The organism is Paraburkholderia translucens, from assembly GCF_020881035.1.
Taxonomy (GTDB): domain Bacteria; phylum Pseudomonadota; class Gammaproteobacteria; order Burkholderiales; family Burkholderiaceae; genus Paraburkholderia; species Paraburkholderia translucens.
This window is the reverse complement of the sequence record NZ_JAJITC010000012.1, coordinates 1-55,974: the sequence shown is the minus strand read 5'-3', so window position 1 is coordinate 55,974 and position 55,974 is coordinate 1. Positions and strand designations below refer to the sequence as shown.

Sequence of the window (55,974 nt, the reverse complement as noted above, 5' to 3'; positions counted from 1 at the left end):
GCGCCCCGGCGAAGCCGCAGGACGAGCCGGGCGACAAACGGGCACCCGCGCGGCTTCTCCTGCAGCGAATGCCCACTCTTCAGACGAATGGCCGGTCTTCTTCCGTCAGAAGGTTTACCCGGCAGTTTACCCATCAGCTAACACTTAATCCATATAGGCGAAGGCCTTGCCGCGAACCATACTGCATTCACATTTCGGCGCGGCATTTCAGGCAGCCTTTCCCCCGCTTCGCGGCTCACGCGCCGCGGCCCGCCGCGCCACACGCCAACCGTGACGGAGGTTTCCATGGGCGCAGTCCCGAGCTACGAGTTCGCCCGCCAACTCGACGACGCGGTCCTGCCTGATTTGTGGCGCAGGCGCACCCGGCTGTCCGCGGACGAAATGGTCTCGATGGTCGAACTGGTCAAGCGCGCGTTGCGGACCTATCACCCGCTCGAATTGCAGGCGCTCGGCGAAGACAAGGAAGAACTGGTCGCGCAGTTCATCTACGCGAAGGTGCTGCGCCTCGCGCCCGGTCATACCGAAACGAACGCCTGCGCCGACAGCGCGCCGTCCAACAGTTACGCAGTGTGCGCGTATTTCCGCCGTTATCTGATCGACTGCCTGCGCAGCGCGTGCCATCAGCGCAACGTATCGATGGAAACCGAGGGCGTCGCGCAGGAGATCGATCTGCACGCGCACGCGCTCGAAGACCCGGTGCAAAGCGTGCTGCTGCAATACGGCCTCGACGAAGAGCGCGTGCGGTGTGCGGCGCGCGAGTTCATCGAAGGGCTCGACGAACCCGAGCGAATCGTGCTGGCCGGCAGCCTCGGCTGGTGCTCGGAAGGCAAAGGCGGGCTCTCGGCGGTCGCGGCTCAGCATCGCGTGCCCTCCTATCACTATCGCGCCGTCAAACTCGGCGTCACGATGAAAAAGACGGCCGGCGCAGAGGAATTTTCCAACACGAAGATCGGCCGCTGGCTCAGCGACGTGCTCGGCATCGCGATCGACCTCGACAATCGCGCGGCGATTCTGGTGGCGCTGAATCTGCTCGCGGCGGAATCGAGCGACAGTGAATTCAATGAAGTGGCCGCGTAATAGTTCGGACAACCAACCGGCCAGCTACGCCTAAGAGGCGCGCCATCCACGGCGCGCTTGTTTGCGCCCGCTTTGCTTGCACCGATATTGCGCCTACGATAAAAAATCCGCCGCTGCATGCCGTCTTTGTTCCGAAGTCGAGCCTCTACTCCCCGCATCCGATTCCAGACGAGGTGGTCCTGATGAACCGCTTATCGAGCGCGCCGACGGCGCTGCAAAGGCACTACGAGGTGGTGGTGATAGGGTCCGGCTACGGCGGCGCAATCGCCGCGAGCCGCATGGCGCGCGCGGGCCGTCGCGTGTGCGTGCTCGAGCGTGGGCGCGAATTCATGGCCGGCGAGTTTCCGCGCACGCCCGTGCAGGGCGCTGAGCAGATTCAGTACAACACGGCCGAGGCGCAAATCGGTTCGCCGCTCGCGCTGCTCGAAGTCCACGTCAACCAGGACGTCAACGCGGTGGTGGGCTGCGGGCTCGGCGGCACCTCGCTGATCAACGCAAACGTCGCGCTCGAGGCCGATCCACGCCTATGGGACGACCCGCGCTGGCCAGCCGCGCTGCGTGCCGACAAGGCCGGACGCGACGACGGCTACGCGCTTGCGTGGAAAATGCTGTCACCGGCGCCCGTGCCCGACGATTTCCCGCCGCTGCCGAAGCTGCAGGCGCTCGAAAAATCGGCGCGGGCGCTCGGCATGGCGGAGCGCTTCAGCCGTCCGCCGATCACCGTCACATTCAAGGACGGCCCGAACGCGGCGGGCGTCGAGCAGCAGCGCTGTGTCGGTTGCGGCGACTGCAACTCCGGTTGCAACTACGACGCGAAGAACTCGACGCACATGAACTATTTGCCCGACGCGGTCGCGCACGGCGCGCAGATTTTCACCGGCACGGCCGTGCATTCGGTGCTGCGCGACGCCGACACACAGCAATGGAAGGTCAACTTCCAACTCGTGAAACTCGGCCGCGAAAGCTACGACGCGCCTGATCTGTTCGTGCTGGCCGACATCGTCATCGTCGCGGCCGGCACGATCGGTTCGAGCGCGCTGCTGCTGCGCTCGCGCGACGCGGGCTTGAGCACGTCGGAGATGCTCGGCCGGCATTTCACCGGCAACGGCGACGTGCTCGCGTTCGCGTACAACACGAAGGACACGATCAACGGCGTCGGCTGGGGCGCGCACAAGAAAGGGCAGATTCCGCCGGTCGGTCCCACCATCACCGGGCTGATCGACAATCGCGCCGACGAGAAAAGCGTCGGGAATGGCTATGTGATCGAGGAAGGTTCGCTGGCCGGGCCGGTCGGCGAGGCGCTCGTCGGCATGCTCGGCGCGGTCGCGCCGCTCGAAGGCGTGGATGCGGCCGGGCCGCCGTCGCTGCTCGACAGGATGGCCTACGAGGGCCGCGCAATCGAAAGCCTGATTCGCGGCCCCTATCACGGCGCGCTCAATCACACGCAAAGCTACCTCGTGATGGCGCACGACGACGAAGACGGCCGCATCACGGTCGGTGACAAAGGCCGCGCACGCATCGAATGGAAGAACGCGGGACGTCAGCCGATCTTCCAGACCATCGAGGACGTGCTCATCAAGGCGACCAAGCCGCTCGGCGGCAAATATCTGCGCAATCCGATTTCGACGAAAATCGCCGGCCGGCGCACCGTGACCGTGCATCCGCTCGGTGGCTGCGGGATGGGCGAGGACGCCGAGCGCGGCGTGGTGGATCATCAGGGCCGCGTGTTCAGCGGCAAGGCCGGCGCCGCGGTGCACGACGGCCTCTATGTGATGGACGGCGCGGTGATGCCGATGTCGCTCGGCGTGAACCCGCTGCTGACCATCTCGGCGCTCGCCGAACGCAGTTGCGCGTTGCTCGCCAAAGCGCACGGCTGGACGATCGATTACACATCGCGGGGCACTGCCGCCGCGCCGCCCGCGCAGAAGATCGGCCTGCGCTTCACGGAGACGATGGTCGGCACCTACACGCCCAACGGGGCGGGCGAAGCGGCGAAGAGCCCGATCGAATTCACGCTGACGGTCGAGTCCGACGATCTCGCCGATATGCTCGGCAACCCGAATCATCTCGCGCGAACCGCCGGCACGCTGACCTGCCCCGCCCTCTCCGCGCAGCCGCTGACGATCAGCGACGGCACGTTCAACCTGTTTGTCGTCAACGAGTCCGACGTCGACGAGCGCAACATGAACTACCGCATGACGCTCGATGCGGTCGAAGGCAAAACCTGGTACCTGACCGGCAAGAAGATCATTACGCGGACCTCGCCGATCAACCTGTGGGAGCAGACCAATACGCTGTACACGGAGATTCGCGCGTCGGCGCAGGACGATGCGCCGGTCGCCGGCACGGCAACACTGATCGTCACGCCGGAAAACTTCCTGAAGGAGCAGCGCACGCTCGAAGTCACGAATGCACCCGATCTGAAGACGCGCCTCGAATGGACGCTGAAGTTCGGCAAGTTCTTCGCGGGCGTGCTGTACGCCGAATACGGCGGCGTGGCCGCGCCGCTGCAGTTTTACGATCCGCACACGCCGCCGCGAGCGAAACGCATGTTGCGCGCGCCGGCGCCGCAAGTCACGTACTTCGACACGCCCGACCGCACGCGGCTCAAGCTCACGCGCTACTTCGATCCGGGCGCCGGCAAAGCCTCGAAGCCGATTCTGCTGATCCACGGATCGGGCGTATCGAGCCGCATCTTCTCGACCGATCTGACGCCGACCAACCTCGTCGAATATCTTTACGCCTGCGGCTACGACGTGTGGCTCGTCGATTTGCGCGTGAGCATAGAACTGCCTACCGTGCTGGTGCCGACCAACGTCGACAAGGTCGCGCGCGAGGACATTCCCGCCGCGGTCGCGAAGATTCGCGAGCTGACCGGTGTGCCGCAGATCCAGGTGCTCGGCCACTGCCTGGGCGGCCTCGCGCTCACCATGTCGCTGCTGCATGGACTCGACGGCGTGCGCTCGGCGGTGATTTCACAGGTGTCCGCGCATCCGGTACCGGGCACGTTGCAACGCATCAAGGCCGGCTTGCATATTCCCGACCTGATGCAGCATCTGCGCGTGCGCGACCTCACAGCCTATACGCAGGAAGACTCGTGGCCCGCCAACCTGCTCGACGAGGCGCTGCGCCTCTATCCGCTCGATCACGCGGAAGGCTGCGGCAATCCGATCTGTGATCGCGCGACGTTCCTCTATGGCCTGCTCTACGAGCACGACAAGCTGAACCAGACGTTGCATTCGAACCTGCAGGAACTGTTCGGCATTCACGACATGTCTGTCTTCCAGCACCTTGCGACGATGGTGCGCGCGGGCAAGGTCGTCGATGCGCGCGGTGATGACGTGTATCTGACTGGCGCGAACGGCACGAAAGGACTCGAGGGCATGCGTCTGCCGATCGGATTCATTCACGGCGAAAAGAACGAAACCTATCTGCCGGTCAGCACTGCGCTCACTTACGCCTTGCTGCGTGAGCACTTCCCCGAGCAGCCGTACGAGCGGCATCTGATCCCCGGCTATGGGCATATCGACTGCATCTTCGGCAAGAACGCGGCGCTCGATGTCTATCCGCTGATCGTCGACTATCTGAACGCGCATTGACGGCGGGGCGTTGCCGACGCTTCACGCGTTATCCGCGCGTGACGGGTTCTCGTCGCGCCGTCATTCGGGTATGGTTGCGGTGGCGCACTCACCCCTTACCACTCCGGCACCCATACCGATGAAAAGATTCTTTCTGGCCTTGCTCACCGCCGGGCTGCTCGCCAACGGCGTCGCCGCCACGCAGGTAGAGGCAGCCGAACTTCGCGTGATGACTTCGGGAGGCTTCACCGCCGCGTATAAACAGCTTGGGCCGCAGTTCGCTGCCTCGACCGGCAACACGCTCGACACGATCCTCGGGCCGTCGATGGGTCGATCGCCGGAAGCGATTCCGAACCGGCTTGCGCGCGGCGAATCCGCGGACGTCGTGATCATGGTCGGCTATGCGCTCGACGATCTCATCAAGCAGGGCAAGGTCATGCCCGGTTCGCGCGTGGAGCTCGCCGATTCGCGCATCGGCATGGTGGTGCGCGAGGGCGCGCCTAAGCCCGACATCAGCACCGTCGAGGGCCTGAAGGACGTGCTGTTGCATGCGAAGTCGATTGCTTACTCGGACAGCGCGAGCGGCGTCTATATTCAGCGCGAGTTGTTCAAGCGGCTCGGCATCGAAGATCAGGCCGGCCCGAAAGCGAAGATGGTGCCGAAGATTCCGGTCGCCTCGGTCGTGGCGAGCGGCGAGTATGAGATCGGCTTCCAGCAGGTCAGCGAGTTGCTGCCGGTGAAGGGGGTGACGTTCGTCGGCAGGATTCCGGAGTCGGTGCAATCGGTCACGCGCTTCGCCGCAGGGATTCCGGTCAACGCGCCGCATCCGCGGGAAGCAAAGGCGCTGCTCGAATATCTGGTGTCACCGGGCGCGCAGGAGGTGGTTCGGGCGACTGGGCTCGATTCCGTGTCGGCACAATGAAGCAGCTCGTTTCTGTTACGGCCGCTGTCGTTCGCGTTGACCAGTTGCGCGCGCTGCCGGAGCTCTTGTGTCCGGAAGGAGCTGCGGAGCAGTTTTCCGAGTTTTCGACCGTTGCCCGTTTCCATTCTTTGTCTGTTCGAGGATGCGCTCGCTTGCGCCGGGCGGCACAAAGCCGCCCCAGGCCCCATTACTCGCTTAGAAGGCGCTTTAGCTCGTCAAGGAATGATTGAGCCGTATAGTCACGCGATGTAATGGAAAGCTCACGCTCGAAGTTCGATTCAAATGCGCTCGCCAGATCCAGCCGGTGCTGAGCCTGAAATCTCTCTATTTCCGCGATTGCTTCGAGCCGCATACCTTCGTCTATTTCGGAACGGTAAGCACGCACGACATCGGCATATGTCTCACCATGCAGATCGTAGTCCTGGTTCAAATACCCATCGAAAAGCAATCGCAAATTGGGATATTCGATTTCTCCCATCATTATGGCTCCAGATAGGCGGTCAAGATGAAATACGGCATGCCATTATAGGGCTTGTGTTTAAGGGTAACTCGCACCCGGTTCATGGGAACCAGCTTGCCGGTCGCACGAATAACGCCGTATCCCACGTTTCGGCCAACATGGCCATTGAGAACGAGCGGGTAGTTCGGCAATGATTGAGACCATGTTCTGATTTGTATGGCGTTAGCCTGCATGAGGTCGGAAATAGCCCATTCGGCAGATCGCAGATCAGAGAATGATGAGATTACTTTCCTGTCGGTCTCGCTGGCCAATCGCTCCCGCAATTGTGCTTCAGTCCGTCCGACGTGTTTCTCTATTGTATGCCCACCAATCCGGCTTCCGGCCTTCGCTTCGTGATCTATCAGGTTGATCCGGCCCATGGTGATACCGGCCACGCGTGCAGCCTTGATCGAGCCGGCGAAACCGAACGGCACGACCATATCGAGCGACAGGCCGATCTTGTCGGCCATATCGGAGCTGACATTGATCGCCTCGGCCAGCTTCGTCGTACCCTGCTGGGTGAGGGTGGCCGTATCGCGCCCTGTCCAGACCTGACGCAGACCCGCCGCTGCCGAGTCAGAACCATGTGCGCCGAACACAATACACCCGGCCTTGCTCGCCATCGTTGGTTCCGGCATCACACACAGCGCCCCGGCTCCGACCATTTCCAGCAGGCCGCCGACGAGTCGCAACCCGCCCCATAGCCGGTTCGAAAGCATTTCCGTCTGGCTGATCGACTCACGGGTGAGCACCGCGGCGAGCTGCGGCGCACTGAGCACAACGCGCACGCCGTCCAAATCCTGTTGATACGACATTCCGTATTCCTCTGTAGCTGTTGGGGGATAGCCAACCTAGCAGGCGACTATAGGGACAGGGAATGGGCGATGGATGATTCTGCAGTCCCAATGTCAACGAACGCCAATATTGGTTCACGTAGGAATTGCACAACGTGGTATGGATGGACAGACTGGATAACGCCGGTTTCGACCAGCAGATCAATGCTTTGGTGCAGTCAGAACAATGTGCAGATAGCTAGTGTTCCGAGAGATGTGCAGAAAGTCTGAAGGCATGAAGAGTGCTCAAGGATAGGGTGGCCGTGGTGTAAGTTGATGAATGTCCAGTTCGTCAACCTGCCCTCGGGAGGGCTTACGCCATGGCCACGACCAAGCGTAGTACGAACCGGCCGCCAGCGGGAGCGCTGGTTGCCGGCGACCGGGACCTGATGAAGGCGCTCATGAAGGATGCGCTGCAGGAAGTGCTCGAAGCGGAGATGACCGAGCTATTGGGTGCGTCGCCCAACGAGCGGACCGAGACCCGCAGCGGCTATTGGGCGGGCTACTACGGCCGGGGGCTTGTGACGCGCATCGGAGCGTCCGCCCCTGCACGGATACGGCTTCCCGCCGACGATGGCCTTGCGATATGGTTTGCCAAACCCGGCGACGTACTGCCCGATGGCACTATCGCGACGCCTGTTGCCACACCCCTCGCCGATGCGCAGCCCTTCGAGTACACGCCGGACACCCTCGGGGGCGATACAGTGGACATCGCCGCTCGTGGGGTTCGCATGACAGGCAACGATCCGGGCGGATACCGCATCAACCCGAATGGCCTTGACGTAGATTACTTCGATTCGAACGGCGACCTTTGCGCCCAACACCACGAGAGTCACGGGGAAGCACATGGCCATAATTTTGACGCCGGAATGAGGGATGACGCTCATCTTCCAATGTCATCGATCAACTGCAGATAGAACGTATTGCGAGGGGGCACACAATGAGCACCGAAAACAAAACGTGGGGCTGGGAACTGGCGAGAAACAGTGACCTGCTCGTTAAGATTTTTGGAGGTTACCCATCCTTTCACGACTCGGCTGTGACGACCTTCTCTCTGCAGAGAAAACGCCGTTCATTCGAAGGCGTGGACTCGAAACCGCTACCGGCTGGCCGCGTGCGCTACTTACTTGATCTCCAGCTCGAGGTGCTGCACAACCGCTACGCGGCTCCCCGCGCTGATGGAGGTCCGGATTATCTGGTCGTGTTAGATCTCCTGGATATTCGAGTTTCGGAAATCGACGTAAATGCCATGCTCGAGGAGGCCTCGGTTATGGAGATTTCTTTATCCGACTTGCCCGATGATTTGATCCGATTCGACCTTGAACCCGATATCGGACTCGATATCCGCTTAACTTGTAAGGAGATCGTTGTTAGTGCAGTTCGCCCCTACATCCGAAGCGATTTTTAAGCCCCACGACCGTATTGCTCGCATCAAGGAACGAGGGGCACCCGCCGGCGAAGAAGGCGACGGTTTGACACTGCCGGGAGACGCGCAGCCGTTCGAGCGGGGCGACGATGCAGGATCACGCGCGACGATGGCCGCTCCTGCCTCCAGACCAGCAAAGGAGCCTACGACCTGGATGCCCCCAACCTCCCGCCGATTAATGTCCCGTCCGGCCTATACGAAACGCCGACCGTTGCGAGTCGGCTTCTTGTCGGCGCCATTTGCACTTATATTTTTGGCGGGTCATTTGATGGGTAGCTCCGCCAACCGCCCTGAAAATCATTGTCAAATCTGGATGATTGGCGGGCGCCGCCTCAGCCAGAGTCAGAACAGCTTCCCCGGATTCAAAATACCGTGCGGATCGAGCGCACGCTTGATCGCGATCATCGCAGCAAGCTCGGCCGGCGAGCGCGAAATCGGCAGAAACTCGCGCTTGAGCGAACCGATGCCATGCTCCGCCGACACCGACCCGCGCAACGGCCTCAGCATCTCGTAGACGAACGCATAGACCGCATGATGATCGACACCCGGAACCGAACGGCCATCAACGGTCAAATGCAGATTCGAATCGCCGATATGCCCGAAGAAATACGCTTCGTTGCCGGGCCAGCGCTGATCGAGTGCCGCGCGGCAACGATCGACGAATGCGCCGATCTCGCCGATCGGCAGACTCACGTCGAAGTTGATCGGATCGAGCTTGAGCGGAAACTCCGCTGTGCACTCGCGAATCGCCCACAGTGCGCGCGCATCGCCGACCGACTGCGCGATCACCGCGTCGCGCAGCGCGCCCGCTTCGAGCGCATCGGTCAACACTCGCGCGAAGCGTTCTCCAGCGTCATCCGCATCGAAGCCCGCGTGCTCGATCAACGCATAGAGCGGATGAGCGGCCTCGAATGGCGAGCGCGTGCCCGTCAGCTTCACGCCGAAGTCGTAGAAGTCCGGCCACATGATCTCGAACGCACCGATGTCGTTGCCGAAACGCGTCGCGAGGCGGCGTAGCAGGCTCACCGCGGCATCGTAATGGTCGAGCGCAACGAGCGCCGTGTGGCGCGTCGCACGTCGCGGATGCAGCCGCAACACCGCACGCGTGATCACGCCGAGCGTGCCTTCCGAACCGATGAACCAGTGCTTCAGGTCATAGCCGGTATTGTTCTTGACCATCTTGCCGAGCGAACTGAGCACATCGCCATTGGCAAGCACCACTTCGAGCCCAAGCACCTGATCGCGCGCGGTGCCGGACTGAATCACGCGATTACCGCCCGCGTTGGTGGCGAGATTGCCGCCGATCTGACACGAGCCGCGCGCGCCGAGATCGAGCGCAAGTTCGAAGCCCGCAGCTTCGGCGGCTTCCTGTGCGGTCTGCAAGGTGGTGCCGGCGCGCACGGTCAGCGTGGCCGACGCGGCGTCGAGTTCTTCGACGCCGGCCAGTCGTTCAAGCGACAACGCGATATCGGTGGCACGCGCGATCGCGCCGCCCGCGAGTCCGGTCATGCCGCCTTGCGGCACCACCGGCTGACGCGCGGCGTGGCAGATCGCGAGCGCGCGCGATACTTCCCCGGTCGTGCACGGCAACAGCAGCGCCGCCGGACGCGTCGGCTCGTGACGCGTCCAGTCGGTCATCGCGTGTTCGCTGATCTGTTCACCGACGCGCACCGCGTCGGCGCCGAGCGCGGCGCGCAAGGCGTCGAGGGTCGTCGCGAGCGGCGCGGTCGTTGTCGTTCCAGATTCGGTGATGCCGTGCTCTGTCATGCGGGGGTTCCTGACGGTGCCGTAGCGGCGAGTTTCTTGCGATAGCCCATCGAATCGTTGATGCGGCCGAGAATATAATCGCCCGCGGCGACCGGCCGATATTTGCTGTGCGCATCGCTCGCGCCAAGCTCGCGCGGATCGACGAGCGCGCCATAGGTTGGATCGTAGAACGTCGCGATCGAATAGCGCTCGCGCCCCGACGCATTGATCACACGATGCAGCGTCGAGCGGAAGCGGTCATTGGTCCAGCGCGCGAGCAGATCGCCCACATTGACGACGAAGCTCCCTTCGACAGGCGGCGCATCGATCCACGTATCGTTGGCGATCTCGCGCACCTGCAGGCCGCCGACCTGATCCTGCCACAGCAGCGTGATGCAGCCGTAGTCGGTATGCGGCGCGACGCCGAACTGATCTTCATCCGATTGCGGCGGCTGCGGCGGGTAATAGACCATCTGCGTGCGTTGCATGCGCTTGGTATAGCGCGACGCGAAGAAATCCGCGTCGATGCCGAGGCTCACGGCGACAGCGCGCAGCAGATCGGCACCGCACGCCCCGACCGCCTCGTAATAGTCATACAGCACCGGCCTAAGCTCGGGCATGAAGTCCGGCCAGTTGTTCGGCCCGCGCAGTGCTTGCCCGGCCAGCACGTCGGGATCGTCTTCCGGCAGTTCGAGGCCGATGCTGAAGAATTCCTTGTAATCGGGGCGCTTCGCCTGGTACATCGTCGCGTCGCCGAGCGCATTGAAGCCGCGATGCCGATGATTGACCGCCGCGCGTCGCTTGGTCTCGGCCGGAAACGCGAAGAACGTGCGCGCGGCCTGCGCGGCGGCATCGATCGTCGCTTGCGCTACGCCGTGATTGACGATGTAAAAAAAGCCGCTCGTCGTACACGCTTCATGAATCTCCCTCGCGACGCGTCGCAGGGCGTGGGGGTCGCCCGCGCGTACGCCGGAGAAATCGATGATCGGAATGCGGGTCACGGGCATCGCGCTGCTCCTTCAAGCATCGGCATTGCAGTTGTATATACCGCCAAAAGCATCGCCGCAAGTTGCTTTGCACACCTTGAATTCAGGGCTTTTTTCTCCCCGCGCGAGCATTTATTTTCCGCCGGAAGCGCGGTATATACTGCCCTGCACGGACCGCGACGCGCAGCCGGCACGGCGGGTTCCGCACAGAGACTTCAACACCCGGCAACCAATCCACATTCGCCCCGGAGAACCCCATGCGTATCCTTGCAGGCTGGAAGTGCCGTCTGGTCATGCTGGCGCTGTGCGCGGCAAGCGTTGCCGCCCAGGCTGAAGACCAGCTCGCCAAAGTGAAGAAAGCCGGCGAACTGGTGGTCGGCACCGAAATGCAGTTCGCGCCGTTCGATTTCCTCGAGAACGGTCAGCAGGCCGGCTTCAACAAGGACCTGTTCGCGGAGGTCGGCAAGGAAATCGGCGTCAAGGTGCGCTTCATCGATCTGCCGTGGCCAAGCGTGCTGCCCGGTCTCGAAGCGGGCAAGTTCGACATGGTGGGCGGCCCGCTGACGGTCACGAAGGCGCGCATGGAGCGATACACGTACACGCTGCCCATCGCCGATGCGACCGACGCGCTGCTCAAGCGCGCGAACGATGCGTCGATCAAACAATCGGCGGATATCGCGGGCAAAGCGGTCGGCGCGGGCAAGGGCAGCGCGCAGCTCGATCAGTTGAAGAGCTACGCGGCCACGCTGCCGAAGCAGCCTGAAATCCGCGAGTACGTCGACAACAATCAGGCTTACGCGGACCTCGCTGCGGGCCGCATCACCGCGGTCGCGAACTCGATGACCAACATCGCGTATGTCGCGAAGCAACGCCCCGAGATGTTCGCGGTCGTGCAGCCGCCGTTCGGGGCGAAGGTGTACTTCGCGTATGCATTGCGTAAGGACGCCGACAGCAAGCCGCTCGCCGATGCGTTCGATGCCGCGCTCGTGAAGATGCAGAAGGACGGCCGCCTCGCCACGTTGCAGAAGAAGTGGTTCGGCGTCGCGATGGAGATGCCGGCCACGCAGCCTACGCCGAACTACTGAGCGTCCTTGATGCAGGCGTCACACGCTGCGCGTTAGTTTCGCCATCGCGCAGCGCGCGTCGCCCTCCCCGCTCCAGGGGCCACGATCCATGTTCAACACGACCGTCTTCGTTCAGGGCCTGCCGCTGTTGCTGCATGCGGCGCTCGCCACCGTCGGCATTTCGCTGACGGGGCTCGTGATCGGCTTTTTCGTCGGCATCGGCGTATGCACCGCGCGGCTGTCGCGGCATCGCGCCGCGCGTCTCGCAGGCGGCGCCTACGTGTTTTTCTTTCGCGGCGTGCCGATGCTCGTGCAGTTGCTGCTCGTGTACTACCTGCTGCCGTTCGCGGGCATCAACGTGTCGCCGATCGTCGCCGCGATCAGCACGGTGTCGTTGTGCTCGGCCGCGTATATCGCCGAGATTCTGCGCGGCGGTTTTCTCAGCATTCCGCCCGGACATCTCGAAGCCGCGCGCATGCTCGGTCTATCGTCGTTCGATACGCTGCGGCGCATTCTGGTGCCGCAGGCTTTCCGTTTGACGCTGCCGTCGCTCGTCAATGAAATGGTGCTGCTGATCAAGGCTTCCTCGCTGATCTCGGTGGTCGGCGTCGCCGAGCTGACGCGCACCGCGCAGAACATCGCCGCGAGCACTTACCGGCCGCTCGAAGCGTATGTCGCGGCCGGGCTCATCTACTTCGCGATCTGCGGTTCGCTCGCGCTCCTCGCGCATGCGGCCGAGCACCGTTTGCAGCACGCCTGACCGATCTCCAGCACACGCCCACTCCGCCATGCAAAGGTTCGACCCGACCGTCATCACGCACAACCTGCAGCCGATCGCCGCCGGTCTCGCGACGACGCTCGGCACGTGGGCCGGGGGCGTCGCGATCGGTCTCGTGATCGGCTTCCTGATCGCGGTGCTGCAACTGTTCTGCGGACGCTGGCTGCGCGCCGTGCTGCGCGTCTATATCGAACTGCTGCGCGGCACGCCGTTTCTCGTGCAACTGTTTCTGCTGTACTACGGCGGCCCGTCGATCGGCCTGACGCTCGAACCGCTAACAGCGGGCATCGTCGGCCTCGGCCTTTATGGCAGCGCGTATTTCGCCGAAGCGTTCCGCTCCGGCTTCCAGTCGGTGCCGAAAGGCCATCTCGAAGCGGCGTCGTGTCTCGGACTCACGCGCTGGCAGGCGATTTTGCGCATCCAGGCGCCGCAAATGCTGGTACTGATCGTGCCCGCGCTGACCAATCTGATCATCGTGCTGAGCAAGGAAACGGCCGTACTGTCGATCGTCACCGTGCCCGAGCTGACGTTCGTGCTGACCGGCATCGGCTCGGCCACCTTCGCTTTCGTCGAAACCCTGCTGGTGCTGTGCGTGTGCTACCTCGCGCTGGTCGAACTGACCTCGCGTGCGGGCATGTGGGCCGAAGCCCGCCTCGCGCGCTTCATGTCATGATTGCCGGAACACCTATGAACGTTATCGCCGACATGTCCTCCTCCGCGCCATCTTCCGCGCCATCTTCCGCGCCGTCCGCCAGCGCCACGGCGAGCGCGCCGAACGCCGCGCCGCTGATCGAAGTGCGCGATCTGCGCAAACGCTTCGGCGATGTCGAGGTGCTGCGCGGCGTCGATCTCGAGATCGCGCGCTCGGAAGTCGTCTGTGTGATCGGGCCGTCGGGCTCGGGCAAGAGCACGCTGCTGCGCTGCCTCGCCGCGCTCGAAACCTACGATCACGGCGACGTGCGCATCGAAGGCGAACTGCTCGGCTATACCGAGCGCAACGGCAAACGCGTGAGCGCGTCGCATGGCGAGATCAACCGCGTGCGTCGCAATGTCGGCATGGTGTTCCAGCAGTTCAACCTGTGGCCGCACATGACCGCGCTCGGCAACGTGATGGAAGCGTTGCTGCGCGTGCGGCGCCTGTCTCACGACGATGCGCGCCGCCGCGCGAACGCGATGCTGGAGACGGTCGGCCTCGCGCACAAGGGCGACGCGTATCCGGCCAGGCTGTCGGGTGGTCAACAGCAGCGCGTGGCGATTGCGCGCGCGCTCGCGATGGAGCCGCACATCATGCTGTTCGACGAGCCGACTTCGGCGCTCGATCCGGAGCTCGTCGGCGAAGTGCTGCAGGTGATGAAGCAACTCGCGCGCGACGGCATGACGATGGCCGTCGTCACGCATGAAATGGGCTTTGCCGCGCAGGTCGCCGACAAGGTCGTCTTCATCGATCAAGGCCGCATCGCCGTGCAGGGCAAACCGCGCGACGTGTTTCACGATGCCGCGCAGCCGCGTCTGCGTCAGTTTCTGCAAAACTATTTCGACCGCAATGCGTTCTGGACGCGCGGCCCCGCTGACACCCAGCCTCTATGAGCACCATCGTTCGCAACAGGCGTCAAGGCAAGCGCTCCGCCCGCGCGGCCAAAACCGCACGCGGCTCCGAGGACCCGCCCGCCGCGCGCTACGAGCAGGTCAAGCAGCACATCCGCCAGATCATCGAATCGGGCGCGCGGCAGCCGGGCGATCGTCTGCCGTCGGAACTCAACCTCGTCGCAACGCTCGGCGTATCGCGCATGACCGTCAATCGCGCACTGCGCGAACTCGCGGACGCGGGGCTCGTCACGCGTGTATCGGGCGTCGGCACCTTCGTCGCCCCGAACAAGCCGCAATCGACACTGCTGATGATCGCCTATATCGGCGATGAAATCCGCTCACGCGGCCACGCATATCGCTGCGACATGGTGCTGTTGCAGCGCGAGACCGCATCGGTCACGGTGTCGAACGCATTGGGGCTCGCGCCGGGCGCTTCGGTGTTTCATGTCATCTGCGTGCATCGCGAGAACGGCCTGCCGGTGCAGCTCGAAGATCGCTATGTGAATCCGGCCGTCGCGCCCGACTTTCTGCAGCACGATTTCTCGGCGCTCAAGCCGTCGGAGTATCTGCTGACGGTCGTGCCGATGCACGATCTCGAACACGTCGTCGACGCGGCGCTGCCGACGCCCGCCGAAGCCGGGTTGCTGGAAATTCACGCCGAGGAGCCGTGCCTCACGCTAACGCGCCGCACATGGACGAGCGGCGTCGCGGTGACGTTCGCGCGCTTCGTGCATCCGGGTTCGCGCTATCGGCTCGGTTGCCGCTTTTCGCCGAATACGTCGCAGCGGCAGGGATAAGGCGCGATTCTTCTCGCCGACCCACGTGCGCCGCCACGACAGCAGACACGGCTCGCCGATATCCATCATCAGATGACGCCGCACATAGGCCTCGGGCGCCGGGCCCAATCTTACCTACCAGATAAATGGCACGAAACGATAACGCACGCGCGCCATATAGTCCGTGTAGCCGTGGAGCTGCTCGGCAAGCAACCGCTCCTCGCGCACCGCGCGCCATCCCATGCCGTACGCCATCACGGGCAGCGCCACGAACCCCCACCACGAGCCGAGCTGCAGCGGCGTGCCGACGAAGAACAGCAGCGCGGACGCGTACATCGGATGACGAACATAGGCGTAGGGACCAGTGTCGGCGACCGTGTGGCCGCGGCTCGCCTGGATTTTGACGACCGGCGCAGCATAACTGTTCGCGCGAAATACGAAGCGGCAAATAACGATGCACACGAACACGCACAACGCGCCCAGAATCATGAGCCACAACGGCATCGGCGCGGACCAGCGAAAGCGCATCGCGTCGAAGCCCATCAGGATCAGCCAGCCGCACCATACCGTCCAGATGGCGGCCATGAACGGACGATCCCAGCGACTCTGCTGCGCTTGCACCAACGGCGCGAGCCGCTCCGCGAGCAACGCGGGATCGTGACGCGCGAGCCATAAGCCGAGCCACAGGCTCAACACCGCCAGCTCGATCAGATACCACCACGCGGCCGGCCACGCGAGCGTGCCGGCCGCGCCGAACAGCAGCACGCCCATCGCCACGAGCCACGCCAGCGATTGCAGGATCAGACGGGTGACCACGGCGGTTGCCTCCCTGGGTCTCGTTAAGCGGTCTCGCCGCGCGCGCGCACGCGCTCGAACACGTCGGCGATATCGATGTCCTCCAGGTTCACACCGAAGCGTTCGCGCAAACAATCGGCGAGTTCGGCGGCGTTCGCGAGGCGCCGTTCGTCGACGATCCGCCCTTCTGCGTCACGCGCGTTGAACTGATCGTTGAACAGCGTCAGGCGCAACTCGGGCTGCACGCGGCACACAATCAGGTTGCGCAGGAAGATCGAATCCGGCGAGGTCGACGTGTACCAGTTCGAGGTTTCATAGTCGATCCACTCGACTGCGTGCAGACCAACGTGATAAACGCGCGCCCAGCTTTGGTCCGGCGCGAGCACTTCGAGATAGGCGGTGTCGTGCCCGGCGTCGGCGAGGCGGAACGTGCCGAGCGGAACCGGCTGCGCGAGGCCGGCGGTCAGACGCAGCGGCGCGGTCAGCGTCACGGCGCCGAAGCCGACGTCGGCGATCCACGCGTCGCCGTCGATATCGATGCGCAGCACCATATGCGTGCGCGGAGCAATCGTGCCGGGCTCGCGGCCCCACACGACGCGCGCGAGCAGCGGCGTCACCTCGAAGCCGAGTTGCATCAGCACGTTAGCAAACAGCGTGTTTTGCTCGAAGCAATAGCCGCCGCGCTTCGCGCTCACGAGCTTGCGTTCGACGCTCTCGAGATCGAGCCTGACCGCTCCGCCCGTGAGCGGGCTCAGGTTCTCGAACGGGATCGCGGCGGGATGCAGCCGGTGAATCGCCCGCAACACGTCGAGCGAAGCGGCGCGCGGGCCTTGATAGCCGATGCGGGCGAAGTAGCTTTCCAGATTGATGGTGTGGGACATCGGCGGAATTCCGGTTGAGTTGCGGGTTCGTTTTCGGGTTACGCGTGTGCTTCGACACGTCGCCCTTTCGCACGTTCGGTCCGACCAGATCGATACGCTTGCGCAGGATCACGCCGTCTGCTGCGTTGGCATCCCAGCACACCGCGCGAATCCGCGCCACGCAGCTGCGAATTGCTCACACCGGTCGGAACCACACTAACAAGGATTGGATGAAGGTCGCTCCACTCGCTGGACCGCGCGCCCATGCGCGTCCTTTTTGGGATTCCTCGCGCGCCTGAACGCCGCGAGCTGACTTTCTCTTCTATCGCAGCGACAGATCCTGCACCATCTGCTGCGCCAGATAATCACAGGTCGGCCGATCCGATTTCGCGCTGCGCGCGACCACGATTTCGAGCGGCGCGATCTTCGGCAGGCCTTGCGCTTCACCGAGAATCGCGAGCCGCGGCGGCACGCTGCACCGCGTCAGCGCAATCACCGACAAACCGGCATCCACGGTCGCGACAAGACCCATCAGGCTCGCGCTGCTGAACGCCGCGCGATAGCGGATGCGCGCGCCATCCAGCGCAGCCAGCGTGTGCTGACGCGCGACGCAGCCCGGCTCGTACAAACCCACCGGCACCGGCGAGGCCTTCAACACCGGCGTATCGATCGACGCCCCCACCCACACCATCGGCTCGCTGCGCACGAATTCGCCGCGCAGTTTGCGGTCGCGCGTGACGAACGCGAGGTCGATCTTGTTGTCGGCGAGCATCGGCGCGAGCGCCGTGCTTTGCGCACAGACGATTTCGATCTCGACGCGCGGGTACAGCGTCGCGAAACGCCGCAACACCGGCGACAGCAGCGACGACACGTAGTCGTCCGGCGCGCCAAGCACCACCCGGCCGGTCACCTCGGGCCGCACGATCGCCGACCACGCCTCCTCCTGCAACGCGAGCGCGCGCCGCGCGTATTCGAGCAGCGTATTGCCGGGACGCGTCAGCGCCAAATTGCGCGTGTTGCGCGCGAACAGCGTCGTGCCGAGCATCGTTTCGAGCCGCTTGATCTGCATGCTGACCGCCGCCTGCGAGCGATGCACGCTCGCCGCCGCCTTCGTGAAGCTGCCCGCGTCCACCACCGCGACGAAGCTGCGCAATAGATCGACGTCGAATTCAGGGTTCACGATTCATCAACCGGGCTTATGGAATTACTCAATTTAATTCGTTTGTGATGAGCCCGCAAGCGGCGCAATACTCGCAGGCATCGTCTTACGGAGTCCTTGCGCATGGCCCTCACCTCTCGTCAACAAGGTGCGATCACGCTGGCGGGCGGCGGCCTGCTGATGGGCACGATCGGCGTTTTCGTCGAGGAAGCGCGGCTCGATGCACTGACGCTCGTGTTCTTCCGCTGCCTGTTCGGCTTTCTGTCGCTCGCCGCGTATTGCGCGTGGAAGGGCTTTTTCACGCGTACGCAGTTCACGCGCCGCACCGTCGTGCTCGCGCTGATCTCCGGCGTGCTGATGGTCACGCAATGGGTCGGCTTTTTCGACGCGATTCATCGCACCAGCATCGCGGTCGCGACCGTCGTATTTCATGTGCAGCCGTTCTGGGTCGTGCTGATCGGCGCGGCGCTGTTCAACGAGCGGCTCGGCGCGGACCGGCTCGGCTGGATCGCGGCCGCGTTCGTCGGGCTCGTGCTCGCGTCGGGCGTGATCGCCGCCGGAAATCCGCAAGGCCACATCAGTTATGTGATCGGCCTGAGCGAAGCGCTGTTGGGCTCACTGCTGTATGCGAGCGTCACGCTGATCGCGAAGAGTCTCGGCGAATTGCGCCCGCATCTGCTCACGCTCACGCAGTGCGCGGTCGGCATGGTCTGTCTGCCGCTGATTGCGCCGCTGATCGCGCCTTTGACGCTCACGCATATCGGACCGATGCAGTGGTTCTGGCTCGCCGGCATGGGCGTGCTGCACACGGGGTTGTCGTATGTGCTGATTTACGGCGCGCTGCCCAAGCTCACCACGCCGGTCATCGCGGTGCTGCTGTTCGTTTATCCGCTGACCGCGATCGTCGTGGATGCGCTCGTGTACGGCCGCGCGCTGTCGCTGTCGCAACTTGCGGGCATGGCGCTGATCGTCGCCGCGAGTCTGGGCGTCAATCTCGGCTGGCCGTTGCTCACGCTGCTGAATCCGAACGGGCGGGCGCGCAGTCACGCGAAGTAAGGCGCGCCTCGCCACTCTCTCACTGCGGCAGAACCTCGCCACGCGTCTCCGGCGCGAACGGAATCACGAACAGGCCGGCCACGAACACCAGCGCTGTCAACGCGATCGGGACGCCGAGCGTCTGCATATGCAGCACCGCCGCGCCGAGCAGGAAGTTGACGCCCGCGCCGACGAAGCGCCCAAACGACGTGCAGAACGCAAACGCGGTCGCCCGCACGCGGGTTTCGAACTGCTCGGGCAGCCACAGGCTGAACAGCGCGAAGTTGCCGCCGAAAAAGCCCAGCACGAACAGCCACGCGATAAACGGCGCGAGGCCGTTCGGCAGATAGAAGGCCCAGCCGAAGCTCGCCGCGATCGATACCGCCATCCCGGCGAAGTACACCGCGAGCGTCATCTTGCGGCCGATGCGCTCGGCCAGCGGCGGCAACGCGAGGCAACCGATGATCGTGCCGATCGACAGCAGGCCGGTCGCAAGCGACGCCGTGCGAATCGAATCGCCCTTCGACATGCCGGCGCGCGTCGCGAGCTGGATCACCGCGGACGGCTCATACACGGCACCCGCCCACAGCCCGATGATCGCGATCGTCAGCAGAATGCACGCGACCCAGGTGCGGCGCCGGTAAGCCGGTCCAAGGATCTCGCGCAGCGGCTGCACGCGCACCGTCTTCGCCTCGGCCTTCTGCCACTTCTCCGGCTCCTTCACGCGCAGCAGAATCAGAATCGCGACGACGACCGGCACCGCGCCGGTCAGGAACATCGCCCGCCAGCCGAAATGCACGCCGACCGTGTAATTGAGCGCAGCCGCGAGAAAGAAGCCCGCGTAGTAGCCGGTCTGCAGATACCCGGCGCCCATCTTGCGGCGATCCTCGGGCCATGCCTCGGCCACGTAGGTGCCCGCAAGCGCCCACTCCCCGCCGATGCCGACTCCCGCGATGAAACGATAGATCGCGAGCTGCCAGACGTTGCTCGCGGTTGCGGACAGCCCGGTGAAAATCGCAAACGTGAAGATCGTCGCGGCGAGCACCTTGGTGCGCCCGAAGCGATCGGCGAGCGGCCCCCAGATGAACGACAGGCCCCAACCGACCAGAAACAGCGCGAACAGGATCGAACCCGCGAGGCCGACGTTCGACGGCGTCGCCGCGAAGCCCGAGCGCGGCAGCAGCTCGGTCAACGCTGGTGTGAGCACCAGCGCGTAAATGAACGAGTCCATGCCGTCGAGCGTCCAGCCGGCCCACGCGCCCCAAAACCCTGCGATCTGCGAACGCTTGAGCGGTGTGCGCTGACGCGCGGCCGCCCGTCGGTCGGTCAATGTATTCATCCTGCTCCTCCAGCCTACGATGGTTGAACGTAACGACGAATGAGGGGCGCGCTCGAAGGCGATCGACGACATTGATTGATCGGCGATGTCCTCATACAACTCACTCAGAGGACGGCGCGGGGCATTGGCCGGGGCATGCTTGAAAACGCTTCCGGGTTTGCCCCCGCTGAAATGCGCGTCTTTTTATATATAATATTTGATACCATGACTGACGCAACTGAAGGTTTTCCCCTGGACGCCCCGATGCCCGGTACGTTTCTTCCGGCCGCCGCGCCGCGCGCGAGCACCTCTCGCGTGATCGCGGAGGCGCTGCGCGCGGCAATCGTCGACGGTACGCTCGCGCCTGGCGCGCCGCTGCGGCAGGACGCGATCGCCCGGCATTTCTCTGTCAGCGCGATTCCGGTGCGCGAGGCGCTGCGCCAACTCGAGAGTGAGGGCTGGGCACGCGCGGCGGTCCATAAAGGCGCGACCGTCGCGCCGCTGTCCGCCGACGAAGCGCGCGAGATCTACGAGATCCGCTCCGCGCTCGAAAGCCTCGCGCTCGGACTCGCCATTCCGAATCACACCGCCGCGACGCTGCGCGAAGCCACGGACCTGTGCCGCGCCGCCGAGCGCGAAGAGGACCCATCGCTGTACGTAGCGCGTAATGCCGCGTTCCATATGAGTCTTTACGCGCCCGCCGGCCGGCCGCAGCTCGAGGACATGATCGGGCAGCTGCACCGGCGCGGCGAACGCTATCTGCGCCTGAAGTTCGGCTTGCCGTCGTACAAGGGCGAGTCCGACGCTGAGCACGCGGCGCTGCTCGATGCCGTCGAGCGCCGCGATATCGCGGCCGCGCAGTCGCTCGTCGTCGCGCATCTGCTCGGCACCGGCGAGCTGCTGCATCGTTTCCTGACCGAGCGCGCGCGCGAGGAAGCCGCGCTTGCGCATCAACCGAAGCCGCGCGGCCGACGTCCGCGCGTCACCACCGGGAGCTGACCGAGCCGATGAACCATCCCGCCGAAGCCGCCGCATCGCCGTCCGCCGCCCGCTCGTGGACGACCCGTCGCGACGAAAAGCACCGCCGCCTCGCGGCCATCGCGCCGTGGCTCGAAGACGGCGTGCTGCCCGCGCACCGCATCGTCGATGCGCTCGAAACGCTGATCCAGCCCGGCGAACGCGTCGCGCTCGAAGGCGACAACCAGAAGCAGGCCGACTTCCTGTCGCGCTCGCTCGCCAAGGTCGATCCGCAAAAGCTGCACGACGTGCATCTGCTGATTTCGAGCATCAGTCGTCCTGAACATCTGACGTTGTTCGAGCGTGGCATCGCGCACAAGGTCGACTTCTCGTTCGCGGGGCCGCAGAGTCTGCGCGTCGCGCAACTGCTCGAAGACGGCCAGCTCGAAATCGGGGCGATCTATACGTATGTCGAGCTGTACGCGCGCATGTTCGTCGATCTCACGCCGCACGTCGCCCTGCTGTGCGCGGAACAGGCCGACCGTCACGGCAACCTGTACACCGGTCCGAACACCGAGGACACACCGACCATCGCCGAAGCCGCCGCGTTCCGTCACGGCATCGTGATCGTGCAGGTCAACGAGATCGTCGACGAACTGCCGCGCGTCGACATTCCGGGCTCGTGGGTGGACGTGGTCGTGCAGGCGGACCGGCCGTTCGCGGTCGAGCCGCTGTTCACGCGCGATCCGCGTCATATCGGCGACTTGCAGGTGCTGACCGCGATGATGGTGATTCGCGGCATCTACGAGCCGTATGGCGTCACGTCGCTCAATCACGGCATCGGCTTCGATACCGCGGCGATCGAACTGCTGCTGCCTACGTATGGCGAGTCGCTCGGTCTCAAGGGCAAGATCTGCCGCAACTGGACGCTCAATCCGCATCCGACCATGATTCCCGCGATCGAATCGGGCTGGGTCGAGAGCATCCACTGTTTCGGCAGCGAGGTCGGCATGGAGGCGTATATCGAGGCGCGCCCCGACGTGTTCTTCACCGGCAACGACGGCAGCCTGCGCTCGAATCGCGTGCTGTGCCAGCTGGCCGGGCAATACGGCGTCGATCTGTTCATCGGCTCGACGCTGCAGATCGACGCGGACGCGAACTCGTCGACGGTCACGCGCGGGCGGCTCGCGGGTTTTGGCGGCGCGCCGAACATGGGCCACGATCCGCGCGGCCGGCGCCATTCGAGCGAGGCGTGGCTCAAGCTGCTCAAGGGCGATGGGGCGGTGTCGCGTGGTCGCAAGCTCGTCGTGCAGTTGGCCGAGACATACAAGAAAGGCGGCGAGCCGACCTTCGTCGATGAACTCGACGCGATCGCGGTCGGCGCCAAAAACAACATGCCGATCGCGCCGGTGATGATCTACGGCGATGACGTGAGCCATGTGGTCACCGAGGAAGGCATCGCGCATCTGCACAAAGCGGAGGGCATCGACGAGCGGCGCGCGGCGCTCGCGGCGGTAGCGGGTGTCACGCCGATCGGTCTGCGCGCGAAGCCGGAGAAGACCGCCGAATTGCGCCGGCGCGGCATCGTCGCGTATCCGGAAGATCTCGGCATCCGGCGCGGCGAAGCGAAGCGCTCGCTGCTCGCGGCGCGCAGCATCGACGATCTGGTCACGTGGTCGGGCGGGCTGTACGCGCCGCCCGCGCGCTTCCGGAGCTGGTGACGATGGCGTCCGCTGCGGCTCTTCCCGAACGGTCGGACGCGCCGGTTGCATCAGTCTTGCGCGATGCGTGCGAGACATTGCTCGCCGCGCCATTGTCGGCCGCGCCAATGGCGGCCCCACCGTTTTCCGACGCGCAACTCGCGCGCCACGCGATCACCGCGCTGATCGACGAAGCCGAGCTCACGCCGAAGCCCGCGCTCGTCGACCGGCGCGGCAGCGGCGCGCATCGCGACCTCGATCTCGCGATCATGCGACGCTCCGCGCACGCGCTCGAACCAACTTTCGCGGCGCTCGCGCGCACGGCGCGCCGCCGTGTCGAGCCATCGGCGCTGCTGCGCGCCGAGCTTGCGCAGATCGGCCGCGCGGGCGAACAGGACATGATGCGCGCGACGGGCGGCAGCAATGCGCACCGCGGCGCGATCTGGATCATCGGCTTGCTCGTTGCCGGCGTGGCGCTCGAAACGTCGTCGGGTCCGGCCAACCATCCGGATGCCTCGCGCGTCTGCACGCTGGCCGCGCAGATCGCCTGCTTCCCGGACCGCTTCGCCGCTGCTTCCGACAGCCACGGCGAACGCGCGCGGCAACGCTATCAGGTCGGCGGTGCGCGGCGCGAAGCCCAGGACGGGTTTCCGCACGCGCTCGACGTCGGCCTGCCCGCCTTGCACGCGGCGCGCGCACGCAAGCTCGACGAAAACGCCACGCGCATCGACGCGCTGCTCGCGATCATGAGCACGCTCGACGATACCTGCCTGCTGCATCGCGCGGGCCTCGCCGGCTTGCATGCTGGCCAACTCGGCGCGCAGCGCGTGCTCGACGCGGGCGGCAGTTCGACACCCGCGGGCCGCGTCGCGCTCGACGCGCTCGAACGCGAACTGCTGTCGCTGAACGCATCGCCTGGCGGCTCGGCCGATCTGCTAGCCGCCACTCTTTTTCTCGACATGCTGGCGTATCGCGACGCCAGCCGGAGCTGAGCCTCATGGAACATCTGACCTTCGACTATCCGGCGCAACGCGCCGTCACGACCCGCGCGCACGTCGGCGTGGTCGGATCGGGCGATCTGGAAGTGCTGCTCTCGCCCGCCACGGCCGCCGCGAGCGGCTCGGCGCTCGCCGCGCACGTGGTCGTGCGCACCAGCGTCGACGGCTATAGCCACATCTGGAAAAGCGTGCTCGACCGCTTCTTCACGCGCTACGACGGCGCCGCGCACATCGAGATCAACGACTTCGGCGCTACGCCCGGCGTGGTGGCGTTGCGGCTCGCCGAAGCGGTCGAAGCGGCCGAGGAAGGAGACGAGGCATGAGCACGACCGCCAGCGTTCATCGCGCGCCGCTCTTGCGCGAGAGCTTCATCGAACTGCCCGCGCGCGGGCGCGCCCGCTCGCTCCTCGATGCGGGCAGTTTCCGCGAACTGCTCGGACCGTTCGATCGCATCGAGTCGCCGTGGCTGCCCATGCAGGGCATCGTCTGCCAGGCCGATGATGGCTGCGTGATCGCGCGCGGCACGATCGGCGGCGAGCCGGCCGTGGTTGCCGCGATCGAATCGGCGTTCCAGGGCGGCAGCATCGGCGAAGTATCGGGCAGCAAGATCGCCGCGGCGCTCGAAATGGCGCTGCGCGACTGTGAGCGCGGCAAGCTCGTGCGCCCCGTCGTATTGTTCGAAACCGGCGGTGTGCGCCTGCAGGAAGCGAACCTCGGGCTCGCGGTCATCGCCGAGATTCAGGCGGCGATCGTCGCGCTGCGCCGGCATGTGCCGGTGGTCGGCGTGATCGCGGGCATGGTCGGCTGCTTCGGCGGCATGTCGCTCGCGGCCGCGTTGTGCTCGTATCTGGTCGTGACGAAACAGGGGCGGCTCGGCATGAACGGACCCGAAGTGATCGAGCAGGAAGCCGGTATCGACGAACTCGATGCGAGCGATCGGCGCCGGGTCTGGCAACTGATCGGCGGCGAGCAGCGCGTCGCGAGCGCGCTCGCCGACACGCTCGTCGACGACGATGCCGATGCGGTGCGCGCCGCCGTGCACGCCGCGTTCGCACAGGGTGTGCCGGCCGCGCATCGCAGCGAGCAGGTCGGTACGTTCCTGCAGCGGCTCGCGCGCATCGACCCGGCGAACGTCACGCCCGAGACCGTGCGCGATGTGTACAACCCGCCGGGCCGCGATGCATCGAACAGGGGGCAGGCATGAACGACACGACACTCACACGCGGTGCGCGGTGGTTCAACGCACTCGCAGGTGAACCCTCGAGCGCGGCGCCGGTCTGGAGCGGTGATGCGCCGCTCGGCGGCGAGACCGCGCGCTTCATCACGGTCGTGCCCGATCCCGCGAACCGTTTTCCACGCGCGACCACCAACGTGGTCGGGCTCGAACAGGGCTGGCAGCTCGCGCGCGCGGTGCGCGACGTGATCGACGCGGATGCGAGCGTGGACGCCCGCGCACGCCGCCCGATCGTCGCGATCGTCGACGTGAAGAGCCAGGCGTACGGCTATCGCGAGGAAATGCTGGGCATTCACCTCGCCTGCGCGGCTGCCGTCGATGCCTATGCGAGCGCGCGCGGCGCGGGTCATCCGGTGATCGCGCTGATCGTCGGTCCGGCGATGTCGGGCGCGTTTCTCGCGCACGGCTATCAGGCGAATCGCATCGTCGCGCTCGACGCGCCCGGCACGATGGTTCACGCGATGGGCAAGGAAGCGGCCGCGCGCGTCACGCGCCGCACGGTCGAAGCGCTCGACGAACTCGGCGAGACGATCGTGCCGATGTCGTATTCGATGGCGTCGTTCGCGAAGCTGGGGCTGCTCGATCAGTTGATCGAAGGCATCGACGCCGATGCGCCAAGCGCGCCACAGATCGAGCGCGTGCGCGCGGTGCTGGCCGAGCAGATTCGCAGTGCGCGCGCGGGGGATCGTACGCTCGCGCGGCGGCTGGAATCGGCGGCGGCGCGGCAGAATCGCGCGGCGTCGATCGAGGTGCGGCGGCGTCTTGCCGAACAATGGGATGCCGTGTGATGCGAGTCTGCGCGGCCGCCCCCTTCCCTGCCGAGCGCGCCACGTCGTGCGACGCGCGGTGGCGGCCGCATGATCTGCTGCGCTTGCGACGACTGGACGCGCTCGCCGATGAACCGGCGTGGGTTCGCGACAGATTCGAACGCGCGCCGTACGCTGTCGTTCGACGCGCGCTCGCCGCGGATGGGTTCGTCGCGATCGGCGTGCGCGGTGCGCAGCGAGCGCAGCGCTACGGCGCCTGGGTGCATGCCGGCGATATCGTCAGTGCCGTGTCGCCGGAATCGTTGGCGCGAACGCAACCTGATGCCGGACGCGACGCGTTGCCCTCCTTCATTGCGCTGGCTTTTCTGCAACGTGATCCGTGCGGTCCGCTCTCGCGATTCGTTTGGGGTCCTACGGGCAGCACGGGATTCGAACTGGCGACACGTATGCCGGCCGTCAACGAAGCCAGCGATCTCGATCTGTTGATCCGCGCCCCCGAGCCGCTCGCATTGGCCGCCGCTCGTGCGTTACTCGAGCAGTTGCAAACGCTCGCGGCGCACGTCGGCATACGCATCGACGCGCAACTCGAAACGCCCGCGGGCGGCGTGGCGCTCGCGGAATGGGCCGCAGGCAAGGCGCATGTGCTTGCCCGGCATGCGGGCGGTCCCCGGTTTATCGCCGATCCGTGGGCTGCCGTTGCTCATGATGGCGCCGTCTGATGCTCGCGCTTCTCTATCCCGGCCAGGGCGCGCAGAGCGAGGGCTTTCTGCATCGGTTGCCGCTGCACCACGCGGTGCAGGACACGCTCGCTGAGGCAGCCGACACGCTCGGCATCGACGTGCTGAGGCTCGACTCACCCGGCGCGTTGGATTCGACGGTCGCCGTGCAGCTCGGCTTGACCATCGCGGGGGTGGCGATCGCGCGCGCGCTCGCCGACGAGGGGCTCGCAGCGCAGATCAGTGCGGGGCTGTCGGTCGGCGCTTTTGCGGCAGCGGTCGATTGCGGGGCGGTGGCGTTTCGCGACGCGCTGCAATTGGTACGGCGACGCGCCGAGCTGATGGAAACCGCTTATCCGTCGGGCTATGGTCTCGCAGCTGTATCCGGCTTGAGCGAGCAGCAGGTGGAAACGCTCGTCGCACGGCAGGCCGCGCAGCAACGGCAACGCGTGTATATCGGCAACGTCAATGCGCCGCGCCAGATCGTGGTGGCCGGCGCGGACGATGCGCTCGACGCATTCATCGAACACGCGCTCGCGGCCGGCGCACGCAAGGCCACTCGGCTCGCGGTCAGCGTGCCCTCGCATTGCGAATTGCTCGCGCATGCGAGCGACGAACTACTCGCCTACTCGCGCGAGTTGCCGTTTGAAAGACCGCGCGGCATCTATATCGGCAATCGCGGCGGACGTCCGTTATATACGGCCGAGGCGATTCGCGAAGACCTCGCGACCAACATGCGCTACACGGTGCGCTGGTTCGACGCGCTGACGGCGATGCAGGAAATGGGCGCGCACGTGCTGGTCGAGGCGCCCCCGGGTCAGGTGTCGACGGATATCGTGAGGGAATATTTTCCCGAGGCTATTGCGCTGGCAGCCAGCACGTTGCCGTTTGACAGATTGGCGGGAACGGTGCGCCGGCGCCTTGCGGGCTAACGCTGTGCTCAGGCGCCGAGCAAGGCTTTCCCCGCCATTCCCAACGAAACGCAGACAAGTATGCCGGCAAAGCCGATCTGCACATGTCGCGCGGACAGATGACGCGATGCGCCGCGCCCGGCTACCATCCCGAGCGCTGTCGCGAGGCTGAACAGGGCCGTTAGCCCTAGCGGCGGCAACACGCCGGCCCGTATCGTCGAGACGACGCCGCTGCTGCCGACGAGGGCGACGACCATCAGCGAAGTGGCAACGATGCCGTGCATCGACACATTCGTGAGCTTGCGCAACATCGGCACGATGACGAAGCCGCCGCCTACCCCGAGCAGCCCCGTCATCAAGCCTGTCAGCGCGCCGGTCCCCGCGAGCGCGGCGCCCGAGGTCCAGGTCCACGAGAGACGTCCCGTGCGTGGATCCATCCGGCCTACGCAAAATGGCGACATCGTTTGCTCCGCTGTCTTCTGGCTTAGCGCCTGAGCGAGCAGACGAAGCGCGACGAGCAGCATCACTCCGGCAAAAAGCGCAACCAGCAATCGTTGCGGCAGCTTGTGAGCGAGCTGTGCGCCCAGAGAAGTTACTGGCGCACCGGCAATCGTCATGAGCAACGCCGCACGATAGCGCACGAGTCCGCTGCGCAAAGCCTCGATGGCGCCGATCGCCGCACTTCCGGCAACGGCGATCAGCGCGACGGGCGACGCCTGTTGCATCGGCCAGCCCATTCCCACGACGAGTGCGGGAACGGCAAGGATGCCGCCGCCGGCGCCCGTCAGGCCCAATACGGCGCCAACGAGAATTCCAAGTATCAGTGAAGTCAGCATGAGTTGTCCGACAGGAGGAATGGCCGGCGAGGCCGGCTGTGATCGGCGCTACACGGCACGATCAGGATGCTTTGCGCAGCGCTCAGCCGACGATCTCCGGCTTTGCCAACCATTCACGTCCCTTGAGCATCGCACGCCAATAGAGCGGCGGCAGCATGCGCTCCTTCAGCAGCCATGCCAGTCGTGACGGGCGTTTCCCATCGATGAGCCAGGAGGGGAATGACGGTGCGACCTTGCCCCCATACAGAAACTCCGCGAGCACGATCTTGCCGCGCTCGACCGTGAGCGGGCATGAGCCGTAGCCGTCGTAAGACGCTTGCCCGCTCGTCCTTCCCATGCTCGCCAGCAGGTTGTGGGCAACGACTGGCGCCTGCTTGCGCGCCGCCGCCGCCGTTTTCGCATTCGGCGCATTGATCACATCACCTAGCGCGAAAACGTCGGCGAAAGTCTTGTGGCGTAACGTCGTCTGATCGACGTCGACCCACCCGGCCTGATCGGCGAGCGGGCTCACGCGGATGAAGTCGGGCGCCTTTTGCGGCGGGACGACGTGGATCATGTCGAAGTCGCGGGTGACCGACTCGACCGTGCCGTCTTGCAGCACGCGGCGAAAAGTGGCGAGCCGCGCGGGACCATCGATCGCCGTGAGGTTGTAGCCGAAGTTCAGTCCAATGCCGTATCGCTCGACATACTCCATCAAGGCCGGGACGTAGTCGGCCACGCCGAATAGAACGGCGCCCGCGTTGAACATCTGAACCTCGATGTCTTGCAGCCGGCCGGATCGCTGCCAGTAATCGGACGACAGATACATGGCCTTTTGCGGCGCACCCGCGCACTTGATCGGCATTGGGGGCTGCGTGAAGATGGCGCGGCCGCGCTTCATCTCGCGGACCAGTTGCCACGTATACGGCGCAAGATCGTAGCGATAGTTGGACGTCACGCCATGGCGCCCGAGCGTTTCCGCAAGACCGGCAATCGCGCCCCAATCGAGCTTGAGTCCGGGGCACACTATCAGTTTCCGATAGCGGACGACACGGCATCCTTCGAGAATCACCGCGTGATTGGCGGGTTCGAACGCGGCGACGCCTGCCTTGATCCAGTGAACGTTTCGCGGCAATACGGCCGCCATCGCGCGCGCCGTCGTCTCCGGCCTGAATACGCCCCCGCCCACCATCGTCCAGCCGGGCTGGTAGTAGTGCGTGTCGGCGGGGTCGATGACCGCGATGTCGAGCGTCGCGTCGCGCGCGAGAAGACTGGCGGCCGTGGCGAGGCCTGCGGCACCCGCGCCGACGATGACGATGTCGTGGCTCGCCGCCGCGACTCTCACCGGCGCCTTGCCGCCGTTGGCAACGCGCGCGGTGATCGCACCCAATTCGTAGCCGGCCGCCTGCGCGGCACCAATAATTTCCGGCGCGGGTTTCGAGGATGCCTCGGAGAGCCCCCACAGCGTAGCGGCACGCATCCCCGTGCGGCAATAGGCAAGCACGGGCTTTTCGAGCTCGCGCATGAGTTCGCCGAATTTTGCGGCGTCGTCGTCGCTTACCTTGCCCGATTCGACTGGCAGATACGAGGCCGCCAAACCCTGCTCGCGAGCGGCCGCCTCGATTTCAAGGAAGGTCGGCTGGTCGGGGCCTTCCCCGTCGGGGCGGTTGCAGATGATGGCGCGATACCCCGCCGCGCGAATGGCGGCCAGATCCTTGACTACAATTTGCGGCGATACGGACAGGTCGTCCGTCAGCCTTCTGAATTCCATGCATTTCTCCTCGACTTTTTGATCTTCCGGCGTGACGACACTCAAAGCGCGTTCAGCGGAATCTTGATGTACGAGATGCCGTTGTCCTCGGCCTGCGGCATCTGCCCGGCTCGCATATTGACCTGCACCGACGGCAGCATCAGTTGAGGCATGCCGAGCTTTGCATCGCGCGAGGTGCGCATCGCCACGAATGTTTCTTCGCTCGTTCCGTCACGAACATGGACGTTGCGCTCGCGCTGCTCGGCAACCGTGCTGACGAATTGCACTTCACGCCCGCCTGGCTGATAGTCGTGGCACATATAGAGTTTCGTTTCGGCAGGCAGGCTCAGCACCTTGTTGATCGAGCGAAAAAGCGAGCGCGCATCGCCGCCGGGAAAGTCGCAGCGCGCCGTACCGTAGTCGGGCATGAACAACGTGTCGCCCACAAAAGCCGCCGTTTCGCGGCCGTCGCTGACCACATAGGTCATGCAGGCGGGTGTGTGACCTGGCGTGTGCATCGCGCGCACGCTCAGTCCGCCGATTTCCAGCACGTCGCCGTCCGTGAGCAGACGGTCGAACTGCTTGCCGTCCCGCTTGAAATCGAGCCCGGCGTTGAAGAGCTTGCCGAAGACTTCCTGCACACGGATCACCTGCGCGCCAATGGCGATCTGACCGCCGACTCTTTCCTTCAGATAAGGCGCGGCCGACAGGTGATCGGCATGCACGTGCGTCTCGAGCAGCCAGCGTACGTTCAAACGCAGTTCGCGAACGCGCGCAATCAGCTTGTCGGCGCATGCCGTGCCGGTGCGCCCGGACTTCGGATCGAAGTCCAGCACACTGTCGATCAGGGCACACTCGCGCGTCTCAGCGTCTCTCAGCAAATAGCTGATCGTGGACGTATCCGGGTCGAAAAAGCCCTCGATGCTCATCGGACGGGCAGTCGTCATCGCCATCTCCTCGCTCTGAATCAATTTGTCGCGGTCTCTTATACAAGCTTCGTGCCACCCGCGGCTGCGGCGGCTGGATGCCCGCAAGTCGATTGATACAAAAGGACATTTTTTGATCCTCGTGTGGCGGGGCTGACGACGCCACGCGGGGTTCGAGGCTGCCACTGCCAGATGCGGCAGTGCCGTGGCAGAATTGGCAGTGCCGGCAGAGGTCTTGCGGCCGGCTATGGTGAACCCTCTTTCGAATGGCGCGGCATGAAATCGCATATCCCCATCATTGAAACGCACGCTTTGCCGACGAACCCGGCCGGCGAGCGGACGCCGGACATTGGCGCGCTCGTCTCATACCTCGAACACGAACCTCAGCCCATGATCGTGCTCGATCCGCAATACCGGATTCTTGCGGCCAACACCGCGTACCAGCGCCAGTTCGGCGTTGCCGGTGAACCGTACATCGGCCACAAGTGCTATCAGATCTCACACCACTACGACGTGCCGTGTGACCAGGCCGGAGAGCATTGTCCGATGAAGCGCGCTCTGGAGCAGCGCGGCCCGGATCGCGTGCTCCACATTCACTACACGCCGCGCGGCCCCGAGCACGTCGATGTCGAACTGCGTCCCATATTCGGCGGGCAGCATGCCGTTATTGCATACGTCGAGCGCCTCGTGACGGTTCGCAGTGCGTCGGCCAAACCGAGCGAGGAAGGACTGGTCGGACGGTCGGCCGCTTTCAATCACGCGATCTCCGCGTTGCATCGCGTCGCGCCGTCGAAGTTGCCGGTGCTGCTGCTCGGCGAATCCGGGACGGGCAAGGAACTCTTCGCCACCGCGCTACACGAGGCGAGCACACGCGCGCAGAGTCCCTTTGTCGTCGTCGATTGCTCCGGCATCACGGAGTCGTTGTTCGAGAGCGAGTTCTTCGGCTACGAGAAAGGCGCGTTTACGGGCGCCGTCACGCGAAAGCCCGGACTTCTGGAGACGGCGCAGGGCGGTACGCTGTTCCTCGATGAAATCGGTGACGTGCCGTTATCGATGCAGGTGAAGCTCTTACGCCTCATCGAGACGGGCACGTTTCGCCGGGTGGGCGGCACCGAGACGTTGCACGCGGACTTTCGACTCGTTGCCGCAACGCATAAGCCTTTGCTCGAAATGACGCGTGACGGACGATTCCGGCAAGACCTGTACTACAGGATCAGTGCGTTCCCGATCCTGCTGCCTCCATTGCGCGAGCGGCGCGATGACATCCCGCTTCTCGTCGACTCCATTCTCCGGCGCATCGGCAACGCAGATGCTGCGGGCGCCCGCGCGTCAGGCCACAAGTTCAGGGCCAGTCACGAGGCACTGGCGAGGCTGGAAGCATATGCATGGCCGGGCAATATTCGTGAAATGCGCAACGTGCTCGAGCGCGCATGTCTTCTTGCCGATGGCGCTGTGATCCGCCCCGAGCATTTGCCGGACTACATACGGCAAGCCGCGACGGAACCTGCGCGCATTGCCGGCCGGTCCTCGCCGGCGCGCTCTTCGCCTGCACTTCCCGATGAAGAACTGATGGACTTCGTGAAAGCATTCCCCGGCACGCGTAAAGCACTCGCGTCACATCTTGGGTGGAGCGAGCGGACGCTCTACCGCCGGTTGAAGGCGCTCGGCTTGAGCTAGTTCACCAGTTCGGCGTAGATCTCACTTACCGCCAGCTGGACGAGACCTCCGCCCGCCTCGCCAGTTTCCGAAAGACCAAATGCCCGGCTCGCCATTCACCGTGACCGGCCTATTCGCGGGCGGATCCCGTCTCGACAGTGCCCATGTCAGCCGGTTTCGCAGAGCGAGCCGTGGACGCTTCGAGAAAGGCCGCCACCGAGTGCATCTCCTCTTCCGTCAGCTTGACGCAGATCGCACTCATCACCTCGCCGCGAGGTCTCTGTCTCGTGTGTTGAAAGATCGCCAACTGCTTCACGATGTAATCCGCGTGCTGGCCCGCCAGGCGCGGAAACTCGCCTGTGCCTTCACCGTGTGCGCCATGACAGGAGCTGCACGCTGGCACGCCCTTGTCTGGCAAGCCGGATACGAAAATCGTTTTGCCGTTGTCGACCAGCAGAGGATCGGCGTGCCCGCCCGCCGGTGGCGGACGGCTCGAAAAGTACGCGGCAAGCTCGTCGATCTGCGCATCGCTTAGGTGCGTGAAACCCCACATATATATTTTCGCATTTGGGTCGGACCGGCGATGGGCTCTGAAGTCCATCAACTGATTGACCAGATACTCTCTTTGCTGACCCGCGAGCGAGGGAAACGTGGGAGAAACAGAAACGCCGTTCACGCCGTGACAGTTCGAGCACACCTGCAACGCGATCGTCTTGCCGGCAATCGCAGGATCGTCGATTCGCCTGGAATGCTCCATGTCGTGACAGCCGGCGTCACCCAGCAACGTGGCGAGCAGGATCCAGCGCGACATCGCTGCCATTTTACGAGGCATAAAACAGCGTCCCGGGCATTTGTCCGGACGAAGATATGGCATGGTTTTCACAAATCCCCCTCAATAGCCGATGACGGGAGCGCGCGGCAAGAGACATCACCAATACGCCGCCCAGAGATAAACAAAGAGCGTGTCGTTGTCGCTTGCATTGCGTCCGAGCCCGTCGTAGTTCGAGTGCGCACCAAGGTATTTCGTGAAGTGCGTGTATTGCACACCCACCCGCATGTTCTGCACCGGAATCCAGAATATTTCTGGAGTCCAGCCTTGCGTCGCCGGAGAGAAGTTCGCACTCCCCGGATACGCGACGCTGTCACGGCTGCCGGTCACGTTGAAAAAAGAAAGACTGATGCCGTATTTGGCCTGGTAGACGTATGAGAGCTTCAGCCTCAGCGATCCGAGGTTGGCCGACTTGCTGTCGCCATAAACGAGGTTCTGCGGATCGCTGATGTTCTCGCGGATATAGCGGGCCTCCGCGGTGACGGTGTTCGGTTCGAGCAGGTACTGATACTGCGCATCGAAGCCAATATCGCGGTAGCGGGTTACGCCCTGTGTGAAGATCGGCAATGCGTTGGGGTCATTCGGGTAGACGTTCACATTGATGCCGAAGGTTCCCAGCATGACGCTGTGTGGTCCCCAGTCGTGAGTCAGGGCCAGTCGCCAGTAGGGATTGTGGCCGCGCAGATAGGTCTGCGGGTGGTTCAGGTCGCCGGGCTTGCTTCCCTTGCTCATGAACGACCAGATGCCGTCGGCCGTACTGTAGAACGACAACTCGGCATAAATCGTCCGGTTCCAGTATGCGTAGCCTCCGGCGCCGACAACCTGCTGTGCGAGGGCGCCCTCCAAAATCGGCAGGAATTGCGGCGCGCCGACCGCGCTCGTTGACGAGGAAACGTATGGATAGCTCCATGCCGGCGAGCTGTTCCAGACATCCTGCACAGACGGATTGTTGTGCAACGTGGCGCCGAGAATCAGGTCGTTTGCGTCCCCTATGATTCTGTCCACATATCGGAAGTCCATGTTGTCGGACCCCCAGTGACCGATCCACCTGCCGTCACCGTTCTGATGATCGTAATTCGAGTAGGTAAACTGAGTGAACGCACCGATCCTGTCGGTGATCTTGCCGGCCAGGAAGATGCTGGCGGCGTCGAAAATCGGCAAGCCGTCTTTGGGGGAAATGATGTTGCCGCTCGCGTCATGGTTGACTCTTGTTTTCGTCATGTCGACGGTCGCCATCACGGCAACGGGAATGGTGCGTTCCCCAAACGTGTAGCCGTTCAGCTTGAACATTCGCCCATAGGGAGTCAGTTCGGGAAACTGTCCGCCTGCATGGCAAGCGACACAGCTTTGTCCCGTTTGACGGGCGAATATCGGGAGCGCCAGGGCGGAGGGGACGTGAAGCAGACAGATGGCCTCAATCGCCACAATCCAGGCGTGTCGAAGCAGGCGACGGATGGCGACGATATGTGTCATGTCATCATCTCCTCCGGCCCGCTTCGCACTCCGGGGTTCTCCAGGCACACAGGTGCCCACCCCACTGCGAAAAGCGGGACGACAAAGACGACGCTTCGCGCACGGCATCACCGGCGTCGCCTGACAAATGTGCGGAACTGCACAGACGTGCGCGGCGCCGGAAAAAGACCCGGCACGCGCACCTGTTCACCTGATGTCAAAAACGAAGGAGCTCGCCGACTTATTCCGCTGACAGCAAGCCGTCGGTACGAAGAGTGGGTACGGTCCGCAAGGGGCGTCGCGCGAGCAGCCATCATGCGCGGATTGACGGTGCCTACGCCGTCGTTGCTTCGTTGATTCGTTGGTTCGCGATGCTAATCAGGTCACAGGCGTGATTCCGCTATTTGGCCTGGGAAGGCGTGCACGGTCAAATTAGGGAGCGGGCCACCGGAGATAATCACGAAAATGACAATTCACCCTTGCGAACAAGGCATTGAATAATCAGCGACTGCTTTCCTAAACTTTTTATTTCCTGCTAAGGACTCGATGCCGCGCTATCGGCGCACTGCATGTCGTCAATACTGCTCACGTGCGCCCACTGCAAACGGATCATTTGCATCGATATTCCAGTTCAATCTAGGAGAAATGAGTCATGAAAAGCGCAACGAGCACACTAATCGCGGCCGTCGCCGCACTCATGTTGTCGGGCGGTGCTCATGCACAGAGCAACAATACGCTGGCGACCCCGAGCGTCACGTCGCCGGCCCAGCCAACGAGCGGCTACGGCACACCTGGCGCAACCAACACGGATAGCGGCAAGGGAGCCTGGTCGCCGGACTCCGGGCAGCCGAATAGCATGAACAGTACCCCGAAGAAAAATGCTCCCGCTTACGGGGTCAACAACACGCTGGCAACCCCGGGCGTAGCGTCGCCGGCCGGCGGCCAATGACAATTGCTGAAAAGGCTCCCGGTGTCAGAAATTCCCTCAGCCTGACACCGCTTTCACCCAGGCGTTGGACTTCGCGCGATGCTGGCGACTACCCGCTAACGCTGCTGCAACTCCCACTGGCCGTTGCCTTTCCCGCACACGGTGGGAGTCCAGCTCTGCGATTGACCTCTCGCAACTGCGACGAGCGTGATCTTGCGGCAGGTTTGATCGCCTTCCTTAACCGTGTCGCGAGGTGTGACGGTGCCCTCGATCCGCACCGGATTGCGCGTGCCGTGATTGTCCCAGTCGAGTGATTCGCCATCCTCTTTAGTATCGAGTGCGAGACGCGCGGCATCGTTCAACACCTGCAGGTCGCGCTGCCTCATCACGGAGATCGGTGTGTTTCTCAGGAAGCCAAGGTTTATCGCGAACGCCGTTCCGGATTCGGCAAGAGAAACGACACAGGCGATTAATAACATGGCGGCACGCGTGTGAATGTGCAGCGACATAAGCACTCTCCGATGGGCGAACGTTACGTTCTGCACGCGCTCTCCTCACTCAGGACGACGCATGCAACAAGCGTTGATACATGACACGGCGAACCTCGGGAGCCCTACCTCACCGGATCATTGCGCAAGGCCGCGCCCTCATGCTGCGAAGTCGCAATCCCTCTCAATGCAGGTATGAGCCGGATCACGAGCTTCTCCATCTCCACCACGAGGAAAAACAGGAAGCCGCCACACAGGAGCCACACCCACGCCGACATGGGCAGAGCCTCGGTGTCGAAGATGGCATTGAACGGTAGCGTATAAGTGAACAAAAGCTGCAACACCACGACACCGGCTATTCCGTACCACAGATAGCGATTGCCCTGATGCGCGCGCACGGACAGCGACGAATCGATGAGATGCCGGATGTTCAAGAGATAGAACACCTGGCCGAATGTAATGGCGTTGACTGCAGCCGTACGCGCCATCTGATCCGTCGCCCCTTGCTCCTTCATCCAGAAGAAGGTCGACAGTGTATAGATCACGAGGGCCGCGCCCACGAAGAGGATGCGCCAGATCCCGAAGCGCGTGACGATCGGCCGGTCGATGGCACGGGGCGAGCGGCGCATGACGTCTGCCTCGTGCGGTTCGAACGAAATGGTCAGGCCGAGCGCGACGGAAGTGATCATGTTGACCCACAGGATCTGCGGCGCCGTGATCGGCAGCGTGAAGGCGAACAGGATCGCCACCGCGATCACCGCGCCTTGGGCGACATTGGTCGGCAGCAGGAACAGCATCGCCTTCTCGATGTTGTTGTAGACCGTGCGCCCCTCCTTCACCGCCGCGGAGATCGAAGCAAAATTGTCGTCGACGAGGATCATCCCAGCCGCCTCCTTCGTCACCTCGGTACCCTTGATGCCCATTGCCACACCGATGTCCGCCTTCTTGAGCGCCGGCGCATCGTTGACGCCGTCGCCCGTCATCGCGACGATCTGCCGGTTCGCCTGAATCGCCTTGACGAGCCGCAGCTTGTGCTCGGGGCTCGCGCGCGCGAAAACGTCGACGCCGCGCACGCACTCCTGCAGCGCCGCGTCGTTCATGGCCTCGATCTCGGTGCCGGACACGGCCGTCTTGCCGTCGCCGATGCCCAGCATTCTGGCGATTGCCGCCGCCGTGATCTTGTGGTCGCCCGTGATCATCGTGACGCGGATGCCTCCTCCGTGGCATTCACGCACGGCGTCGATGGCCTCTTTGCGCGGCGGGTCCATGAGGCCCACGAGGCCGAGAAGCACGAGGGTGCGCGGCAGGTCCTGCGGCCCCAAACCGCCCGTGCGGAGGCCGGGGTCCGGCAGCCACGCCAGCCCGAGCACGCGCTCGCCTTGCGCGGCGAGCCGGTCGCCCTCCCTCGCGAAATGGTCGCGATCGAGCGGCACCGGGCCTTGCGCCGTCTGCTGCCGGTCGCAGTGCTCGAGGATCACTTCGGGTGCGCCCTTCACCAACAGCATCTCGCCGTCCGCCGAACGGTTCAGCGTCGCCATGAACTTGTGCTCGGACTCGAAAGGAATCGCGTCGATTCTCGGTGCGGCGGCCGTCTCGGCGGCACGGTCCATGCCCAGCTTGGCGGCGAACGGATAGAGCGCGCCCTCGGTCGGGTCGCCCTCCACTTTCCATTTTCCGTCTGCCTCGAAGAGTTCGGCGTCGTTGCACAACAGTGACACGCGGCCCATCAGCTTGAGCGCCTCCGGCGCGGCGCCGATCGGCTTGCCATCGGCTCTGATCTCTCCGTCGAGGGCGTAGCCCTCGCCGCTCACCGCATAGGCCGCATCCGCCGTCACGACGGAACTCACCATCATCTCCATCAGGGTCAGCGTGCCCGTCTTGTCCGAGCAGATGCGCGAAACGGCGCCGAGCGTCTCGACCGCCGGTAGACGGCGAATGATGGCGTTGCGCTGGGCCATGCGCTGCACACCGATCGCGAGCGTGATGGTGATGAGCGCCGGCAGGCCTTCCGGGATGACCGATACCGCAATCCCCACGATGGCCTGGAACAGCTGGACGAAGCTCATGTGTCCGAGCCAGTGGCCCCAGGAGAAGAGCAGTACGCTGACACAGGCGATCACCGCGGTGATGACGTAGCCGAACTTCTTGATCTGGCGCAGCAGCGGCGTTTCGAGCGCGCTGACCTCGGCGAGCATCTGGTTGATCCGTCCGAGCTCCGTCTGGCTCCCGGTCGCCACGACGATGCCGGTGGCCCGGCCGGACAGGACCATCGTGCCGCAGAACGCCATATTCTCGCGGTCGCCGACCGTGGCTTTGGCGGGTACCGCCGCAGTGCTCTTCTCGGCCGGGACGGATTCGCCCGTGAGAGCCGCCTCCTCCGTGCGCAAATTCCTGGCGTCGACCAGTCGCATGTCCGCCGGGATTCGATCGCCCGATTCCAGTAGCACGATGTCGCCGGGAACGAGCTCATCGGCGGGGATCAGGCGAACCGCTCCGCCTCGCAGAACGCGCGCCTCGGCGGACAGCATGTTGCGTATCGAGTCGAGCGCCTTCTCGGCACGACCTTCCTGCAGGAAACCGAGCAGCGAGTTGAGAATGACGACGGCCAGAATGACCGAGCCGTCGAGCCAAAGGCCCAGCATGAACTTGGTGAAACCGGCCACGAGCAGGACGTAGATGAGAATGTTGTGAAGCTGCGCGAGAAATCGTGCGACGGGCCCCTTCTTCTTGCCATGCGGCAGCCGGTTCGGCCCATAGGTGGCTAGCCGTCCGCTTGCATCCGCTGCGTCGAGGCCGCGCGCGGGATCCACGTTGAACTGCCGCTCGATTTCGCCGGCCGGAAGCGCATGCCACGGCGCCGCACTCTCAACTGAACTCATCCTCGTCTCTCCCGGTTCCGGTGATTTCGGGTCAGGGGCGGATCTCAATGGTCGGGATTGCCCGCTGGTTGATCGCGTCTCATGCCGTCTACCGCTTCAGCGTCGATTTCCTTCCTCGCCGCGGCGAGATCCTGCATCTGCGCTTGCGTGGGTTTCGGATATTGGAGGTCGAGCTTCTCGACGGCCTCGACGATCGCAGCCGCGACGACGAGGCGCGAGAAGGGCTTGTTGTCGGCGGGCACGACGTACCACGGGGCCGCTTCGGACGCCGTCGCGCGGATGGCCTCTTCATAGGCGTGCATGTAGTCGTTCCAGTACCGACGCTCGCGAATGTCGGCTGCGGAAAACTTCCAGTGCTTCTCGGGATTGTGAAGGCGCTCCATGAATCGATTCTTCTGCTCCGCGAACGACAGGTTCAGATAGAACTTGAGGATCACCACGCCCTGGCGCGTGAGATAGTCCTCGAACCGCGCGATGTCGGCGAGGCGCTCGTTCCAGATGTCGTTGCCGACGCATGCCGGGGGGATCTTTTGCGCATGGAAGAGCTGCTGATGCACGCGGACCACCAGCACTTCCTCATAGTACGAGCGATTGAAAATGCCAATGTGCCCGCGCCCGGGCACCTTCGTGCAATAGCGCCACAGAAAGTCGTGGGAGAGATCCTCAGCCGATGGCTGCTTGAACGAGAAGACATCACACCCCTGCGGATTGACGCGCGACATGACGTGCTTGATCGTCCCATCCTTGCCCGCGGCGTCCATGGCCTGAAACACCAGCAGCACGGACCAGGAGTCCTGTGCGTAGAGGACCTCCTGCTCCATCGCGAGCCATTTCGAACCGCGCTGGAGAAGTCGCTGCGCCTCCGCCTTATCCATTTCGAGTCCCAGCGTATCGCCGGCATCGAAATTCTTCAGAAAGAAATCCTTGCCTCTCGTGACGCGGAACGGATCGGTGTACACCCGCACCAGGTCGAGTATTTCCTTGCGAACCATCGCCCTTTCTCCACGGCAAGCATCGCAACCGCAGTCGTCCTACTCATACCTTTCCTGATAATAGGTCACGCTGGATGCACCGCTCCAGTTATTTGGCGGCACGGTCGGTCGACTCAGATGCGCGAAATCATCGACAATCGGGCAGTGAGGACAAGGAAAGCGGCGTGAACGCGGCTGCGAGGAGCGTCATGAACTGGCTGGCCAATACCGTTCTTGTGTTGCACGCGCTCGTCGTGCTCTTCATCGTCGGCGGGCTGCTCGCGATCTGGGCGGGTGCGTGGTTAAAACGCGGCTGGATACGCAACCGCGCGTTCCGCCTCACGCATCTCGGTGCGATAGGCCTCGTCGCGCTTCTCGCCATCCTGGACATACCGTGCCCGCTGACGGTACTGGAAGACTGGCTGCGCACGGGGCAGCCAGGACAGCGAGGCTTCGTCCAGCGCTGGGTCAGCTACTGGCTGTATTACGACTTGCCCGGCTGGGTGTTCGCGACCGCCTATGTGGCGTTCCTGCTGGTCGTGGCACTCACGTGGTTTCGTATTCCGCCGCGTTCGCGCCGCTGAGCGTGCCGTCTATGCGAAACGCATCGGGTGCAGTGGCGCGGTTCGGCGGCCACTGCGTGACAGGCGGCGTCTGATGGGGACGGGGATGCGGCGCGCCCAGCGCCGGGCCGCCGCGGTTTGAAGCGATGGAAGGACGCGCCCTAGCCCGGCGCCCTTCCCAACACCTGCGAATCCGACGACGACGCCGCCGTCGAGGTCTCCTCGTGCCCCTGCGCATGTCCCGTCGTTGCGATCGCACCGGTACCGCCGAGCCGGCCGATCGACTTCGCGTGCCGCTCGATCAAGCGCTGCAGCAGACAGAACGCGCACAGCAGCGCACCGATCACGATCCGCGTCCACCACGAACTGAGCGTGCCGTCGAATGTAATCAGCGTCTGAATCGTGCCGAGAATGCCGACGCCGAACAGCGAGCCGAGAACGTATCCGACGCCGCCGGTCAGCAGCGTGCCGCCAATCACCGTCGCCGCGATTGCATCGAGCTCCATGCCCTGCCCTTGCAGTCCATAACCCGACAGCACATAGAACGTGAACACCGCACCGCCGAGGGCCGAACAGAAACCGCTCAGCGCATACACGCCGATCCGCGTCTGGCCGACCGGCAACCCCATCAGCAGCGCCGAGCGCGGGTTGCCGCCGACCGCATACACGTTGCGTCCGAAGCGCGTGTAATGCGCGACGTAAATCGCAGCGGCGAGGGTCGCGAGCGCGATCAGCACGTTCGCCGATACCGAACCGACGCCGAGACTGAGACGATACGCGGAGATCGCCTTGAACGTCGGATCGGTGATCGTGATCGACTGTGTCGTGATCAGGAAGCACAGGCCACGCGCGAAAAACATCCCCGCCAGCGTCACGATGAACGCCTGCAAGCGGAAGTAATGAATGAGCGCGCCCTGCACCGCGCCGAACACGGTGCCCATCAGCAGCACGATCGGAATGACGAGCCATACCGACACATGCATGTGCTCGGACAGCACGGCCTCGACGATCGTCGTCAGCGCGACGATGGAGCCCACCGACAGATCGATACCGCCCGACACGATCACGAACGTCATCCCGATCGCGACGATCAGCAGGAACGCGTTGTCGACGAGCAGATCGAGCAACACCTGCCAGGAGAAGAAACCGGTGTACATCACCGAGCCAAAGCCGAACAACGCGCAGAACAGCAGGATCGTCACCGCGATCGGCAGCGTGCGCGGATCGACCACGCGTGCGAGTGCTTCGAGAACGCGCGTCATCGTGCCACCTCACGCGATTTGACGAGCGACGCGCCGAACGACACCGCGAGCGCGCGCGCCGCCGGCGACTGGATCACGCTGACCGCGAGCACCACGGCCGCCTTGACGACGAGCGTCGCCTCCGGCGGCACGCCGATCGAATACGTCGTATACGTGAGTGTCTGAATAATCAGCGCGCCGAGTATCGTGCCCGCGAAACTGAAGCGGCCGCCGAGCAGCGACGTGCCGCCGAGCGTCACGGCGAGAATGGCGTCGAGTTCGAGCAGCAGGCCCGCGTTGTTGCCGTCCGCGCTACGCACGTTCGAGCTGATCAGGATGCCGGCCAGCGCCGCGGTCAAGCCCGAGAAGCTGTACACCGCGAACACGATCGCCTTCGAGCGCAGGCCCACGAGCCGGGTCGCAACCGGATTCACGCCGATCGCCCGGATGAAGAGTCCGAGCGCCGTTCCCTCCACCAATGCGGCGGTCGCCAGTACGGCCACCGCCGCGATCCACACCGAGAACGGCACGCCGAGCCAGTAGCCGCCGCCGACGAACAGATAGCCGGGCGCGCCGATCGGAATGATCTGCCCGGCGGTGAGCAGTTGCGCAATGCCGCGGCCCGCGACCATCAGAATCAGCGTCGCGATGATCGGCTGCATGCCGACGAATGCCACTAGCAGCCCGTTCCACATGCCGCTCAATACGCCGACGACGAGCGCCGCCAGCAATGCCTGCGCGATCAGGCCGCCGCTCGGCACGGCCTGCGTCGCGAGAATCTCCGCAGCCGCGGCGCCCGCGATCGCGACCACCGCGCCAACAGAAATGTCGATGCCGCGCGTTGCGATCACGAGCGTCATGCCGATCGCGACGAGCACGAGCGGCGCCGCGCGATTCAGAATGTCGATCGGCGCGCCGAACAGGTGGCCGTCGAGCACGCGCAGCGCAAGAAAATGCGGATTGACCAGCAGATTCAGTCCGCACAGCAACACGAGCGTCACGCACGGCCATAGCAGTGGACGCTCGGCGCCGTCGCGCGCGAACCAGTTCGATAGCTTCATTCGCCGCTCCCTGCGATGAGTCGGTAGATGTTGTCTTCGTTCGATGCGTTACCGGCCACTTCGGCGATCTTGCGGCGATCGCGCAGCACCGCGACGCGGTGGCTCACGCGCAGCACCTCGCTGATCTCGGACGAGATGAACAGGACGGACAGCCCGTTCGCGCATAGCGCGAGCAGCCGGTCCATGATGTCGAACTTCGCGGCGACGTCGATGCCGCGAGTCGGCTCGTCGAGAATCAGCAGTTTCGGATCGGTCGCGAGCCAGCGTGCGAGCAGCGCCTTCTGCTGGTTGCCGCCGGATAGCAAAGCGATAGGCTGCTCGGCGTCGGATGCCTTGATGCCGAGCCGCTCGATCCACACATCGGCCAATTCACGCGCACGCTGCCGGCTGATCTTGCGCCACCAGCCGCGCCGCGCCTGCAACGCGAGCACGATGTTCTCGCGGATCGACAACTCACCGACGATACCCTCCTTCTTGCGGTCTTCCGCGCAATAGCCGATGCCATGGCGCACCGCGTCGTGCGGCGAGCGCAGCCGCACGACGCGCCCGTTGACGACGATCGTGCCGCTGTCGGCGCGGTCGGCGCCGAACAACAGGCGCGCGGTTTCGGTGCGGCCCGAGCCGAGCAGCCCCGCGAGGCCGAGAATCTTGCCCGACTGCACTTCGAGATCGATCGGCTGCAACGTGCCGCGCCGGCCGACGCCGCGCAACTCGACGAACGGCCGCTCGGCCGTTGCGTCGCGTGTCTCCGCGTGGTCTTGCGCGATTTCCTGGAGATCGTCGGCCGCCTGCCCTTCATGCGCCGCTTCGCGCAGACGCGCGCTCATGCGCTCGTGGCCGACCATCTTCGCGACCAGTTGATCCGCGGGCAGATCGCGCGCGAGATATTCGCCTTCGCGTTCGCCGTTGCGCATCACCGTGATGCGATCGGAGATCGCATAGGTCTGCTCGATGAAGTGCGTGACGAACAGGATCGCGATGCCAGATTGCTTAAGATGCCGAAGAATTTTGAAAAGCTGTGCGACTTCACCGTCGTCCAGGCTCGAGGTCGGTTCGTCGAGAATCAATACGCGTGCGTCAACGGACAACGCTCGCGCGATCGCGACCATCTGTTGCACGGCGATCGGATAGGCGTCGAGCGAGCGCGTGACGTCGAGCGACACGTCGAGGCGCGCGAGCGCTTGCTGGGCACGGCGCTTGATGTCGGCCCAGTCGATCGCGCCGAAGCGGCGCGGTTGCCGGCCCGCGAAGATGTTCTCCGCGACCGACAGATTCGGGCACAGGTTCACTTCCTGGTACAGCGTGCGCACGCCTGCCGCCTCGGCTTCCTGGGGGGACGCAAAGGCGACCACCTCGCCGCCCAGGCGGATCGTGCCGGCATCGGGTGCGAGCACGCCTGTGAGTACGTTGATCAAGGTGGATTTGCCGGCGCCGTTCTGGCCCATCAGCGTATGGACCTCGCCGGGAAACAGGCGAAAGTCGACGCGCTGCAGCGCCTTCACGCCCGGAAATGTCTTGCTGACGCCGGAGGTCTCCAGAATGGGTTCGCGCGCGCTCACGCCATTCCGTGGGCTGGGTGCGCCCGGCGTGCCGCGCTCCGGCTGATTTGATTCGGTTGCTGAATGGGTCATGGACCTCGCTCGATCGGCTATGCGTGATTCGGCAGGTTCCAGCGGCATCCTCCTGAAAAGAGACCGCCCGCTGCCGAAGCAGCCCGGGCGGTCAGGCACCACTGGAGAAACCTGTTCGATGAGTCCGTACTGCGCATCTCCTTCGCGCTGTGAGCCCGTTGGCCCCAGCGCCTGAAGACCGCACGCGCCGCGTCAGTACTTACGTGACGGCAGCGTTTGCGCGGCCACGCTCATCGGGAAGACGGTCTCCTGAGTCAGGATGCGCTTGGGCAGCGGCTTGCCAGCCACCACGTCTTTCACCGCCGACATCAGCTGCGGTCCGAGCAGCGGGCTGCATTCCACGTCGACGTTCATCTTGCCTGCTGCCATCGCCTGGAAGCCGCCCTTCGTCGCGTCGAACGAAACCACGACGATGTCCTTGCCCGGATGCATGCCGGCTTCTTCCATCGCCTGAATCGCGCCGAGCGCCATGTCGTCGTTATGAGCATAGACGACGTTGATCTTGTTGCCGTAGGTCTTGATGAACGCTTCCATCACCTGCTTGCCGCCGGCGAGCGTGAAGTCGCCGCTTTGCGACGCGATGATCTTGAACTTCGGATCGTTCTTGATCACTTCGATCAGACCCGCGTGGCGGTCGTTGGCAGGGGCGGAGCCGACGGTGCCCTGCAGTTCGGCGATATTGATCGGGCCTTTGTCGTCCTTGTAGTGGTCCGCGAGCCATTTGCCGCCGCGCCGTCCTTCTTCGAGGAAGTCCGAGCCGATCATCGTCACGTACAGCGAGGTGTCCTTCACGTCGATGTTGCGGTCGGTCAGGATCACCGGAATTTTCGCGGCTTTAGCTTCGAGCAGCACCGGTTCCCATCCCGATTCGACGACCGGCGAGAACGCGATCACGTCGACCTTCTGCGCGATATACGAGCGGATCGCCTTGATCTGGTTTTCCTGTTTCTGCTGAGCGTCGGAGAATTTGAGGTTGATGCCGGCATCCGCCGCCGCCGACTTCACCGATTCGGTATTCGCGGTGCGCCATGCGCTTTCCGCGCCGACCTGCGCAAAACCGAGCGTAATTTTCTTGTCCTCGGCATGTGCGCCGCGCGTGGCCAGCGTCAGCGCTCCGAGACTCGCGGAAAGCGCGAGCGCGCCCAGAGCGCGGCACGCTGCACGTCGTGTATTCGCCATGACAGTCTCCAATCGTTGTTGTGTAGATGACCCAGTGGTCTGCCCGGCCCTAGCGGCCCTCACGGTGTCTGGATCGTGATGTAGCGTACTGTGCGACGCGTTAACCGTCCAATCATATGATTCGCGCCCTCGATATCAATTTTGATATAGCGCGGCGCTCCGCGGATGGCTGCTGCGTGTTTCAGGTGGGCGCGGCTCTCGGGGTGACCCAGCGAAACGTCAAATTGATGCGCTCGCCGCTCACGCGCGGCTCCTTCGGCACCCGATGACGCCACTGCGCCTGGGTATCGCCCTTCATCACGAGCAGGCTGCCGCCTTTCAGCGAGAACGAATGCACCACGCCGCTGCGGTTGTGCCGCAGATCGAACGTGCGCGCGACGCCGAGGCTCACCGACGCGATCACCGGTTGCCTGCCGAGCTCCGGTTCGCGGTCCGCGTGCCAGCCCATGCTGTCGGCGCCGCTGCGATAACGATTCAGCAGTACGCTGTTAAAACGCGCGCCACTGGTCGCCTCGACGGCGGCTTTCAGTTCCGCGACGGCGGGCGTCCACGCTTGCGGCACGTTGCGGATGCCCGAGTAAACGTACACCGCGTCCGGCTCACCCTGCCATGCGGTCAGACGCGGCAGTGCAACACGGCCGCCAGGTGTGCCCATCATGTCCTGGCGCCATTGCACTTCGTCGATCAGACGGGTCAGCAGGCGTTCTGCCACCCCCGCTTCGAGCCAGTCGGGAAACCAGTCGACGTCGGGCGCGGGCAGGTCGTTGAAAAGGTCGGTCATTGGAATGTGGGGATGCAAGCGGGCGCGGAAATACGCCTTGGCTATTATGGCGACAACGGCACGCCAGGTGATTCACGCGCGTTGCTCTTTCATTCGACGCGACTCTCTGCGCGTTCCCTCTTTCCTTTCGCAGGGGCCACTTTCATGACACTTTCCGATCAGGCGCTCGCACAACTCTTTCGAGAAGCGCGTACACACAACGGCTGGCAAAACAAGCCAATCGACGACGCCGTGTTGCGCCATCTGACCGAACTCGTACTGCTTGGCCCGACCTCGGCCAATTCGAGCCCGGGGCGCTTCGTGTTCGTCAAGACGCCGGAGGGCAAGGAAAAACTGCGCCCGGCGCTGTCGGCCGGCAATCTCGAGAAGACGATGGCCGCGCCGGTCACGGTGATCGTCGGCATGGACATGGCCTTCTACGAGCATCTGCCCAAGCTCTTTCCTCATGTGGATGCACGCAGTTGGTTTGCCGGCAACGAGCGGTTGATCGCGGATACGGCATTTCGCAACTCGACGCTGCAAGGCGGCTATATGATTCTTGCCGCGCGTGCGCTCGGCCTCGATACCGGGCCGATGTCCGGCTTCGATGCGGCCAAGGTCGACGAAGCGTTCTTTGCGGGCACGACCGTGAAGACGAACTTCCTGATCAATCTTGGCTATGGCGATCCGTCAAAGCTGTTTGCGCGCAGCCCGCGTTTTTCGTTCGACGAAGCGGCACGCATAGTGTGAGGGTGCGTTGATGACGGATGGCGCGGCGGCTGTCGCGCCGCGCGTTCGGTGAAATCGCGTCAGGTCAGCACCGCGATATAGAACACCACGGTGCCGATCAGCGCGCCGATGAAGCAGAAGCCCTCTTCGGCTTCGTCGCCATTCGAGCGCAGCCATGCGCCGACCGCGCCGAACAGTCCCGCGATGCCGAGCGCGACGCACGCCATCACGACGTCGAATAGCGCGCTTTTGCCGAGTTCGGAAAAATCGATGCCGCGCACGCCAAAGTAGAGCGCGACGGCCATCAGCGAGATGCCGACGAGCGGCAACATCACATGACTGCCCTCGTAGCCGACGTGGTGCTCATGATGAACATGATGCGCGTCGTCCGCGTGATGCCACAGGTGGCCCGATTTGAGTAGTTTCATGGTGTGCCTCCCCCGCCCGATCTTTCCCGGCGACAGAACCAGTCGCGGCCGAAGCATTGCTGCGCTGGCCTGGCAACAAGCTCGCTTGCTTCAAGCATAGCGCAGACATCAATGCAACTCAAAGCCCATTTAATTCGCTTGCATAGGCATTGAAATGCCAGGCTCGCCGCCGGTCTGATCATGTAGCAAGCATGGATCGCGCCAGCACCCGCGAATCTCGTCATGAGAAGATCGGACGCCTTTCGGCCACGTGTCGTGCGGTGCGGGAGCATGAATTTTGCGGACGCGGCAAGCGACTGAGCATGTCGGTACAATAATTCGCCACGTTGTCGCTGATGCCGGCCAATCGGCCCCCTTCCCGCCCCCGATCCTCTATATGCGACGTTCATCGTTTCTTGTCCGCGTCATCCTGATCGGCATCCTGCTGCATATCTACGTCGGCTTGCGCCTGATTCCTGACATGCCGATCGACGGCGTCGGCCGCGGACTGTGCGTGCTGTGGCTCGTGCTATCGGTCTACATTATCCCCGTCGGCATGATGGCGCGCGGCTTCAAGCGCCAGCCGCTCGGCGACCGGCTCGCGTGGGTCGGCCTGCTCGCGTTGGGTTTCTTCTCCTCGCTGCTGGTGCTGACGTTCGCGCGCGACATCGTCCTGGCGTCGCTGCTGACGATCGACGCACTCCGGCCGAACACGCTCGCGATCGCCCGATGGCGCATGGACTCGGCAGCGGCGGTGCCGCTGCTCGCGTTGGTGTCGACGCTGATCGGTCTGTTCAACGCGCGCCGTCGCGCGCGCGTCGTTACGATCGAAGTGCCGATCGACGATCTGCCTGCCGCCCTCGAAGGTTTCACGATCGTGCAGATCAGTGACATCCATGTCGGCCCAACGATCAAGGGCCGCTACGTCGATGCGATCGTCGACGCGGTGAATCGGCTGAAGCCGGATCTGATCGCGGTGACGGGCGATGTCGTCGATGGCAGCGTGCCGCAGCTAAGCCGGCATACACAGCCGCTATCGCGACTCGCCGCGCGGCACGGCGCGTTTCTCGTGACCGGCAATCACGAGTACTACTCCGGCGCGAACTCGTGGATCGCCGAATTCCGCCGGCTCGGCTTGCGGGTGCTGCTGAACGAACACGTCATCGTCGATCATGACGGCGCGCGCGCCGTGATCGCCGGCGTCACCGACTACTCGGCTGGCCATCACGACCCTGCGCATCGCAGCGACCCGGCCGCAGCGCTCGCGGGCGCACCGGGCGACGTGCTGATCAGGGTGCTGCTCGCGCACCAGCCACGCTCGGCCGAAGCGGCGGCGGCGGCCGGGTTCACGCTGCAGTTGTCCGGTCATACGCACGGCGGTCAGTTCTTTCCGTGGAATTTCTTTGTGCGTCTGCAACAGCCGTTTACCGCAGGGCTCGCGCGCCTGAACGGGCTATGGGTTTATACGAGCCGGGGCACAGGCTATTGGGGACCGCCGAAGCGACTCGGTGCACCTTCGGAAATCACGCGTTTGAGACTCGTTGCGGGAGAACCGGATTGAAGTCATTATTCGGAGTCCGCATTGATTCGTTGTGATTCCTCTGTAATGCGGCTATAGCAAAGTGACGTCTGCCCCACTATCGATTGTGGCTTGACTAAACTTTGCACTGCCTCATAAAATTCGCGCAATTCTTTTAACCGGAATCACGATCTTGGACAGTAGCTGTTGTACGAGCCGAGCATCGATTTGCCCGCACGCCTGAGCGGCAGGATTTCCGCGCCAGGCTTCCCTGTCGCCGTCCTGCCCACGGGCTCGATGGCGCACGTCGTTCTCATTTCATTCTCATTCGCGTACTGTCGGTGAAGCGCAGCGTGGCTCGATGCCATGCCGATGCCGCACGCTGCGGGCTGCGCGCGCGGATTTATCCGCTTATGCCCGCCCGCACGCTTTCACCGCGCACGAGGTAGACGGCGTGGCGTTCTCACGCGTAGGCTTCAGACTGCGCCGCCGCGCACGCCAACCTTTCTGAACGATGACACTCGAATTCTTCCTGCGGCTTTTCACCGCCTTTGCTTGCGGCGTCGCGATCGGCCTCGAACGACAGATGCGCCAGCGTACTGCCGGCCTGCGCACCATCACGCTCGTCGCGAGCGGCGCCTGCCTGTTCGTCACGCTTGGCGTGTTGACTGGCAACGGCATCAGCGGCATCACGCAGATCGCCGCCTACGTGGTGTCCGGCGTCGGCTTTCTCGGCGGCGGCGTCATCATGCGCGACAAAGGCTCGATTCAGGGGATCAACACCGCGGCGACGCTGTGGTGCTCGGCGGCCGTCGGCGTATTGAGCGGCGCGGGACACTACGGACCGGCGCTCGCGGGCACCGCGGTCGTGCTGCTGACCAACACCGCGCTGCGCGAAGTGAGCCGGATGATCAACCAGACGCCGGTCTCAAACGCCGACCTCGTCCGCGAGTACATGCTGATGATCGTGTGCCGCGAAGCTGACGAAATCCACATTCGCACCGCGATCTCCAACTCGATGTACTCGACGCCGCTGTCGTTCCAGAGCCTGACGAGCGAAGATGTCGAGGACGAGCCGGGCCGCATTCGCGTGACGGCGACGTTGAAGCTGCATCCGAAGGATCAATCGAAGCTCGAACAGATGGCGAGTCGCCTGAGCATGGAAAAGAGTGTGTCGAGCGTCAGTTGGACCGCGCGAGAAGCGGAGCCCACGCCCGAGTGAAGCGCGGCGCGTAAGTTCCCTCCGTTCGCGCGCATCGTCTACACTTAGCTTGCAGCAGATTCAGATAGTGTTAATTCCGCGCCCTGATCAGGGACTGTCCCATAACTTTCGACTAAGCTCTATCAGCGTGATTTCTTCACACTCAACCATGGAGTCTCGAATATGGAACACGGCATCATCGCATGGATCATCATCGGCGCGATTGCAGGCTGGCTCGCGGGTGTGCTGGTCAAGGGCGGCGGCTTCGGCCTGATCGTCGACATCATCGTCGGGATCGTCGGCGCGTTCATCGGCGGCTGGCTCGCCGGCGTGCTGCATATCTCGCTCGGCAGCGGCTGGATCGGCTCGATCATTACCGCGGTGATCGGCGCGGTCATTCTGCTGTTTATTATCCGGCTCGTGCGACGAGGTTCCTGAGCACGGCATCCGGTATCGTGAAGTGTTCGCAATGCGGCACCATCGGCACGATGCTCGAAATGCGGCCGTCCTTCGCGGTCAATTTGCTCGCAAACACCGCGCATGACGCATCGCGCGCAAAGTCGCCGGAGCCGCCATTCCGTTCATCATTTGCGTGCCGCCCACACGCGTCGAATTCACGTTGCCGTAGATATCGAATTCGAGCGCGGTATCGAGTGCGGTATTGAGCGCGATCAATCCGAGCCGGCGAACCACTTCGGGATGGTTACTGACTTCCTGCGAACGCAGCACGAGCCGGTCGCGATATCGCCCGATTTCGCCGAATATCTGCGCCTGCCGCGGGGCCGAAAGCGTGAGCGAGGCGCCGGACGAGAACGCGACCTTACCGGCATCCATCAGAGCGAACGTCGAATCCTGCAGGATGTCTGAGTAAATCTCACAGACATCGAAAGGGGAATCGGTGAAACCTGTTAGTACCGCATTCGCGATCTTGCCGATGCCTGCCTGCGGCGGCGCCAATTGCTTGTGCATGCGGCGACGCGTCACTTCTTGCTGGAAAAACCTGATCAGATGACCGGCAATCGATGCAGTCTCGCGATCCGCGGGCAGCACTGTTGACGATCTGTCGGCCATGTCGGTCATTACATCGCCGCGGTTTTCTCGGGCGGAATGTCGATAGCGGGCGGGCCGATGCGGTCCGAGCGGCCGTGCAAGGTTGATCTCGACGATGACCTTGTCCGCGAGAATCGCGAAGCTTGCCCAATTGCCGATCGACGTCTTCAGCACGATGCCGCCGCTCTCCGTGATCGCGGCCGCTTCGATGATTGGTAAGCGCACAATTTCCCCCACCTAGCTTTTGCGTCCAGCAAGATCCACGATTGCGTCCGCAACCCCTAACTTGCGGACGCAATTTATGACCCAGGATGACCTTTCGTTTTTGCCTTTGCGGGTGACCCGCGTGGGCGTGGGCGGCAAGCGTAGCTTCGATCCTATGGACAAGCGACGGCTGGTGGAAGCCTGCGAGCAGCCAGGTGCGTCATTGTCTGGCCTGGCGTTGAAGGCCGGGGTGAACGCCAACCAGTTGCGTAAATGGGTTCGGCTGCACCGGCAGGCGCAAACGCGCGCGAGTAACGACGACATGGCTGCTTCACCGTCGGTGTTCGTGCCGGTCATCGCGATCTCCGATCCGGCGCCCGCGCCTGCCACGGTGCATTCGGGGCGCGTGCAGTCAGAACCGCAGCCATCGCCTCTGTCTTCGCGCTCGCCGACATCCGCATGGCTCTCGGCCCAGTTGCCTAATGGCGTGAAGCTCGAGCTCGAATGTTCGGAGCGCGACACCGCTCTTGTGAGCGCCATGATCGCGGCATTGGGGCTGCGCTGATGTTTCGCTTTGAGGCTGATGTGAGGGTGTTTCTGCACCGCGAGCCGATCGACTTCCGGGCAGGCATCAACAGTCTGGTGACGCTGGTGGAGCAATCCATGCAACTGGATCCGTTTGCGCGTGCCGTCTACGCTTTCCACAACCGCAGACGTAACCGGATCAAGCTGCTGCTTTACGAGCGCAACGGCTTCTGGCTAATGCTGCGACGTCTCGAGGAAGATCACTTCATCTGGCCGCGCCAGCAACAGGCGGTAATCGAGCTGACTACCGAGCAGCTACGCTGGCTGCTTGAGGGCATCGACATTGAGGCAATGCGCCGGCATCCGGCGCGGCCGTACCGCCATGCCAGCTGATGTTACAAATCTCCGTAAACCTGTAGCGCATTGCATTCGACTATCCTGGGAGCATGAATGAAGACGACTTCTCCCGGTTGCCGCCCGCCGCCCAGGCCTATATCCGTGAACTTGAGTCACGTAACCGTCAGCTTGGCGAACGCATCGCCCAGCTGGAGGAACAGTTCCGCCTGGCACAGAGCAAGCGCTTCGCGCCCAGCAGCGAGAAGCTGCGTGATCGAGTCTTCGACGAGGCTGAACAGATCGCTGCCACTGAAGCGCATGACGATGACGTCGCGGCCGACACCTTCACGCTGCCCGAGACTGGCTTGCCGGATGTGCCGCAACCGACACCGCGCAGTCCTGGACGCAAACCGCTGCCGGCGCATCTGCCACGTCAGCGCATCGAATACGATCTGCCCGATGACCAGAAGATATGTCCGTGCTGCGCACACGAGCTTCATCGTATGGGCGAAGAGATCAGCGAACAGCTGCATATCGAGGTGAAGGCGTCTGTGCTGCAGCATGTGCGTTTCAAGTACGCATGCAGGCATTGCGAGCGCCACGCCGAACGCACGCCGGCGATCACCACACCGATGCCGCCGCAGCCATTGCCGGGCAGCAATGCGAGTGCCGCGATGATCGCCACCGTGACGGCCGGCAAGTATGTCGACGGAACGCCGCTATACCGGATGGCTAACGCATTGGGTCGCGCCGACATCGAAGTCGGACGCGGCACGCTGGCGAACTGGATCATCCGGCCCGCTGAGCTGCACTATAGCCGGCTCTTTGAGGCCTTGCGCAGGACGCTGCTGTCTCAGTCACTGATTCACGGCGACGAGACAACAGTGCAGGTACTCAAGGAACCTGGCCGCGCCGCGCAGAGCACGTCGTATATGTGGGTCTACCGTAGTGCCGAAGACTGTGCGCAGCCGGTCGTGCTGTTCGACTACCGGCCGGGGCGGGGGCAGGAATATCCTCAGGCGTTCCTCGCCGGCTACAAAGGCCTGCTGATGACAGACGGATACGCCGCCTGGCGCACGCTCAAAGGCCCCACCCACCTGGGCTGCCTGGCTCATGCGCGCCGAGGCTTCGTCGACGCGCTCAAGGGCATGAAGAAACCGGGCGGCCGTGCTGCGCAGGCGCTGGAATACTTCAAGGCGCTGTACCAGGTCGAGGCGCTCGCCAAAGCTGATCTGCCCGAAGGCGAGACGCACGTTGAATATACGCACCGGCTGCGTCAGCAACACAGCGTGCCACTACTTGAAGCGCTCAGACAGTGGCTGGACGAACAGGCGCCGCAGGTCCTGCCAGAAAGTCTGCTGGGCAAGGCGATCTCATACACGCGCAACCAGTGGGCGTATCTGTGTCGCTACGTGAGCGACGGGCGGGCTCCAGTTGACAATAATGTCATCGAACGCGACATCCGCCCATTCTGTACAGGCAGGGCTTCGTGGCTGTTCAGTGACACGGTTGCCGGCGCGAAGGCGAGCGCCGTGATCTACAGCCTTATGCTGACCTGCAGGGCCTGCAACGTCGAACCCTACGCCTATCTCGTGCACGTCCTTACCGAATTGCCGAAGCGCGCATCGGACGCCGACGTGACTGATCTCTTGCCGTTCAACTTCGCAAAGCTCACCGTCGCTCCTCGAGCTTGATCTGCCCGACACATCTACCTTCGCGCACGTTTCCAACCTCAGTGTGCTAAATCGCGCGCTTACGATGATTGCGACATCGAGCTTGCCGAGCTGGTTCGCGCGCAACATCTCGACCGTCTCCGACCGATATTGATCGGCGAACATTCCTTCGCCGCGATTGATTGCGTCGCGCAGCGTCTTGTCCACCTGAAACTGAAGCCGGCGCGAAAGCACATGTGCTTCGGTCAGCATGCGATCCACGTCATGACCGAGCGAGGCGCGTCGTCATCAACGTGACGCGCAGCGGCTCGCTCCGCTGGCGGACACGCTCGGCAAGCGCGACCGGCACGGCCTTCGCGTCGCCCACGCGCGGGAAGCCGCTTGCGCCAACGCGCATGCCGTCGTGGATCAGGAGCGCCTCGTCGGCGGCCGTGGTGATCATTCCGCGCAGCGCGGCGCAGCGAATGCGGTCTGCGTACATGAACGCGAGTCTCTCCATAGTCGCCAGTTCCGTCTACTGTCGCGCACGTCTGCCATGTGATTCGCTCACTAGGCGGGTGCCGCACCCGCCGCGGCGTCTCGATCTGACAACGTCGCGAACAGGGGCTGGGTCGCATGACATGGTCAAGGACGGGTCTTGCGCGTGATGCAGCTCAGCTGCCCAGGTGGATGTTGCAGAAGCTCATCGGGCCAACGCATTCGTCGGCTTTCGCTTTCCCGCTTCCATATGCTTGCGCGTAGCAACGTTATTGGCGCGCTGGCTTTCCGCTTGCGCAACCTGTTGCTCTTGCGCGGCCGGCGGGGGCTATCTGAAGCGCTCACAGCAAATCCTCGCGGATGTCGATGTTGCGGAAGACGAAGCCAGTTGCGCGCACGAACGTGTATGCGAACATCGCTCAATCATTGATCGCGGCGATCCGCGGGAGCATGGGCATCGGCATGGTGCCGCTTTATACTGCCATTTCAGGATTGCGCGATGGCACGCTGGTGCGCGGGCTGTCGGAACGTACGCTGCAGAAGACGACTGTTTATGCGCTATATCGGTCGCGCCAGTTCATCGATGCGAAGTCGCGTTTTTGGGTCGAATTCCTGTGTTCAGATCGGCCGAAGGTCATTGCGCGCGACGAAGCATTGCTCGCTGAGGTCAGTCAAATGGGATCAGTAGATAGTCCAATACAGCTTGACGCATGCTTTGTACTTCGGGTTGCTACGGAGTAGCGCTAAGAAGGGGCTCGACGCGTGTTGGAGCGCAGATCGTATGCGCAAACAGGTGCTGATAATTCCGCGAATTTGAGAGAGTGCCCGGCAACGGTTCCCGGCCGCGCTTTTGGTTCGTGTTCAGCTGAACCCGTCATCTGACGTTGCCCTCGATTTTCGTATCCGCTAACCGAGCACTTATTATGCCGCTTCCTTTCGCTGTGCGGCGTGCCAGTCTTGTTCAAATTGCATCGGACTGACGTAATTCAACGTCGAGTGCAA

51 protein-coding genes and 4 pseudogenes are annotated in these 55,974 nt (G+C 63.7%); 30 read left to right on the top strand and 25 right to left on the bottom strand.

Features of this window, described 5'->3' with window-relative positions; genetic code table 11:
* Window positions 1-285 precede the first annotated feature (285 nt).
* The 3 genes from LJ655_RS21290 to LJ655_RS21280 all read left to right on the top strand — a co-directional run bounded on the left by LJ655_RS21290 (window position 286) and on the right by LJ655_RS21280 (window position 5,577).
* Entirely contained in the window at window positions 286-1,077 is a 792-nt protein-coding gene (locus LJ655_RS21290; protein WP_230563196.1) for a hypothetical protein, read from the top strand.
* Between the two features lie 182 nt (window positions 1,078-1,259).
* The gene (locus LJ655_RS21285; protein WP_230563195.1) at window positions 1,260-4,676 is read left to right on the top strand and encodes an alpha/beta fold hydrolase; all 3,417 of its coding nucleotides are present in this window, start codon (window positions 1,260-1,262) and stop codon (window positions 4,674-4,676) included.
* A 118-nt stretch (window positions 4,677-4,794) separates the two neighbouring features.
* Window positions 4,795-5,577: a substrate-binding domain-containing protein gene (locus tag LJ655_RS21280; protein WP_230563194.1), complete on the top strand. Its 783-nt coding sequence runs from the start codon at window positions 4,795-4,797 to the stop codon at window positions 5,575-5,577.
* Window positions 5,578-5,764: 187 nt separating this feature from the next.
* Here LJ655_RS21280 and LJ655_RS21275 read toward each other — a convergent pair whose 3' ends face one another.
* Both LJ655_RS21275 and LJ655_RS21270 read right to left on the bottom strand, forming a co-directional pair.
* The gene (locus tag LJ655_RS21275; protein WP_230563193.1) at window positions 5,765-6,058 is read right to left on the bottom strand and encodes a contact-dependent growth inhibition system immunity protein; all 294 of its coding nucleotides are present in this window, start codon (window positions 6,056-6,058) and stop codon (window positions 5,765-5,767) included.
* Window positions 6,058-6,891, bottom strand: a complete 834-nt coding sequence (locus tag LJ655_RS21270; RefSeq protein WP_230563192.1) for an RNase A-like domain-containing protein — start codon at window positions 6,889-6,891, stop codon at window positions 6,058-6,060. The genes LJ655_RS21275 and LJ655_RS21270 overlap by 1 nt, the downstream gene beginning before the upstream one ends.
* Window positions 6,892-7,229: 338 nt before the next feature.
* On the opposite strand from LJ655_RS21270, the gene LJ655_RS30390 reads away from it, so the two are divergent.
* On the top strand, window positions 7,230-7,826 hold the full coding sequence (locus LJ655_RS30390) for a transposase (RefSeq protein ID WP_425605826.1): 597 nt from the start codon (window positions 7,230-7,232) through the stop codon (window positions 7,824-7,826).
* Between the two features lie 23 nt (window positions 7,827-7,849).
* Window positions 7,850-8,317 carry an Imm50 family immunity protein gene (locus LJ655_RS21260; protein WP_230563191.1) on the top strand — a complete coding sequence of 156 codons (468 nt, stop codon included), beginning with the start codon at window positions 7,850-7,852 and terminating at the stop codon, window positions 8,315-8,317.
* Window positions 8,318-8,677: 360 nt separating this feature from the next.
* On the opposite strand, the gene LJ655_RS21255 is transcribed toward LJ655_RS21260, so the two are convergent.
* Together LJ655_RS21255 and LJ655_RS21250 are read right to left on the bottom strand one after the other, a co-directional pair.
* Window positions 8,678-10,102, bottom strand: a complete 1,425-nt coding sequence (locus LJ655_RS21255; RefSeq protein ID WP_230563190.1) for an FAD-binding oxidoreductase — start codon at window positions 10,100-10,102, stop codon at window positions 8,678-8,680.
* Window positions 10,099-11,088, bottom strand: a complete 990-nt coding sequence (locus LJ655_RS21250) for an isopenicillin N synthase family dioxygenase (RefSeq protein WP_230563189.1) — start codon at window positions 11,086-11,088, stop codon at window positions 10,099-10,101. The genes LJ655_RS21255 and LJ655_RS21250 overlap by 4 nt, the downstream gene beginning before the upstream one ends.
* A 236-nt stretch (window positions 11,089-11,324) precedes the next feature.
* On the opposite strand from LJ655_RS21250, the gene LJ655_RS21245 reads away from it, so the two are divergent.
* The 5 genes from LJ655_RS21245 to hutC all read left to right on the top strand — a co-directional run bounded on the left by LJ655_RS21245 (window position 11,325) and on the right by hutC (window position 15,293).
* Window positions 11,325-12,152: a transporter substrate-binding domain-containing protein gene (locus LJ655_RS21245; protein WP_230563188.1), complete on the top strand. Its 828-nt coding sequence runs from the start codon at window positions 11,325-11,327 to the stop codon at window positions 12,150-12,152.
* A gap of 88 nt (window positions 12,153-12,240) precedes the next feature.
* Complete coding sequence (locus tag LJ655_RS21240) at window positions 12,241-12,891, top strand: amino acid ABC transporter permease (RefSeq protein WP_230563187.1); 651 nt, start codon at window positions 12,241-12,243, stop codon at window positions 12,889-12,891.
* Between the two features lie 28 nt (window positions 12,892-12,919).
* Window positions 12,920-13,582, top strand: a complete 663-nt coding sequence (locus LJ655_RS21235; protein ID WP_230563186.1) for an amino acid ABC transporter permease — start codon at window positions 12,920-12,922, stop codon at window positions 13,580-13,582.
* A gap of 14 nt (window positions 13,583-13,596) precedes the next feature.
* Window positions 13,597-14,496: an amino acid ABC transporter ATP-binding protein gene (locus tag LJ655_RS21230; RefSeq protein WP_329959717.1), complete on the top strand. Its 900-nt coding sequence runs from the start codon at window positions 13,597-13,599 to the stop codon at window positions 14,494-14,496.
* Window positions 14,493-15,293: a histidine utilization transcriptional repressor HutC gene (gene hutC / locus LJ655_RS21225; RefSeq protein WP_230563185.1), complete on the top strand. Its 801-nt coding sequence runs from the start codon at window positions 14,493-14,495 to the stop codon at window positions 15,291-15,293. The genes LJ655_RS21230 and hutC overlap by 4 nt, the downstream gene beginning before the upstream one ends.
* 12 nt (window positions 15,294-15,305) lie before the next feature.
* On the opposite strand, the pseudogene LJ655_RS21220 reads toward hutC, so the two are convergent.
* The 4 genes and pseudogenes from LJ655_RS21220 to LJ655_RS21205 all read right to left on the bottom strand — a co-directional run.
* A pseudogene (locus LJ655_RS21220) lies at window positions 15,306-15,389 on the bottom strand (histidine utilization repressor); the annotation flags it as partial.
* Window positions 15,390-15,407: 18 nt separating this feature from the next.
* Window positions 15,408-16,088: a methyltransferase family protein gene (locus tag LJ655_RS21215; RefSeq protein WP_230563184.1), complete on the bottom strand. Its 681-nt coding sequence runs from the start codon at window positions 16,086-16,088 to the stop codon at window positions 15,408-15,410.
* Window positions 16,089-16,111: 23 nt separating this feature from the next.
* A complete protein-coding gene (locus LJ655_RS21210; RefSeq protein ID WP_230563183.1) occupies window positions 16,112-16,948 on the bottom strand; it encodes an arylamine N-acetyltransferase family protein in 837 nt (278 codons plus the stop codon).
* 301 nt (window positions 16,949-17,249) lie between these two features.
* Window positions 17,250-18,107 carry a LysR family transcriptional regulator gene (locus tag LJ655_RS21205; protein WP_230563182.1) on the bottom strand — a complete coding sequence of 286 codons (858 nt, stop codon included), beginning with the start codon at window positions 18,105-18,107 and terminating at the stop codon, window positions 17,250-17,252.
* Between the two features lie 102 nt (window positions 18,108-18,209).
* On the opposite strand from LJ655_RS21205, the gene LJ655_RS21200 reads away from it, so the two are divergent.
* Entirely contained in the window at window positions 18,210-19,142 is a 933-nt protein-coding gene (locus tag LJ655_RS21200) for a DMT family transporter (RefSeq protein WP_230563181.1), read from the top strand.
* Between the two features lie 19 nt (window positions 19,143-19,161).
* Here LJ655_RS21200 and LJ655_RS21195 read toward each other — a convergent pair whose 3' ends face one another.
* On the bottom strand, window positions 19,162-20,460 hold the full coding sequence (locus LJ655_RS21195) for an MFS transporter (RefSeq protein ID WP_230563180.1): 1,299 nt from the start codon (window positions 20,458-20,460) through the stop codon (window positions 19,162-19,164).
* A 204-nt stretch (window positions 20,461-20,664) separates the two neighbouring features.
* On the opposite strand from LJ655_RS21195, the gene LJ655_RS21190 reads away from it, so the two are divergent.
* From LJ655_RS21190 to mdcH, 8 genes are read left to right on the top strand one after another with little or no spacing between them, the layout of a single operon-like run.
* Window positions 20,665-21,438 (top strand): GntR family transcriptional regulator, encoded by a 774-nt coding sequence (locus tag LJ655_RS21190; RefSeq protein WP_230563179.1) that lies wholly within the window; start codon window positions 20,665-20,667, stop codon window positions 21,436-21,438.
* A gap of 8 nt (window positions 21,439-21,446) precedes the next feature.
* Window positions 21,447-23,117: a malonate decarboxylase subunit alpha gene (gene mdcA, locus LJ655_RS21185; RefSeq protein WP_230563178.1), complete on the top strand. Its 1,671-nt coding sequence runs from the start codon at window positions 21,447-21,449 to the stop codon at window positions 23,115-23,117.
* A 2-nt stretch (window positions 23,118-23,119) separates the two neighbouring features.
* A complete protein-coding gene (locus LJ655_RS21180; protein ID WP_230563177.1) occupies window positions 23,120-24,088 on the top strand; it encodes a triphosphoribosyl-dephospho-CoA synthase in 969 nt (322 codons plus the stop codon).
* Between the two features lie 5 nt (window positions 24,089-24,093).
* Window positions 24,094-24,417: a malonate decarboxylase subunit delta gene (locus tag LJ655_RS21175; RefSeq protein WP_230563176.1), complete on the top strand. Its 324-nt coding sequence runs from the start codon at window positions 24,094-24,096 to the stop codon at window positions 24,415-24,417.
* Window positions 24,414-25,298: a biotin-independent malonate decarboxylase subunit beta gene (locus tag LJ655_RS21170; protein ID WP_230563175.1), complete on the top strand. Its 885-nt coding sequence runs from the start codon at window positions 24,414-24,416 to the stop codon at window positions 25,296-25,298. Before LJ655_RS21175 ends, LJ655_RS21170 begins: the two co-directional genes overlap by 4 nt.
* Window positions 25,295-26,116: a biotin-independent malonate decarboxylase subunit gamma gene (mdcE, locus tag LJ655_RS21165; RefSeq protein WP_230563174.1), complete on the top strand. Its 822-nt coding sequence runs from the start codon at window positions 25,295-25,297 to the stop codon at window positions 26,114-26,116. The genes LJ655_RS21170 and mdcE overlap by 4 nt, the downstream gene beginning before the upstream one ends.
* Window positions 26,116-26,814 carry a malonate decarboxylase holo-ACP synthase gene (locus LJ655_RS21160; RefSeq protein WP_230563322.1) on the top strand — a complete coding sequence of 233 codons (699 nt, stop codon included), beginning with the start codon at window positions 26,116-26,118 and terminating at the stop codon, window positions 26,812-26,814. Before mdcE ends, LJ655_RS21160 begins: the two co-directional genes overlap by 1 nt.
* The gene (mdcH, locus tag LJ655_RS21155) at window positions 26,814-27,743 is read left to right on the top strand and encodes a malonate decarboxylase subunit epsilon (RefSeq protein WP_230563173.1); all 930 of its coding nucleotides are present in this window, start codon (window positions 26,814-26,816) and stop codon (window positions 27,741-27,743) included. Before LJ655_RS21160 ends, mdcH begins: the two co-directional genes overlap by 1 nt.
* 8 nt (window positions 27,744-27,751) lie before the next feature.
* Here the strand turns inward: mdcH and LJ655_RS21150 are convergent, their stop codons facing one another.
* From LJ655_RS21150 to LJ655_RS21140, 3 genes are all read right to left on the bottom strand, one after another.
* On the bottom strand, window positions 27,752-28,558 hold the full coding sequence (locus tag LJ655_RS21150) for a sulfite exporter TauE/SafE family protein (RefSeq protein WP_230563172.1): 807 nt from the start codon (window positions 28,556-28,558) through the stop codon (window positions 27,752-27,754).
* A gap of 82 nt (window positions 28,559-28,640) precedes the next feature.
* Window positions 28,641-30,308, bottom strand: a complete 1,668-nt coding sequence (locus tag LJ655_RS21145; protein ID WP_230563171.1) for a bifunctional protein tyrosine phosphatase family protein/NAD(P)/FAD-dependent oxidoreductase — start codon at window positions 30,306-30,308, stop codon at window positions 28,641-28,643.
* 41 nt (window positions 30,309-30,349) lie between these two features.
* The gene (locus LJ655_RS21140; protein ID WP_230563170.1) at window positions 30,350-31,234 is read right to left on the bottom strand and encodes an MBL fold metallo-hydrolase; all 885 of its coding nucleotides are present in this window, start codon (window positions 31,232-31,234) and stop codon (window positions 30,350-30,352) included.
* A 369-nt stretch (window positions 31,235-31,603) separates the two neighbouring features.
* Between LJ655_RS21140 and LJ655_RS21135 the strand changes: the two genes are divergently transcribed.
* Complete coding sequence (locus tag LJ655_RS21135; RefSeq protein WP_230563321.1) at window positions 31,604-32,890, top strand: sigma-54 interaction domain-containing protein; 1,287 nt, start codon at window positions 31,604-31,606, stop codon at window positions 32,888-32,890.
* 109 nt (window positions 32,891-32,999) lie between these two features.
* Here LJ655_RS21135 and LJ655_RS21130 read toward each other — a convergent pair whose 3' ends face one another.
* Window positions 33,000-33,701 carry a c-type cytochrome gene (locus tag LJ655_RS21130; RefSeq protein WP_230563169.1) on the bottom strand — a complete coding sequence of 234 codons (702 nt, stop codon included), beginning with the start codon at window positions 33,699-33,701 and terminating at the stop codon, window positions 33,000-33,002.
* Between the two features lie 96 nt (window positions 33,702-33,797).
* Window positions 33,798-35,171 (bottom strand): cytochrome C, encoded by a 1,374-nt coding sequence (locus tag LJ655_RS21125; RefSeq protein WP_230563168.1) that lies wholly within the window; start codon window positions 35,169-35,171, stop codon window positions 33,798-33,800.
* 631 nt (window positions 35,172-35,802) lie between these two features.
* Here LJ655_RS21125 and LJ655_RS21120 point away from each other — a divergent pair.
* A complete protein-coding gene (locus LJ655_RS21120; protein ID WP_230563167.1) occupies window positions 35,803-36,099 on the top strand; it encodes a hypothetical protein in 297 nt (98 codons plus the stop codon).
* A 95-nt stretch (window positions 36,100-36,194) separates the two neighbouring features.
* Here LJ655_RS21120 and LJ655_RS21115 read toward each other — a convergent pair whose 3' ends face one another.
* From LJ655_RS21115 to LJ655_RS21105, 3 genes are all read right to left on the bottom strand, one after another.
* Entirely contained in the window at window positions 36,195-36,587 is a 393-nt protein-coding gene (locus LJ655_RS21115) for a hypothetical protein (RefSeq protein ID WP_230563166.1), read from the bottom strand.
* A gap of 104 nt (window positions 36,588-36,691) precedes the next feature.
* Window positions 36,692-39,445, bottom strand: a complete 2,754-nt coding sequence (locus tag LJ655_RS21110) for an HAD-IC family P-type ATPase (protein WP_230563320.1) — start codon at window positions 39,443-39,445, stop codon at window positions 36,692-36,694.
* Window positions 39,446-39,489: 44 nt separating this feature from the next.
* Window positions 39,490-40,437 (bottom strand): polyphosphate kinase 2 family protein, encoded by a 948-nt coding sequence (locus tag LJ655_RS21105; RefSeq protein WP_230563165.1) that lies wholly within the window; start codon window positions 40,435-40,437, stop codon window positions 39,490-39,492.
* A gap of 188 nt (window positions 40,438-40,625) precedes the next feature.
* Here LJ655_RS21105 and LJ655_RS21100 point away from each other — a divergent pair, with 188 nt between their 5' ends.
* Window positions 40,626-41,000 (top strand): DUF2784 domain-containing protein, encoded by a 375-nt coding sequence (locus LJ655_RS21100; protein ID WP_230563164.1) that lies wholly within the window; start codon window positions 40,626-40,628, stop codon window positions 40,998-41,000.
* Window positions 41,001-41,140: 140 nt separating this feature from the next.
* Here the strand turns inward: LJ655_RS21100 and yjfF are convergent, their stop codons facing one another.
* The 5 genes from yjfF to LJ655_RS21075 form a co-directional block, all read right to left on the bottom strand.
* On the bottom strand, window positions 41,141-42,241 hold the full coding sequence (gene yjfF, locus LJ655_RS21095) for a galactofuranose ABC transporter, permease protein YjfF (protein WP_230563163.1): 1,101 nt from the start codon (window positions 42,239-42,241) through the stop codon (window positions 41,141-41,143).
* Entirely contained in the window at window positions 42,238-43,281 is a 1,044-nt protein-coding gene (locus tag LJ655_RS21090; RefSeq protein WP_230563162.1) for an ABC transporter permease, read from the bottom strand. Before LJ655_RS21090 ends, yjfF begins: the two co-directional genes overlap by 4 nt.
* Window positions 43,278-44,912 (bottom strand): sugar ABC transporter ATP-binding protein, encoded by a 1,635-nt coding sequence (locus LJ655_RS21085; protein ID WP_230563161.1) that lies wholly within the window; start codon window positions 44,910-44,912, stop codon window positions 43,278-43,280. Before LJ655_RS21085 ends, LJ655_RS21090 begins: the two co-directional genes overlap by 4 nt.
* A gap of 192 nt (window positions 44,913-45,104) precedes the next feature.
* Window positions 45,105-46,091, bottom strand: a complete 987-nt coding sequence (locus tag LJ655_RS21080) for an ABC transporter substrate-binding protein (protein WP_230563160.1) — start codon at window positions 46,089-46,091, stop codon at window positions 45,105-45,107.
* Between the two features lie 181 nt (window positions 46,092-46,272).
* Entirely contained in the window at window positions 46,273-46,872 is a 600-nt protein-coding gene (locus LJ655_RS21075) for an alpha-ketoglutarate-dependent dioxygenase AlkB family protein (protein ID WP_230563159.1), read from the bottom strand.
* 144 nt (window positions 46,873-47,016) lie between these two features.
* Here LJ655_RS21075 and LJ655_RS21070 point away from each other — a divergent pair, with 144 nt between their 5' ends.
* A complete protein-coding gene (locus tag LJ655_RS21070) occupies window positions 47,017-47,601 on the top strand; it encodes a malonic semialdehyde reductase (protein WP_230563158.1) in 585 nt (194 codons plus the stop codon).
* A 59-nt stretch (window positions 47,602-47,660) separates the two neighbouring features.
* On the opposite strand, the gene LJ655_RS21065 is transcribed toward LJ655_RS21070, so the two are convergent.
* Window positions 47,661-48,008 (bottom strand): hypothetical protein, encoded by a 348-nt coding sequence (locus LJ655_RS21065; RefSeq protein WP_230563157.1) that lies wholly within the window; start codon window positions 48,006-48,008, stop codon window positions 47,661-47,663.
* A gap of 376 nt (window positions 48,009-48,384) precedes the next feature.
* On the opposite strand from LJ655_RS21065, the gene LJ655_RS21060 reads away from it, so the two are divergent.
* The 3 genes from LJ655_RS21060 to LJ655_RS21050 all read left to right on the top strand — a co-directional run bounded on the left by LJ655_RS21060 (window position 48,385) and on the right by LJ655_RS21050 (window position 51,145).
* A complete protein-coding gene (locus LJ655_RS21060) occupies window positions 48,385-49,548 on the top strand; it encodes a metallophosphoesterase (RefSeq protein WP_230563156.1) in 1,164 nt (387 codons plus the stop codon).
* 472 nt (window positions 49,549-50,020) lie between these two features.
* Complete coding sequence (locus tag LJ655_RS21055; RefSeq protein ID WP_230563155.1) at window positions 50,021-50,728, top strand: MgtC/SapB family protein; 708 nt, start codon at window positions 50,021-50,023, stop codon at window positions 50,726-50,728.
* 162 nt (window positions 50,729-50,890) lie between these two features.
* The gene (locus tag LJ655_RS21050; RefSeq protein ID WP_230563154.1) at window positions 50,891-51,145 is read left to right on the top strand and encodes a GlsB/YeaQ/YmgE family stress response membrane protein; all 255 of its coding nucleotides are present in this window, start codon (window positions 50,891-50,893) and stop codon (window positions 51,143-51,145) included.
* 22 nt (window positions 51,146-51,167) lie between these two features.
* On the opposite strand, the pseudogene LJ655_RS21045 reads toward LJ655_RS21050, so the two are convergent.
* A pseudogene (locus LJ655_RS21045) lies at window positions 51,168-51,970 on the bottom strand (acetyl-CoA hydrolase/transferase C-terminal domain-containing protein); the annotation flags it as partial.
* Between the two features lie 88 nt (window positions 51,971-52,058).
* On the opposite strand from LJ655_RS21045, the gene tnpA reads away from it, so the two are divergent.
* From tnpA to tnpC, 3 genes are read left to right on the top strand one after another with little or no spacing between them, the layout of a single operon-like run.
* On the top strand, window positions 52,059-52,526 hold the full coding sequence (gene tnpA, locus LJ655_RS21040; protein WP_230563153.1) for an IS66-like element accessory protein TnpA: 468 nt from the start codon (window positions 52,059-52,061) through the stop codon (window positions 52,524-52,526).
* Window positions 52,526-52,879, top strand: coding sequence for an IS66 family insertion sequence element accessory protein TnpB (gene tnpB / locus LJ655_RS21035; protein ID WP_230563152.1), 354 nt, complete (start codon window positions 52,526-52,528; stop codon window positions 52,877-52,879). Before tnpA ends, tnpB begins: the two co-directional genes overlap by 1 nt.
* A 53-nt stretch (window positions 52,880-52,932) precedes the next feature.
* Window positions 52,933-54,516, top strand: coding sequence for an IS66 family transposase (gene tnpC / locus LJ655_RS21030; RefSeq protein ID WP_230563151.1), 1,584 nt, complete (start codon window positions 52,933-52,935; stop codon window positions 54,514-54,516).
* A gap of 54 nt (window positions 54,517-54,570) precedes the next feature.
* Here the strand turns inward: tnpC and LJ655_RS21025 are convergent.
* A pseudogene (locus LJ655_RS21025) lies at window positions 54,571-54,976 on the bottom strand (sugar phosphate isomerase family); the annotation flags it as partial.
* Window positions 54,977-55,374: 398 nt separating this feature from the next.
* On the opposite strand from LJ655_RS21025, the pseudogene LJ655_RS21020 reads away from it, so the two are divergent.
* Window positions 55,375-55,713, top strand: a pseudogene (locus LJ655_RS21020) (LysR substrate-binding domain-containing protein); the annotation flags it as partial.
* Window positions 55,714-55,974 lie beyond the last annotated feature (261 nt).

Excerpts from the sequence above, each read along its gene's own strand:
- tnpC (WP_230563151.1), top strand. The coding sequence starts at position 52,933 with ATGAATGAAGACGACTTCTCCCGGTTGCCGCCCGCCGCCCAGGCCTAT.
- LJ655_RS30390 (WP_425605826.1), top strand. The coding sequence starts at position 7,230 with ATGGCCACGACCAAGCGTAGTACGAACCGGCCGCCAGCGGGAGCGCTG.
- LJ655_RS21190 (WP_230563179.1), top strand. The coding sequence starts at position 20,665 with ATGACTGACGCAACTGAAGGTTTTCCCCTGGACGCCCCGATGCCCGGT.
- LJ655_RS21135 (WP_230563321.1), top strand. The coding sequence starts at position 31,604 with ATGATCGTGCTCGATCCGCAATACCGGATTCTTGCGGCCAACACCGCG.
- LJ655_RS21160 (WP_230563322.1), top strand. The coding sequence starts at position 26,116 with ATGCGAGTCTGCGCGGCCGCCCCCTTCCCTGCCGAGCGCGCCACGTCG.
- LJ655_RS21210 (WP_230563183.1), bottom strand. The coding sequence starts at position 16,948 with ATGTCCCACACCATCAATCTGGAAAGCTACTTCGCCCGCATCGGCTAT.
- LJ655_RS21270 (WP_230563192.1), bottom strand. The coding sequence starts at position 6,891 with ATGTCGTATCAACAGGATTTGGACGGCGTGCGCGTTGTGCTCAGTGCG.
- hutC (WP_230563185.1), top strand. The coding sequence starts at position 14,493 with ATGAGCACCATCGTTCGCAACAGGCGTCAAGGCAAGCGCTCCGCCCGC.
- LJ655_RS21060 (WP_230563156.1), top strand. The coding sequence starts at position 48,385 with ATGCGACGTTCATCGTTTCTTGTCCGCGTCATCCTGATCGGCATCCTG.
- LJ655_RS21050 (WP_230563154.1), top strand. The coding sequence starts at position 50,891 with ATGGAACACGGCATCATCGCATGGATCATCATCGGCGCGATTGCAGGC.
- LJ655_RS21240 (WP_230563187.1), top strand. The coding sequence starts at position 12,241 with ATGTTCAACACGACCGTCTTCGTTCAGGGCCTGCCGCTGTTGCTGCAT.
- LJ655_RS21260 (WP_230563191.1), top strand. The coding sequence starts at position 7,850 with ATGAGCACCGAAAACAAAACGTGGGGCTGGGAACTGGCGAGAAACAGT.
- LJ655_RS21085 (WP_230563161.1), bottom strand. The coding sequence starts at position 44,912 with ATGACCCATTCAGCAACCGAATCAAATCAGCCGGAGCGCGGCACGCCG.
- LJ655_RS21200 (WP_230563181.1), top strand. The coding sequence starts at position 18,210 with ATGGCCCTCACCTCTCGTCAACAAGGTGCGATCACGCTGGCGGGCGGC.
- LJ655_RS21070 (WP_230563158.1), top strand. The coding sequence starts at position 47,017 with ATGACACTTTCCGATCAGGCGCTCGCACAACTCTTTCGAGAAGCGCGT.
- LJ655_RS21180 (WP_230563177.1), top strand. The coding sequence starts at position 23,120 with ATGGCGTCCGCTGCGGCTCTTCCCGAACGGTCGGACGCGCCGGTTGCA.
- LJ655_RS21125 (WP_230563168.1), bottom strand. The coding sequence starts at position 35,171 with ATGACACATATCGTCGCCATCCGTCGCCTGCTTCGACACGCCTGGATT.
- LJ655_RS21080 (WP_230563160.1), bottom strand. The coding sequence starts at position 46,091 with ATGGCGAATACACGACGTGCAGCGTGCCGCGCTCTGGGCGCGCTCGCG.
- tnpB (WP_230563152.1), top strand. The coding sequence starts at position 52,526 with ATGTTTCGCTTTGAGGCTGATGTGAGGGTGTTTCTGCACCGCGAGCCG.
- LJ655_RS21090 (WP_230563162.1), bottom strand. The coding sequence starts at position 43,281 with ATGAAGCTATCGAACTGGTTCGCGCGCGACGGCGCCGAGCGTCCACTG.
- LJ655_RS21255 (WP_230563190.1), bottom strand. The coding sequence starts at position 10,102 with ATGACAGAGCACGGCATCACCGAATCTGGAACGACAACGACCGCGCCG.
- LJ655_RS21195 (WP_230563180.1), bottom strand. The coding sequence starts at position 20,460 with ATGAATACATTGACCGACCGACGGGCGGCCGCGCGTCAGCGCACACCG.
- LJ655_RS21110 (WP_230563320.1), bottom strand. The coding sequence starts at position 39,445 with ATGAGTTCAGTTGAGAGTGCGGCGCCGTGGCATGCGCTTCCGGCCGGC.
- LJ655_RS21150 (WP_230563172.1), bottom strand. The coding sequence starts at position 28,558 with ATGCTGACTTCACTGATACTTGGAATTCTCGTTGGCGCCGTATTGGGC.
- LJ655_RS21105 (WP_230563165.1), bottom strand. The coding sequence starts at position 40,437 with ATGGTTCGCAAGGAAATACTCGACCTGGTGCGGGTGTACACCGATCCG.
- LJ655_RS21275 (WP_230563193.1), bottom strand. The coding sequence starts at position 6,058 with ATGATGGGAGAAATCGAATATCCCAATTTGCGATTGCTTTTCGATGGG.
- LJ655_RS21120 (WP_230563167.1), top strand. The coding sequence starts at position 35,803 with ATGAAAAGCGCAACGAGCACACTAATCGCGGCCGTCGCCGCACTCATG.
- LJ655_RS21115 (WP_230563166.1), bottom strand. The coding sequence starts at position 36,587 with ATGTCGCTGCACATTCACACGCGTGCCGCCATGTTATTAATCGCCTGT.
- LJ655_RS21175 (WP_230563176.1), top strand. The coding sequence starts at position 24,094 with ATGGAACATCTGACCTTCGACTATCCGGCGCAACGCGCCGTCACGACC.
- mdcA (WP_230563178.1), top strand. The coding sequence starts at position 21,447 with ATGAACCATCCCGCCGAAGCCGCCGCATCGCCGTCCGCCGCCCGCTCG.
- LJ655_RS21245 (WP_230563188.1), top strand. The coding sequence starts at position 11,325 with ATGCGTATCCTTGCAGGCTGGAAGTGCCGTCTGGTCATGCTGGCGCTG.
- LJ655_RS21130 (WP_230563169.1), bottom strand. The coding sequence starts at position 33,701 with ATGCCTCGTAAAATGGCAGCGATGTCGCGCTGGATCCTGCTCGCCACG.
- LJ655_RS21170 (WP_230563175.1), top strand. The coding sequence starts at position 24,414 with ATGAGCACGACCGCCAGCGTTCATCGCGCGCCGCTCTTGCGCGAGAGC.
- LJ655_RS21075 (WP_230563159.1), bottom strand. The coding sequence starts at position 46,872 with ATGACCGACCTTTTCAACGACCTGCCCGCGCCCGACGTCGACTGGTTT.
- mdcH (WP_230563173.1), top strand. The coding sequence starts at position 26,814 with ATGCTCGCGCTTCTCTATCCCGGCCAGGGCGCGCAGAGCGAGGGCTTT.
- LJ655_RS21230 (WP_329959717.1), top strand. The coding sequence starts at position 13,597 with ATGAACGTTATCGCCGACATGTCCTCCTCCGCGCCATCTTCCGCGCCA.
- tnpA (WP_230563153.1), top strand. The coding sequence starts at position 52,059 with ATGACCCAGGATGACCTTTCGTTTTTGCCTTTGCGGGTGACCCGCGTG.
- LJ655_RS21065 (WP_230563157.1), bottom strand. The coding sequence starts at position 48,008 with ATGAAACTACTCAAATCGGGCCACCTGTGGCATCACGCGGACGACGCG.
- LJ655_RS21235 (WP_230563186.1), top strand. The coding sequence starts at position 12,920 with ATGCAAAGGTTCGACCCGACCGTCATCACGCACAACCTGCAGCCGATC.
- yjfF (WP_230563163.1), bottom strand. The coding sequence starts at position 42,241 with ATGACGCGCGTTCTCGAAGCACTCGCACGCGTGGTCGATCCGCGCACG.
- LJ655_RS21290 (WP_230563196.1), top strand. The coding sequence starts at position 286 with ATGGGCGCAGTCCCGAGCTACGAGTTCGCCCGCCAACTCGACGACGCG.
- LJ655_RS21140 (WP_230563170.1), bottom strand. The coding sequence starts at position 31,234 with ATGACGACTGCCCGTCCGATGAGCATCGAGGGCTTTTTCGACCCGGAT.
- LJ655_RS21280 (WP_230563194.1), top strand. The coding sequence starts at position 4,795 with ATGAAAAGATTCTTTCTGGCCTTGCTCACCGCCGGGCTGCTCGCCAAC.
- LJ655_RS21100 (WP_230563164.1), top strand. The coding sequence starts at position 40,626 with ATGAACTGGCTGGCCAATACCGTTCTTGTGTTGCACGCGCTCGTCGTG.
- LJ655_RS21285 (WP_230563195.1), top strand. The coding sequence starts at position 1,260 with ATGAACCGCTTATCGAGCGCGCCGACGGCGCTGCAAAGGCACTACGAG.
- LJ655_RS21055 (WP_230563155.1), top strand. The coding sequence starts at position 50,021 with ATGACACTCGAATTCTTCCTGCGGCTTTTCACCGCCTTTGCTTGCGGC.
- LJ655_RS21145 (WP_230563171.1), bottom strand. The coding sequence starts at position 30,308 with ATGGAATTCAGAAGGCTGACGGACGACCTGTCCGTATCGCCGCAAATT.
- mdcE (WP_230563174.1), top strand. The coding sequence starts at position 25,295 with ATGAACGACACGACACTCACACGCGGTGCGCGGTGGTTCAACGCACTC.
- LJ655_RS21250 (WP_230563189.1), bottom strand. The coding sequence starts at position 11,088 with ATGCCCGTGACCCGCATTCCGATCATCGATTTCTCCGGCGTACGCGCG.